A 56938-nucleotide genomic window follows, 5' to 3' on the forward strand; every position below is an offset into this window, starting at 1 on the left:
GCGAAGCGCGCAGGGACCGGACGGTCTGCAGGACGGCGCGCTCGGCGTCGGCGGCCCCGCGATGGCCGCGCAGGTCGACGGCGTCGTCGAGGATCGTCGCGCGACCGGTGCGGGCGCCGGACGCGAAGGGCGTGGGCACCGGGCCCGACCCGGAGGCGACGAGGCGTGCGGGGTGGCCCGCGTCGAGGAACGACGTGGCGACCGAGGCGGCGAGCTCCACGGCGAGCTCGCCCTCCGCGTGCGTCCGGGTGCCGCGCGTCGACGGCCAGACGCCGGTGCGGGGGTCGACGGGCGGCGGCAGCAGGGACCGGTCGAGCAGCACGGTGACCGGCCGCACCCCGGCGCTCTCGTCCGCCCGGACCATGAGCCTGCCCTGGCGTGCCGAGCCCGCCCAGTGCACGCGCCGGGGGTCGTCGCCGGAGACGTACTCGCGCAGCACGGAGTCGTCCGTCGACGCCAGCCGTGCCCCCGTCGCCGCGCGCTCGACCTCGCCGAGCACCCGCGTCCGGGTGGGCAGCGCGACGGTGCGGGGCCAGACGGCGACACGGGTGGCGGCGCCGAGCGGCTGCGTCGTGCGCACCAGCCCGAAGACGTCGGTGCGGGTGGTGAGCAGCGGACCGAGCGCCCAGCGGCCCCGGCGGGACGGGGTGAGCGCGTAGGAGACGACGATGCGGTCCGCGTGCGCGGTCACCCGGGCGCGGATGCCGTGCGGCCCGGCGAGCTCGTGCGCGGCCTGCTCGGACAGGCGGAGGCGCGCGAGCCGCTCGTAGGCCGCCCCGGTCCGCGCGCGGGCGCCGACCACGAGGCCGACCGCCGCCGTCTGGTCGCGCACCACGGGGTTCGGGGTGAGCTCGCGCGAGACCACCAGCGCCCCGCGGCCGGCGTCCAGCCGCTGCACCCCCATGAGCACCCAGGCGAGGGCGACGGCGAGCACGGCGGCCGCGCCGAGGCCGACGACGTCGGGCAGGTCGAGCAGCGCGCCGGTCACGCCGAGCACCAGGCCCGCGACGAGTAGGGCGAGCCCGCGGCGGGTGGGCCGGACGCGCGCGACCCGCCGCAGCGCCGGGTGCCGCGTGTCCTGCGGGCCGCCCTGCCTGGCCCCGCGCTCGATGGTTCCGGCGGGGGCCGCGCCGGGCTCGTGGTCGCCGGACATCCCCGGTCCTACCGGCCGTGCTCGCGGGCGGGCCGCGCGAAGGACCCTGCGGACGGGGCGACCGAGACGCGGGCACCCGGGACGGCGGTGCGCTGGACGATCTCGGCGACGACGTCCTCCGGGGTCACGCCCCCGAGCCGGGACTCCGTGCTGAGGATCAGCCGGTGCGCGAGGACCGGGACCGCGAGGTCCTGCACGTCGTCGGGGAGCACGTGCTCGCGGCCCGCCATGGCGGCGGCCGCCTTGGCGGCCCGCAGCAGCTGCAGCGAGGCGCGCGGCGACGCCCCGAGGCGGACGCCCTCGTGCTGCCGCGTCGCGCCCACGAGGTCGAGGACGTACTGCTTGACCGCCCCCGCCGCGTAGACGGCGCGCACGGCGTCGGCGTACCGCACCATGTCGGCGCCCGTGGTGACGGGGGAGAGGTGGGCCAGCGGGTCGGCGGACTCCTGGCGGTCGAGCATCTGCAGCTCGGCGTCCGTGTCCGGGTAGCCCACGGTCAGGCGCGCCATGAACCGGTCGCGCTGCGCCTCGGGCAGCGGGTACGTGCCCTCCATCTCCACCGGGTTCTGGGTCGCCACGACGAGGAACGGGCGCGGCAGCGTGTGCGTGGTGCCGTCGATCGTCGTCTGGCCCTCCTCCATGCACTCCAGGAGGGCGGACTGCGTCTTGGGCGAGGCGCGGTTGATCTCGTCACCGATCACCACGTTGTTGAACACCGGCCCCGGCCGGAACTCGAAGTCGTGGGTGGCCGTGCGGAAGATGTTGACGCCCGTGAGGTCGCTGGGGAGCAGGTCGGGCGTGAACTGGATGCGCCCGACGCGGCAGTCGATGCTCCGGGCGAGGGCCTTGGCCAGGGTCGTCTTGCCCACCCCGGGGACGTCCTCGATGAGCAGATGACCCTCCGCGAGCACGACGGCGACGGTGGTCTCGGCGAGCCCGGGGCGCCCTGAGACCACGGAGTCGATCGCCTCGCGCACCCGCGTCGTGGCGGTGACGAGCTCGTCGAGGTCTCGGGCGAGGGCCTCCGCGCCATCCCCCGCGGAGGGGACGGCGCCGTCCCCCCGGTCCTCCGTCTCCGTGCGTGCGCCGGCGAGCGTGGGGGAGACGGGTTCTGGGTGCACGGGTGACCTCCGGTTCACGTGCTCGTGACGGTTCTCGCAGCCTAGTGGAATCGGGGCCGGACGTGACGACGATCACCCGCTCCACCGTGCTCCACGACCCGCCACCGCGGACGACCTGCGGGCCCGACCGGGGCGCACGGACCGCGCGACAAGGCCCGCGGCGCGCCGGCGGGAGCCCGGCGTGGCGCGGGCCCTCCACCCGCCTCCACCGCGCCCTCCACCCTGCCTTGAGGCCCTGACCTGCGGCGATGTGTGCGGACTGTGAGAGGAGCGGGTGAGATGGGGAGAACTCCCCATCCTTGGCCGCGCCCGGTGGAGCAAAGTGGAGTAGCGTGGAGGCTGCGGGAGCGCGAGGGGAGGTGCGAGCCGTGGCAGGTCTGGAGGACACGTTTCCGGGGGCCGGGCTGCTGCTCGGCACCTACACCCCCAAGCTCGACGAGAAGGGCCGGCTCATCCTCCCCGCGAAGTTTCGCGCCCGACTCGCTCCCGGCCTCGTCATGACGAGGGGGCAGGAGCGCTGCCTCTTCCTCCTCCCCATGGACGAGTTCGGCCGCATGTACGAGCAGGTGCGGCAGGCCCCCGTGACCAGCCGGCAGGCACGCGACTACCTGCGCGTGTTCCTGTCGGGTGCCAGCGACGAGCTGCCGGACAAGCAGGGACGGGTGGTCATCCCGGCCGCCCTGCGCGCGTACGCCGGTCTCGACCGGGACGTCGCCGTGATCGGCGCCGGCACCCGCGTCGAGGTGTGGGACCGGACCACCTGGGAGACCTACCTGGCCGAGCAGGAGTCGTCGTACTCCGAGACGTCCGAGCAGATCTTCCCGGACCTGCAGTTCTGAGGCACCGCACGAGAGCAGCACGACAACCGCACAGCAGAAAGCAGCAGGGCCCCGCACGACGAGGCCTCCTCCCGCGAGGGTCTGGCGCACTTCCCCGGCGCCAGAACGGCGCGGAGGGAGACCTGGCCGGGCGGGGCCCCGCCGACAGGGACCGACGAGCGGTACCGACGACCAGCACCGACGACCAGCACCGACGACCAGCACCGACGAGCACGAGGAGAGGGGGCACCGATGAGCACACCGGACGGAGCACGACCCACGGGGGACCGCCACCTGCCCGTGCTGCTGCAGCGGTGCGTCGACCTCCTCGCGCCCGCGCTCGCGGAGCCGGGCAGCGTGCTGGTCGACTGCACGCTGGGGATGGGTGGTCACACCGAGGCGGTGCTCGAGCAGGTCCCGACCGCCCGCGTCGTGGGGATCGACCGCGACACGCAGGCGCTGCGGCTCGCCGGGGAGCGGCTCGCCCGTTTCGGCGACCGGTTCGTGCCGGTGCACGCGGTCTACGACGAGATCGGCGACGTCGTCGCGGACCTCGGCCTGCCCGGGGTGCAGGGCGTGCTCATGGACCTCGGGGTGTCGTCGCTGCAGCTCGACGAGGCCGACCGCGGCTTCGCCTACGCCCAGGACGCGCCCCTCGACATGCGCATGGACCAGACGCGCGGCGAGACGGCGGCCGACGTGCTCAACACCTACGACGAGCGCGCGCTCGTCCGGGTGCTGCGGGAGTACGGCGAGGAGCGCTTCGCGCCGCGCATCGCCCGAGCGATCGTGCGGCGTCGCGAGGAGCGCCCGTGGGAGCGGACGGGCGAGCTCGCCGACCTGGTGCGCGCGTCCATCCCCGCCGCGGCGCGCCGCACCGGCGGCAACCCGTCCAAGCGGACGTTCCAGGCGCTGCGGATCGAGGTGAACGGCGAGCTCGAGGTCCTCGAGCGCGCCGTGCCCGCCGCGATCGAGGCGCTGGCGACCGGTGGGCGGATCGTCGTCGAGTCCTACCAGTCCCTGGAGGACCGGATCGTCAAGCGCGCCATCGCCCGCGGGACGACGTCGAGCGCCCCCGCCGGCCTGCCCGTCGAGCCGGAGACGCACAAGCCGTACCTCGAGGCCCTCACGCGAGGTGCCGAGGAGGCGGACGAGGCCGAGCTCGAGCGCAACCCGCGGGCGGCGTCCGTCCGCCTGCGGGCCGCCCGCCGCGTGCGCCCCACCCCTGACCACATGCGCGCCCCCGCGCAGACCCGCAAGCCCACCAAGGAGGACCGCCGATGAGCGCCCTGCGTGCCCCCGCCACCCCCGGGACCCGCCCCGCCGCGGCGCCCCGCCGCGCACCGCTGACCTCGCTGCCGGGCGGCGCCGCGGACCGCGGCCGCCGCCTCGACGCCGTCCGCGCCCCGCTCCAGGCGACGTCGGGCGTCCCCTTCCTCGTGCTGTGCGCGGTGATCCTCGTCGGCGCGCTGCTGGCGGCGCTGCTCCTCAACACCTCGATGGCGCGGGGCTCCTACGAGGCGTCCCGGCTGGAGGCCGAGGTGGGTCACGTGGCGCAGGACGTCCAGAGCCACCAGGAGAAGCTGCGCGCCGCGGAGGCGTCGCTCGCGGAGCGCGCCACGAAGCTCGGCATGGTCCCCGCCGAGGACCCGACGATGATCAGCGTCGAGAAGCGCGCGAAGGTCGGGATCGGCGACGCGGAGACGCCGTGAGCGGGCGGACGCCCCCGCCTCGCGGTACCGGTGGGTCGGGCCGCGGTCGTGCGACACGCCCGGGCCCGACGCGCACGACCCGTAGCCCGGCGCCGCAGACTCGAGGGGTGAGCACCTCCCGCACCGCGAACGGATCCCCGCGACCGGCTGCCCGCTCCGCGGCCGGCCGGGGCGGGGCGGGGCGGACCGGCGCGGGACGCTCGACGCGCACGTCCAGCGCGACGTCGGGCAGGAACGCCAACCCTCCCGCCGCCCGCTCGAGCGGGCGGACCGCGGTGCGCGGGGGCGGAGCCCCGCCCCGCCCCCGCGCCGGCACGGCGTCCCGGGGCCGCCCCGGCGACCCCGGGCGTCGGCAGCGGTGGATCATGGTGGTCGCCGCGCTGGTCCTCGCGGTGTTCGTGGGCCGGCTCGTGCAGGTGCAGATCTTCCAGGGGCCGGCGCTCGCCGCGAAGGCGCAGGACGCGCGGACCACGCACGCGGTCGAGCTCGCCCACCGCGGCGACATCGTCGACGCGAACGGGCGCGTGCTCGCGACCTCCGTCGACCGGTACACGATCTCGGCCGACACGCTCGCGATCCAGGGTTTCCAGGGCGGGCAGCGCGTGGACACGGCGAGCGGCAAGGCGGTGCAGGACGGCGCGCTCGGCATCGCCCAGCTCCTGGCCCCGATCCTCGACGAGCAGCCCGCCGAGCTCGCCGCCAAGCTCAACGGCGACGACCGGTACGTGATCCTCAAGCGCAACGCGGTGCCGGAGGTGCAGCGGGCGATCGCCAAGCTCGACCTGCAGGCCTACATCCGCACGGAGCTGACGTCGCGCCGCACGTACCCCGCGGGCGTCGTCGCCGGCACGCTCGTGGGCTTCGTCGACCAGGACCAGGTGGGCCAGGGCGGGCTCGAGCGCGCCTACGAGGACGTGCTCGCGGGCACCGACGGCAAGGTCACCTACGAGCGCGGCGCCGACGGCGTCCGGATCCCGAACTCCGAGCGGGACGCGACCCCCGCGGTGCCCGGCAGCGACGTGCAGCTCACCATCGACGCCGACGTGCAGTGGAAGGCGGAGGAGCTGCTCGACGACGCCGTGTCGAAGACCGGGGCGCAGTACGCCATGGCCGTCGTGGAGGACGTCCGCACGGGCCAGGTGCTCGCGGTGGCGGACTCCGGCGACGTCGACCCGAACGACCGGTCGACGTCCGCCGTGGCCAACGGCTCGCGGGCGGTGAAGGACGTCTTCGAGCCCGGGTCCACGGGCAAGGTCATCACCATGGCGGCGGCCCTCGAGGAGGGTTACTGGAAGCCGGACAGCCAGTTCCAGGTGCCCTACCGGTACACGACGCCCAACGGGGAGTCGTTCAAGGACTCGCACGAGCACCCGGTGCAGCAGCTGACGCTCGCGGGCGTGCTGGCGCACTCGTCCAACACCGGCACGGTGCAGATCGGCGAGAAGATCCCGCTCGGCGTCCGCTACGACTATCTCGGCAAGTTCGGGTTCGGGCAGCCGACCGGCCTGGGACTGCCGGGGGAGTCGGCGGGCATCCTGCCCTCGCAGCAGACGCTGGCGCACGACGCGCGCACCCCGTACACGATCCTGTTCGGGCAGGGCGTGGCCGTGAACGCGATGCAGGCGACGCAGGTCTTCTCGACGGTCGCGAACGGCGGGGTCCGGGTGGAGCCCAGCCTGGTGGCGGGCACGCGCGCGCCGGACGGCACGTTCACCCCCGCCGAGGCGCCCCACAAGAGCCGGGTGGTCTCCGAGAAGACCGCCTCGTCCGTGATGCGGATGATGGAGTCGGTCGTGGGGGAGGAGGGCACCGCCGCCAACGCGAAGGTGCCGGGCTACCGCGTGGCCGGCAAGACCGGCACCGCCCAGATGTGGACCGGCTCGGGGACCACCTACATGGCGTCCTTCATCGGCGTCGCGCCGGCCGACGACCCGCGGTACACGGTCTCCGTCTTCCTGCGCAGCCCGCAGTCGTCGATCTACGGCGGCGTGGTGGCGGCGCCGGTGTTCAGCGACCTCATGGGCTACACCCTGCAGAAGATGGACGTGCCTCCGAGCACCACGCCGTTCACGCCCTACGACCTCACCTGGTGAGGGGCACCCGATGGACGAGGTGGAGGTCGTGACGGTTCTCATGCCGGGCACGTTCGGTGCCGGGCCGGCAGCGCGCAGACGGTAGGTTCTTCTCCGTGACATCCCCGCTTCCCCGTATCCGGCCCGCGGGCACGACGCCCCGGCGGGTGCGGGACCTCGCCCTGACCTTCGGGCTCGAGGTGACGACGCCGGCGGGCCCCGCAGAGGGCCCCCGGCCGCAGGTCCCCGCCGACGTCGTCGTCACCTCGGTCGCGTCCGACAACCGCGTGGTCTCCAGCGGCGACCTGTTCGTCGCCCTCCCGGGCGCGCACGCCCACGGCGCGCGGTTCGCCGCCGACGCGGTCGCGCGCGGGGCCCGCGCGGTGCTCACCGACGAGGCCGGCGCCGCCGCGCTCGCGTCCGGGCCCGACGCCCTCGACCCGGCCGTCCCCGTGCTGGTCGCCGCGGACCCGCGCTCCGTGCTCGGGCCCGTCGCGGCGTGGGTGTACGGCGAGCCCGCCGAGCACCTCATGACCTTCGGCGTCACGGGCACGAACGGCAAGACGACGACGACCTACCAGCTCGACCACCTCCTGCGGGCCCTCGGCTGGACCGGCGGCCTCATCGGCACCGTCGAGATGCGCGCGGGCGACCGGGTGCTGCCGAGCCGCCTCACCACGCCCGAGGCCGCCGACCTCCAGGCGCTGCTCGCGGCGATGTGCGAGGCCGAGGTCCGCACGCTGGCGATGGAGGTCTCGTCGCACTCGCTGTCGATGCACCGCGTGGACGGGATCGAGTTCGGCGTCGCGGGCTTCACCAACCTCAGCCAGGACCACCTGGACTTCCACGGCGACCTGCAGTCCTACTTCGACGCGAAGGCGTCGCTGTTCACCCCGGAGCACTCCCGACGCGGCGTGGTCGTGGTGGACGACGCGTGGGGCGAGCGCATGGCCGCCGCCGCGCAGGTGCCGGTCGCGACGCTGCGCACCCGCGCGCCGCGCGACGGCGAGCCGGCGGCCGACTGGACCGTCACCGACGTCGCCCCGCACGGCACCGGCTCCGCCTTCACTCTCACGCACGCCGACGGCCGGTCCCTGCGCACCTCGACGTCCCTGCCCGGCGGGTTCAACGTGGCCAACGCCGCGCTGGCCGTCGCGATGGTGCTCGAGGGCGGGGCGCACCTCGAGGACGTGGCCGAGGCGCTCGCCGCGGCCGACGGGCTCTCGGCGGTCGTGCCGGGGCGCATGGAGGTCGTGGGCCCGGGCGGCGACGGGCACCCGCGCGTCGTCGTGGACTTCGCGCACAACACCGAGGCGCTCGAGCTCGCGCTCGCGGCCCTGCGCCCGACCACGACCGGCCGGCTCGTCGTCGTCTTCGGGGCCACGGGCGACCGCGACAAGGGCAAGCGGCCCGCCATGGGCGCGGCCGCCGTCGCCGGCGCGGACGTCGTCGTCGTCACCGACGACGACCCGCACGGCGAGGACGCCGCCGCCGTGCGCGCCGCCGTGCTCGACGGGGCCCGGGCGGCCCGCGACGCCGCCCACGAGGCGGGGCGCGACGTCGTCGTGACCGAGGCGGCGCCGCGCGCGTCCGCGATCGAGACGGCCGTGCTCGAGGCGGGGGCGGACGACACCGTCCTCGTCGCGGGCCGCGGCCACGAGACCATCCAGGAGGTCGCGGGCGTCGACCTCGAGCTCGACGACCGGGACGAGGCCCGCCGCGCGCTGCAGCGGCGGCACGAGAGGACCACCGCATGATCGCGCTGACCGCCGCCGACGTCGCCGAGGCGACCGGGGGACGGCTGCACGCCGACGCCGCCACGCCCGTGACCGGGCCCGTCGTCGTGGACTCCCGCCGCGTCGAGGCCGGCGGGCTCTTCGTCGCCCTGCCCGGCGAGCGGGTCGACGGGCACGATTACGCCCACGGCGCCGTCGAGGCGGGGGCCGCGCTGGTCCTCGCCGCCCGTGAGCTCGAGGGCGTGCCCACCGTCGTCGTCGACGACGTGCAGGCCGCGCTCGGCGAGCTGGCGCGCGCCGTCCTGGCGCGCGTGCGGGCCGCCGGCGACCTGCGGGTCGTCGCGGTCACGGGTTCGGTGGGCAAGACGACGACCAAGGACCTGCTGGGCCAGCTCCTGGGGGACCTGCTCCCGGACGGCGTGCTGCCGGAGGACGGCCTGGTGGTGCCCACCGGGTCGTTCAACAACGAGGTCGGCCTGCCGTTGACCGTGCTGCGCGTCACCGAGGCCACCCGGTTCCTCGTGCTGGAGATGGGCGCCGACGGCCCGGGCAACATCGCGTACCTCACGCGGATCGCGCCGCCCGACGTCGGCATCGTGCTCGCGGTGGGCGTGGCCCACGTGGGCAAGTTCGGCTCGGTCGAGGCGATCGCGCGCACCAAGGCCGAGATGGTCACCGGGGTGGTGCCGGGCGGCACGGTCGTGCTCAACGCCGACGACCAGCGCGTCGCGGCGATGGCGTCGCTCGCGACCCCCGAGCACACCGTCACCCGGTTCGGCACCATCCCGTCCGCGGACGTGCGTGCCGCCGACGTCGAGGTGGACGCCTCCGGACGGGCGACGTTCGGGCTCGTGGTCGCGGGCGGGCAGCCCGTCCCGGTGAGCCTTCGCCTGGTGGGCGCGCACCACGTGAGCAACGCGCTCGCCGCGGCGGCCGCCGTGCTCGCGCTCGGCGGCGCGACCGGAGCCGCCGTCGCGCGCGTGGCCGACGGCCTGTCCCGCGCGACCCCCGTCAGCCCGCACCGCATGGCGGTCACCGAGCGGCCCGACGGCGTCACCGTGATCGACGACGCCTACAACGCCAACCCGGACTCGATGCGCGCCGCGCTGCGCGCGCTCGCCGTCATGGCGGGCCGCACGCGCCGCTCCGTCGCCGTGCTGGGGGAGATGCTCGAGCTCGGGGACGGCTCGCGCGCCGCGCACGACGCGATCGGCCGGCTCGTGGTGCGATTGAACGTCAAGCTCCTCGTCGTCGTCGGCGACGGGGCGTACCACATCCACGAGGGGGCCCTGCAGGAGGGGTCCTGGGGAGAGGAGTCGGTCTTCGTGCCTGACCTCGACGCCGCGCGCGCGGTGCTCGCCGAGGCGCTCACCCCGGGCGACGTCGTCCTCGTGAAGTCCTCCCTCGGGTCCGGGCTGTGGCGGCTCGGCGACGAGCTCGCCGCGGGCGGCGCCGCCGCGGAGGTCGCCCCGTGATCGCGATCCTGGTCTCGGCCGGCGTCTCCGGCCTGGTCGCCCTCTTCGGCACGCCCCTGTTCATCCGGTTCCTCATCCACCGGAACTACGGCCAGTTCGTCCGCCAGGACGGGCCGACGGCGCACTTCACCAAGCGCGGCACCCCGACGATGGGCGGGGTGGTCATCATCGCGGCGGCCCTGGTCGGCGTCGCGGTGTCGATGCTGGTCGCGGGCCGGCCGCCGAGCGCGTCGGCCCTGCTGTGCCTCTACCTCATGACGGGGCTCGGTCTGGTCGGGTTCCTCGACGACTTCACGAAGATCCGCAAGCAGCGGTCCCTGGGGCTCACGCCGAAGGCGAAGATCATCGGCCAGGGCTTCGTCGGGATCAGCTTCGCGGTGCTCGCGCTGCAGTTCCCCAACGCCAACGCCCGGACGCCCGCCTCCACGCGCATCTCGTTCCTGCGCGACACCAACCTCGACCTGGCGTTCGCCGGCGTCACGGTCGGGCTCATCCTCTTCGTGATCTGGGCGAATTTCCTCATCACGGCCTGGTCCAACGCGGTGAACCTCACGGACGGCCTGGACGGCCTGGCGACCGGCGTGTCGATCATCGTCTTCGGGGCGTACGTCCTGGTGTGCATCTGGCAGCTCAACCAGTCGTGCCAGCGGCTCGCCGCGGCCGGTCCGCGCTGCTACGAGGTGCGCGACCCGCAGGACCTGGCGATCGTCGCCGCCGCCATCGCGGGCGCCTGCATCGGCTTCCTGTGGTGGAACGCCAGCCCCGCGCGGATCTTCATGGGCGACACCGGCTCGCTCGCCCTCGGCGGCGCCCTGGCCGGCATCTCGATCCTGTCGCGCACCGAGATCCTCGCCGCCATCATCGGCGGGCTCTTCGTCGTCATCGTCATGTCCGACGTGATCCAGATCGGCTTCTTCAAGCTCACCGGGAGACGCGTGTTCAAGATGGCCCCGCTGCACCACCACTTCGAGCTGTCCGGGTGGGGCGAGGTCACGATCGTCATCCGGTTCTGGCTCATCGCCGGCCTGTTCGCGGCCCTCGGCATGGGCGTCTTCTACGCCGAGTGGGTGGCCACGTGACGCAGGGGTCGTTGCCCGACGGCGCGCGCGTCGTCGTGGCGGGGCTCGGCGTGACCGGCCGCGCGGTCGTCGCGGCTCTGTCGGACGGTGCGTCGGACGGTGCGGCCGGCCGGGCGGCCTCGGTGGTGACGGTCGACGGCCGCGCCGAGGACGCCGACGTGCGCGACGCCGACGACCCCGCCGTGGCCGAGCGGCTCGTGGCTGACGCGGACCTCGTGGTCGCGTCCCCGGGCTGGGCGCCGAGCACCCCGCTGCTGACCGCGGCCCGCGCCGCGGGGGTCCCGGTGTGGAGCGAGGTCGAGCTCGCCTGGCGGCTGCGCGTCGACCGGACGCCCGGCGCCCACGGCGCGCGCGGGCCCGCGCCCTGGCTCGCCGTCACGGGCACGAACGGCAAGACGACGACCGTCGAGATGCTGGCGTCGATCCTCGCCGCGGCGGGGCTGCGGACCGCCGCCGTCGGCAACGTCGGCACCCCCGTCGTGCAGGCGGCGCAGGACCCGTCGCTCGACGTCCTCGCGGTGGAGCTGTCGAGCTTCCAGCTGCACCACACGCTCACGACGTCGTTCGAGGCGGCGGCGGTGCTCAACGTGGCCGCCGACCACCTCGACTGGCACGGGTCGCTCGAGGCGTACGCGGCGGACAAGGGCCGGATCTACGCCCGGGCGCAGGTGGCGTGCGTGTACAACGCGGCCGACCCGCGCACCGAGCAGCTCGTGCGCGACGCCGACGTGTCCGAGGGCGCCCTCGCCGTCGGCTTCACCCTCGGCGCCCCGGGCCCGGGGCAGCTGGGCGTCGTGGAGGACTTGCTCGTCGACCGCGCCTTCCACGCGGAGCCCGGCGCGCGCGACCGGCAGCGGACGGCCGCCGAGCTCGGCACGCTCGCCGACCTTGCCCACCTCGCGCCGGCGGGCGGGCCGCCGCCGGCCCACGTCGTCGCGAACGCGCTGGCGGCGGCGGCGCTCGCCCGGGCGCACGGCGTGCCCGCCGCCGCCGTGCGCGACGGCCTGCGCGCGTTCCGACCCGGGGCGCACCGCATCGCGCGCGTCCGCGAGCTCGACGGCGTGGCCTGGGTGGACGACTCCAAGGCCACCAACGCCCACGCCGCGGCGGCCTCGCTCGGCGCGTACGACGCGGGCACCGTGGTGTGGGTGGCGGGCGGGCTCGCCAAGGGGGCGGCGTTCGACTCCCTCGTCGCCGACCGGGCCGACCGGCTGCGGGCGGCCGTCGTCATCGGCGTCGACCCGGAGCCGATCCGCGGGGCGCTGGCCCGACACGCGCCCGAGATCCCCGTCGTCGTGGTCGATCCCGGCGACACTGGGTCGGTGATGCGACGCGCGGTCGCGGCGGCACGGGACCTGGCTCGCCCCGGGGACACCGTCCTGCTGGCGCCCGCCGGCGCGTCCATGGACCAGTTCGCCTCCTACGCCCAGCGGGGGGAGGCGTTCGCCACGGCCGTGGCGGAGCTGTAGGCGCCCGCGGCGCCGCGAGGACGATCGAGGGGTGTCGGATGGCGGTCACGACGGGCACCCGACGGGGCTCGCAGGGGTCGTCCGGCCGCCCGTCGAAGGGCGCGTCCGCCCCGCGCGCGTCGCAGGGACGTGCGCCGCGGAAGCCCGCGGCGACGCAGCGCCGGGGCTCCGAGCGCCCGTGGCTCGGCCAGTGGAACAGCACCGTCACGAGTTACTTCCTGCTCGTCGGGGCCACCGGGATGCTGCTCGTGATCGGCCTCGTGATGGTGCTGTCCAGCTCGACCGTGACCTCCATCGCCGCGGGGGACTCGCCGTTCGCCGCGTTCCTGGTGCAGGCCCGGTTCGCCCTGATCGGCCTGCCCCTCATGCTGGTCGCCTCGCGGCTGCCCGTGCGCTGGTACAAGCGGCTGGCCTGGCCGGCGATGATCGTCGCCCTCGGGTTGCTGGTGGCCGTGCCGTTCGTCGGCAAGCTCGTCAACGGCAACCGGAACTGGCTGGTCCTGGGCCCGATCCAGTTCCAGCCGTCGGAACTGGCCAAGCTGGCGCTCGCGATCTGGCTGGGCGCGGTGCTCGGTCGCAAGCAGCACCTGCTGGGCAGCTGGGGCCAGGCGGTCGTCCCCGGCGTGCTGGGCCTCGGGGCCGTGCTCGGTCTCGTCATGGCCGGTCACGACCTGGGCACGGCGCTGATCCTCGCCGCGCTGGGGCTGGGCGCGTACTGGGTCTCGGGCGCCCCGGCCGCCATGCTGGGGCTCGGCGCGGTGAGCGCGGCGCTCTTCGTCGGGTGGACGTTCATCGTCAACCAGAACGGCTCGGACCGCCTCACCCGCATCCTCGCCACGTACGGCAGCTGCACCGACGAGCAGGGCGAGTGCTACCAGTCGATCCACGGCATGTACGGGCTCGGCACCGGCGGCCTGTTCGGCGTCGGCCTGGGCGCCAGCCGCGAGAAGTGGAAGTACCTGCCCGAGGCGCACAACGACTTCATCTACTCCGTGATCGGCGAGGAGCTGGGCCTGCTCGGCACGCTCCTGGTGCTCGCGCTGTTCGCGGTCCTCGGGATCGCGATGGCGCGGGTGGTCCGGCGGCACCCGGACCCGTTCGTGAAGATCACCACGGCCGCGATCGGCTGCTGGATCGTGGGCCAGGCCTTCGTGAACATCGGCGTGGTGATCGGCGTCCTGCCGGTGATCGGCGTCCCGCTGCCCCTGGTGTCGGCGGGCGGGTCCGCCCTGGTCACGACGATGGTGGCGCTCGGCGTCGTGATCAGCTTCGCGCGCAGCGAGCCGGGCGCCGCGGAGGCGCTCGCCGCGCGCCGGAGCGTCGTCAAGCGCTCGGTCGCGGTCCTGGCGCGCCGGAGCGGGCGCCGCGCCGACGGCGGGGGAGCACGGCGCCGCGGGGGCGACGGCGGCCGATAGGGTCCTGCGTGTGAAGAGCTCTGCAGTCACGTCCGTCGTCCTCGCCGGGGGCGGCACCGCCGGCCACGTCAACCCCCTCCTCGCCGTCGCGGACGAGCTCCGCGCCCGCGAGCCGGAGGCCAGGATCCTCGCCCTGGGCACCACCTCCGGTCTCGAGGCCGAGCTCGTCCCGGAGCGCGGCTACCGGCTGTGGCCGATCCCGCGCGTGCCGCTGCCGCGTCGCCCGAGCGTCGACCTCCTGCGGCTGCCCGGCCGGCTGAGCGCCGCGGTGAAGGCGGCGGAGGCCGCGATCGACGAGATCGGCGCGCAGGCCGTCGTCGGCTTCGGCGGGTACGTCTCGACCCCCGCGTACCTCGCCGCCCGGCGCCGGGGCGTCCCCGTGGTGATCCACGAGCAGAACGCCCGTGCCGGCCTGGCCAACAAGCTCGGCGCCCGCTGGGCGGCGCGCGTCGGGGCGACCTTCCCGGGGACGCCGCTGCCGGGCGCCCAGGTCGTGGGCCTGCCGCTGCGGGCCGAGATCGCGGAGCTCGTCGCCGCCCGCGAGGCGGACCCGGTGGCCGCGAGGGTGCAGGCCGCCGACGCGCTCGGGCTCGACGCCGGGCTGCCGACGCTCGTCGTGACGGGCGGCTCGTCCGGGGCGGCGTCGGTGAACGCCGCGCTCGCCGGTTCCGTGGAGGCGCTGCTGCGCGCCGGCGTCCAGGTGCTGCACCTCACGGGCAAGGGCAAGGACGGGCCCGTCCGGGCCGCCGTCGACGCCGCCACGGCCGCGGGCGGGCACGAGGCCGCGCGGTACCAGGTGCGCGAGTACCTGTCCGAGATGCAGCTCGCCCTCGCGGTCGCCGACCTCGTCGTCGCGCGGTCGGGCGCGGGCACGGTGTGCGAGCTCGCCGCCCTCGGCGTGCCCGCCGTCTACGTGCCGCTGCCCATCGGCAACGGCGAGCAGCGGCTCAACGCCGCGCCGCTCGTGGAGGCGGGCGGCGGCCTCCTCGTCGACGACGCCGACCTCACGCCCGCCTGGGTGGCCGAGAACGTGCCGGCGCTGCTGGCCGACCGGCCGCGGCTCGACGCGATGGCGTCCGCGGCCCGGGCCACCGGGGTGCGCGACGGCGCCACGCGTGTGGCCGACCTCGTGGCCGAGGCGGTCGCGCAGGCGGCCACGGGTGCGGGCACCGGGCGGCAGGCGTGAGCGCCGCCGGGTCGACGCGCCCCCCGGCGCTGGGAGTCGAGGAGCTCGGCCGCGTGCACCTGGTCGGGGTGGGCGGCGCGGGGGTCTCCGTCGTCGCGCGGCTCCTCGCGGCTCGCGGGGTCCAGGTGCAGGGCTCCGACGCGGCGGCCGGCCCCGCCCTCGAGGCGCTGCGCGCCGACGGCGTGCGGGTCTGGGTCGGGCACGACGCGGCCCACGTCGTGGGGCCGGACGGCACGCCCCTGGTCGACACGGTCGTCGTGTCCTCCGCGGTCCGGGAGACCAACCCGGAGCTGGCCGCGGCCCGCACGGCCGGGATCCGCGTGCTGCACCGCTCCCAGGCGCTCGCGTCGCTGATGCTGGGCCGGCGCGCGGTGGCGGTCGCGGGAGCGCACGGCAAGACCACGACGTCCGCCATGGTCGCGACCGTGCTGCGCGCGTGCGGCGTCGACGCGTCGTTCGCGATCGGGGGCACGGTGCGGGTGCGGGACGCCGACGGCCACGAGGGCTCGGTGCCCGGCGGCCACCTCGGCGCCTCCGACGTGCTCGTGGCCGAGGCGGACGAGTCCGACGGCTCGTTCCTCAACTACGCCCCGACGGTGGCCGTGGTGACCAACGTCGAACCGGACCACCTCGACCACTACGGCTCGCAGGAGGCGTTCGAGCGGGCCTTCGAGGAGTTCGCCGGACGCATCGTCCCGGGCGGGACGCTCGTCGCGTGCGCCGACGACGCCGGCTCGGCGGCGCTGGCGGCCGCGCACCGGGCCGCGGGCGGGACCGTCGTGACGTACGGCGGGGCCGCGGGGGCCCACGTGCGCGTGCGCGACGTCGTCGTCGGAGCCGGAACCGTGGAGGCGGTCGTGTCGGGCGGCCCGCTCGGCGACGAGCCGCGCGCGCTGCGCCTGTCCGTCCCCGGCGCGCACAACGCGCTCAACGCGACGGCGGCCGTGGTGACGGCGGTGCTGCTCGGCGCCGAGCCGGGGGCGGCCGTCGCGGGCGCCGGGACCTTCGTGGGCACGGGGCGCCGCTTCGAGCCCAAGGGCGAGGTCGACGGCGTGCGGGTGTTCGACAGCTACGACCACCACCCCACCGAGGTGGAGGCGCTGCTGCGGGCCGCCCGCCCGGTGGCGGGCGACGGCCGCATCGTCGTGCTCTTCCAGCCGCACCTGTACTCGCGGACGCGGATCTTCGCCGACCGGTTCGCGGCGGCGCTGGCGCTCGCGGACGAGGTCGTCGTCACCGGCGTCTACCGCGCCCGCGAGGACGTCGACCCGCAGGTCGGGCCGCGCACGATCACCGACCTGCTCGAGCGGACGTCGTCCGGCGGCGGCGTGCGCGCGGTCCAGGACCGGCTCGAGGCGGCCCACGTCGTCTCGGCGCTCGCTCGGCCGGGCGACCTGGTGCTCACCGTCGGCGCGGGCGACGTCACCGAGCTCGGCCCGGTGATCCTCGCCGACCTGGCCGCGCGCACCTCCGGCGTGGCGCGCGGGGCGGCCGCCGCCCGCGACGAGACCATGGGGTGATGCGACCGCCAGCCCGCCCCCGCCCGACACCTCGCACGACGTCGGGCTCGTCCGGTGCCGGCGCACGCCGGTCCCCGGCGACGAGGTCGAACCCCGCGGTGCCGGCGTCGTCCGGGCGCGGGGCGGCGACCGCGCCGACAGGCACGCCGGCGGCGGGGCCGGCGGGCAGGCCGTCTCGCGACGGGGCGCCCGCGAAGGCGTCCTCGAAGCCCGCCCCCGCACCGCGCACCGCCGCGACGGCGGTGGTTCCGGCCGGCCAGGTCGTCCCGCCCCGGGTCTCGACGGCGATGGCCGACCGGCTCGCCGAGCGCACCGCGATGCGCCGGCACCGCGCGTGGCGCCGGGTGCTGGCGTGGGTGCTCGCGCTGGCGCTCGTCGGGGGCCTCGCGTGGGTGGCGCTCTGGTCGCCGGTGCTCGCCCTGGAGAAGGCCGAGGTGACCGTCACCGGCGCGGGGCGGTACGTCGACGAGGACGCGGTGCGCGAGATCGCCGAGGCGCCGGACGGCACGCCGTTGCCGCGCCTGGACACGGTGGCGATGCGGGAGCAGGTGCTCGGGCTGCGCGGGGTGAAGGACGTGCGGATCGCGCGGGCGTGGCCCCACGGGCTCGTCGTGGAGCTCGCGCCGCGGGTCCCCGTGGCCGCGGTGCCCGACGGTGACCGGCTGGCGCTGCTCGACTCGTCCGGTGTCCGCGTGGCGACGCGCGAGGCGGCACCCAAGGGCCTGCCCCAGGTGGACGTGCCGCTCGACGACGCGCTGGCACTGCAGGCGGCGCTGCACGTGCTGGCCGCGCTCCCGGCGAAGCTCGCGGGCCAGGTGGAGCACGTGAGCGCCGACACGCAGGACGCCGTCGAGACGGTGCTGGAGGACGGCACCACGGTCCGCTGGGGCGGCAGCTCCGACCTGCCGCTCAAGGTCGAGGCGGTACGGACGCTGCGGAAGCTCGACGAGGGCGCGCGCACCATCGACGTGTCGTCGCCCGAGCTGCCGGTGACCCGATGAGCGGGCACGCAAGCACCGGGCGCGCGCGACACGCCGACCCACGTCCGGCGTCGTGCCCGTCGCGCCGCCTACCGTCGATCGCAGCAGCAACCTGACATAACTCTAACCCTCAACTCGAACCTTAAGGTTAGACCCGCGGGTCGGCCGGCGGGGCGACGGGGGAGCGAGGACCGGACGTCGGGACAAGGAACGACCCGAGAGGCAACGACGTGGCAACTCCGCAGAACTACCTGGCAGTGATCAAGGTGGTCGGTATCGGCGGTGGCGGCGTGAACGCCGTGAACCGCATGATCGAGGTCGGGCTCAAGGGTGTCGAGTTCATCGCCATCAACACCGACGCGCAGGCGCTGCTGATGTCGGACGCCGACGTCAAGCTCGACGTCGGTCGCGAGCTCACGCGTGGCCTGGGCGCCGGCGCCGACCCCGAGGTCGGCAAGAAGGCGGCCGAGGACCACGCCGAGGAGATCGAGGACGTCCTGCGGGGCGCCGACATGGTCTTCGTGACGGCGGGCGAGGGCGGCGGCACCGGCACGGGCGGCGCCCCCGTGGTGGCGCGCATCGCCCGGTCGCTGGGCGCCCTGACGGTGGGCGTCGTGACGCGCCCCTTCACCTTCGAGGGACGCCGCCGCTCCGTGCAGGCCGAGCAGGGCATCGACACCCTCCGCGAGGAGGTCGACACCCTCATCGTCATCCCCAACGACCGGCTCCTGTCGATGTCGGACAAGAGCGTCTCGGCGATCGCCGCGTTCCACTCGGCCGACCAGGTGCTGCACTCCGGCGTCCAGGGCATCACCGACCTCATCACGACGCCGGGCCTCATCAACCTCGACTTCGCGGACGTGAAGTCCGTGATGCAGGGGGCCGGGTCGGCGCTCATGGGCATCGGCTCGGCACGGGGCGAGGACCGCGCGGTGCAGGCCGCCGAGCTCGCGATCTCCTCGCCGCTGCTCGAGGCCTCCATCGACGGTGCGCACGGCGTCCTGCTGTCGATCCAGGGCGGCAGCGACATCGGCCTCTTCGAGGTGCACGAGGCCGCGCGCCTCGTCCAGGAGGCGGCGCACTCCGAGGCGAACATCATCTTCGGCACCGTCATCGACGACGCGCTCGGCGACGAGGTGCGGGTCACGGTCATCGCCGCCGGGTTCGACGGCGGCGTGCCGCAGGCGCGCAAGGACGGCCGCGGTCTCGGCCAGATCGCCGGCGCGCCGGCCAAGCCGGCGGTCACGGTCGGCGAGGGCGGCGCGACGGTGACGTCCGCGGCGCAGCCCGGGACGCAGTCCGCGCCGCCGCGCCCGCCGCAGCCGGCCACCGCGTCGGTGCCGGCGGCCTCCGTGCAGCCCCGGCCGATCCCGGCCGAGCCGGACGACGTCCCCGTGAGCCTCGACGCTCCGCCGGCCCCGCCGGTCGGCTCGCGGCCCGCGGAGCAGCGCCGCCCGTTCACGGTGGTCGAGGACGCCGAGGGCGAGGGTGTCACGGTCGAGCGGCCGGTCGAGGTGCCGCGGCTGTTCGACGAGCCGCGTCGTCCCGCCGAGGAGCTCGACGTGCCCGACTTCCTCAAGTGAGCCACGGGTGAGCGGACGTCTGGACGGCGCGGTCGGCTGGGCCCAGGAGGCGTTGTTGCCGGACGAGTTCGGTGCAGGGCTGCTGCGGGTGGACCTCGGGGAGGGCGTCGTGGCGGGCTTCACCACGCGCCACGGCGGGGTGTCGCCCGCCCCGTGGTCGTCGCTCGACCTGGGCACGTCGACGGGTGACGACCCGGTCCGGGTGCGGGAGAACCGGGCCCGGCTCGGGGAGTGGGTCGGCGCGCCGGTGGCGTTCGCCGCGCAGGTGCACGGGGACCGCGTCCTGGGCCTGGGCGCCGACGAGCTCGCCGAGTGGTCGTCGGCGGAGCCGCCGGGGGCGGCGGGCGCGGCCGACGCGATGGTGACGGCAGAGCCCGGCCTCGGCCTCGGCGTCCTGGTCGCGGACTGCGTGCCGGTCGTGCTCGCGGACCCGGTGGCCCGCGTGGTGGCCGTCGCGCACGCGGGGCGCAAGGGCGTCGCCGCGGGGGTGGTGCACCGCGTCGTCGAGCAGATGCTCGCCCGCGGGGCACGGGCCGCGCAGCTGCGGGCCGCGGTGGGGCCGGCCGTCTGCGGCGCCTGCTACGAGGTGCCGGCCGAGATGCGCGAGGAGGTCGCCGCCGTCGTGCCCGAGGCCTGGGCGACGACGACGGCGGGCACCCCCGGGCTCGACCTCCCGGCGGGGGTCGTCGCCCAGCTCGCGCACCACGGGGTGGACGCCGTCCGGGTGGACCGGTGCACGCTCACGGACACGGACCTCTTCTCCCACCGTCGGGCCACGGCCCAGGGCGCCACGACCGGGCGTCAGGCGGGGGTCGTCGTGCTCGCCTGAGCCCGGCCGGTGGCGGGCGCTCCGCCGAGCAGGGCGGACACGCCCACGACGCGCGACACACCGGCGTGTCGTGCGCCGATGCCGCCGCGGGCGTGGTTACCGTCGTGACACCGTCCGGGACGGAGGGCGGGACGTGGCGACGAACGGAGCAAGGCGATGGGCGGAGCGCTTCGCAAGACGATGCTGTACCTGGGGCTCGCCGACGACCAGGGTGAGTCGGAGGAGTACCTCGACGAGTACGAGGAGCTGGAGGCACCGGTGCGCGACCGTGACGACTACCAGGCGCAGGTCACCCCGCTGCACCGCGGCGGAGGGAGCGAGTCGGTGATCGCCTCCGACCTGCGACGCATCACGACCATCCATCCGCGCTCGTACAACGACGCCCGGACCATCGGCGAGGCGTTCCGGGGCGGCACGCCCGTGATCATGAACCTGTCGGACATGGACGACGCCGACGCCAAGCGCCTCGTGGACTTCTCTGCCGGCCTGATCTTCGGGCTGCGCGGGTCGATCGAGCGCGTGACGAACAAGGTCTTCCTGCTCTCGCCGGAGCACGTGGAGATCGCGGGCGAGGAGCCGCCCGCGGAGAAGGTCGCCGGCCGCGGGGCGTTCTACAACCAGAGCTGACCGCGCGCCCGAGAGCGCCGATCGCACGCCGATCGCCCATCGATCGCACCGTCCGGCAGGGCCGGGGCAGTCCTGCCCCGGCCCTGCGTCGTGCTCGGGTAGGTTCGACCCGTGAGCCTCGTCTTCAACCTGGTCTACCTCGTCCTGTGGCTGTTCCTGCTGTGCCTCATCGTCCGGCTCGTCTTCGACTGGGTGCAGTTCTTCGCGCGCGACTGGCGGCCGAAGGGCGTGCTGCTCGTCATCGCCGAGGCGGTGTACACCGTCACCGACCCGCCGCTGCGGTTCCTGCGCGGGCTGATCCCGCCGCTGACCCTCGGTCAGATCCGCCTGGACATCGCGTTCCTGGTGCTCTTCATCGGCACGGGCATCCTCATGCGGGTGGCCTCGTTCCTGGCCGCTACCTGACCGTCCCGGCGCCGGGCCCGGTGTGACCTGGGACCGGGTGCGAGCCTGCTCCGGGCGAGCGACCCGGTGCTGACCTGTGAAGACGTCGTGTGGGCGGGACGACCCGGCCTCGTCGGGCAGGTCGCCCGCCGAGGCGTCCGCTACCGTGGTCATCCAGACGGCCCGGGAACCGGGTCCCACCGACCCTGCAAGAACGATGAGGTGAGACGATGGCGCTGCTGACGGCAGAGGACATCCTGAACAAGAAGTTCGCCGCGACCAAGTTCCGCGAGGGCTACGACGTCGAAGAGGTCGACGACTTCCTCGACGAGGTCGTGCGGACGCTCACGGCGGTCCAGGAGGAGAACGACGACCTGCGCTCCAAGCTCACCGCGGCGGAGCACCGGGTCGCGGAGCTGAGCCGTTCGGACGCTGCCCAGCAGGCGCAGCCGACGCCGACCCCGGCTCCCGCCCCCACCCCGGCCCCCGCGCCGGCGGCCGCCGCGAAGCAGCAGCCCGCGGAGCCGGAGTCCGCCACCGGGATGCTCCAGCTGGCCCAGAAGCTGCACGACGACTACGTGCGCTCCGGCCAGGAGGAGGGCGACCGTCTCATCTCGGAGGCCAAGTCGGAGGGCTCGCGCATCGTCCGCGAGGCCGAGGAGACCAGCCACCGCACCCTCTCGCAGCTCGAGCAGGAGCGCTCGCTCCTCGAGCGCAAGATCGACGAGCTCCGCCTGTTCGAGCGGGACTACCGCACGCGGCTCAAGAGCTTCCTGCAGAACCTGCTGGGCGACCTCGACGCCCGCGGCTCGGCCCTGCCGCCCCAGCGGCAGAACGCCGCCGCCGGTCGCGGCTCGGAGCTCTGAGCGGGGGCCGTCACCCCGCGCACCCCGCTCCTTCGTCGCACCTCACGCCGAGCGGCCCGCACGACACGCACGCCCTTCGGGCGCGTGCTGTTGTGCGGGCCGCTCGGCGCACTTACGCTGCGGTGACTCGTCGTCGACGCACCAACGAAAGGGCACCGATGGCCAAGCTCTCGACCACCACGCGCGCGGCACTGCGCGAGAACTTCCCGCACCTCGCGCGGGACGTGAAGTCGTTCCCGGTCCGCGACGGCGAGGAGCCCTGGACCCTGCACGAGGTGGAGGAGCTGGCGGCCTTCCTGCTCGAGGAGAAGGAGCGCCTCGAGCGCGAGCTCGCGGCCGCCGACCAGGAGCTGTCGGACCTGCTGCGCAACTCGGGCGACGGAGCGGGCGACGACCAGGCGGACTACGGCTCGAGCGCGCTGGAGCGCGAGCAGGAGCTCACCCTGGTGAACAACATGCGCGACCTGCTCGCCCAGACCACGCACGCCGTCGACCGCATCCGCAAGGGCACCTACGCCACCTGCGAGATCACCGGCCTGCCTATCGGGAAGGCCCGCCTCCAGGCGTTCCCCCGGGCCACGCTGTCGGTGGAGGCGAAGGCGCGCGAAGAGCGGCGCTGACGGCGGTGCCGCGCCGGCACGGCCGACGGCGCCGTCCGCCTAGACTGGCGCACGATGTCGACCACGCCCGCCGGCTCCGCCCCGGCCCCTGAGCCCGCGCCGCGCGACGGCGCCCCCGAGTCGCCCGGGACGGACGCGCCGCCCGCTGACGCCGTCCCCGCGGGGGACGCGGGCGCGCCCGCCGTCGCCGAGGAGGCCGAGGCCCCGGTGCCCGGGGCGAGGCGCCGCAGGCTGATCCTCGGGACCTTCGTGCTCGCCGCCCTCGTGCTGCTCGTCGACCAGCTCACGAAGTGGTGGGCGGAGTCCGCCCTCGTCTGGGGCGACGACCCGAAGCCCCTGATCGGGGAGCTCCTGCAGCTCCGGCTGATCTACAACCCGGGCGCGGCCCTCTCCATCGCCACCGGTATGACGTGGATCCTCACGATCGTGGTGGTGATCGTGGTGGTGATCATCGTGCGCGCCATCCGCCGGATCGGCTCCACGGGCTGGGCCGTGGCCCTCGGCCTGCTGCTGGGCGGCGCGCTGGGCAACCTGGGCGACCGGTTCTTCCGCGACCCCGGGTTCGCGCGCGGGCACGTCGTGGACTTCATCGACTACGGCGTGTTCGTGGGGAACGTCGCCGACATCGCCATCGTGGCCGCGGCGGTGCTGATCGTCATCCTGTCGTTCCGGGGGATCGGCCTGGACGGCCGTCGGCACGTCGAGGCCGGCGACGCCCCGGCCGCGACCCCCGAGGGGCGCTGACGATGGCGGCCGGGTCCACCCGCACGCTGCCCGTGCCCGACGGCCTCGCGGGCGAGCGGGTCGACGCCGCGCTCGCGCGGATGCTCGGCTTCTCCCGCACCCAGGCGGCGGAGCTCGCCGCCTCCGGGGCGGTGCTCCTGGACGGGCGCGAGGTCGGCAAGTCCGACCGGGTCGTCGCCGGCGGCAGGCTCGAGGTCACGGTGCCGGACGCGCGGCCCGCGGCGCCCGTCGTCGCCGAGCCGGTGCCCGGGATGGGGATCGCGTACGAGGACGACGACGTCGTCGTCGTCGACAAGCCGGTCGGGGTCGCGGCGCACCCGTCGCCGGGCTGGACCGGGCCGACCGTGGTCGGCGCGCTGGCCGCCGCCGGCTACCGCATCGCGACGTCCGGCGCCGCGGAGCGGCAGGGCATCGTGCACCGGCTGGACGTCGGCACGTCCGGCCTCATGGCGGTGGCCAAGAGCGAGGCGGCGTACAGCGGCCTCAAGCGGGCGTTCAAGGAGCGCACGGTCGACAAGGTGTACCACGCGCTCGCGCAGGGGCACCCCGAGCCCACGACCGGCACCATCGACGCCCCGATCGGGCGGCACCCGAGCGCCGACTACAAGTTCGCCGTCGTCGCGGACGGCAAGCACTCCGTCACGCACTACGAGGTGCTCGAGATGCTGCCGGCCGCGTCGCTCGTCGAGGTGCACCTCGAGACCGGGCGCACCCACCAGATCCGCGTCCACTTCCAGGCGGTGCGGCACCCGCTGGTGGGCGACCTCACGTACGGCGCGGACCCGGTGCTCGCGTCGAAGGTGGGGCTCGAGCGCCAGTGGCTGCACGCGGTGCGGCTCGGCTTCGAGCACCCGGTGAGCGGCCGCTGGGTGGAGGTCGCCAGCGAGTACCCGGACGACCTGGCGCACGCGCTCGAGGTCGTGCGCGGGGACTACCGGTAGGCCCTCGTGCCCGACCTGCCCTGGTGGGCGGACGTCCTGCTCGGCCTCGCGGCCGCCCTGCTCGCCCTCTGGGCGCTGCTGGCCGTCGGGCTGCTCGTCGTGCGGCGGCGGACCGGCCGCGGGTCCCTGCGCGGGGTGGTGCGGCTGCTGCCGGACGTGCTGCGCCTGGTGCGAAGGCTCGCGGGGGACCGCACGCTGTCGCGCCGCGTGCGCGCGCTGCTCGTCGTGCTGATGGGCTACCTGGCGATGCCGTTCGACGTGGTCCCCGACGTCGTCCCGGTGCTCGGCTGGGCGGACGACGTCGTCGTCGTGGCGCTCGTGCTGCGGGCCGTCGTGCGCAGCGCGGGGCCCGACGTCGTGCGCCGGCACTGGCCCGGCACCGAGGACGGCCTGGCCGTGCTGCGCCTGCTGGTGCGGTGGTGACGGGCGTCGCCCGCGCCCTGTCCCGCGCCCTGTGAGGTTCCCCTCGGCGGGGCGGTCGGGAGTGTCGGAGGCGACTGCCTAGACTCGGTCCATGCCCGACGCAGGTTCCTCCACCGCCCAGCCGACCGGTACCTCCGAGGACGACTTCGTCCACCTGCACGTGCACACCGAGTACTCGATGCTCGACGGCGCGGCCCGGATGAACGACCTGTTCAGCGAGGTGTCGCGGCTCGGCCAGAAGGCCGTCGCGATCACGGACCACGGGTACCTGTTTGGCGCGTTCGACTTCTGGAGCACGGCGCAGAAGCACGGCGTCAAGCCGATCATCGGCGTCGAGGCGTACGTGACCCCGGGCACCAGCCGGCACGACCGCACCAAGGTGCTGTGGGGCGAGCAGCACCAGCGCCGCGACGATGTCTCCGCGGGCGGCGCGTACACGCACATGACGCTCTGGGCGCGCGACAACGAGGGGATGCACAACCTCTTCCGCGCGTCGTCCCTGGCGTCCCTCGACGGCCAGATGGGCAAGTGGCCGCGCATGGACCGCGAGCTCCTGGAGACGTACGGCAAGGGGCTCATGGGCACCTCGGGCTGCCCCTCGGGCGAGGTGCAGACGCGCCTGCGGCTGGGCCAGTGGGACGAGGCGGTGCGCGCCGCCGGCGAGCTGCAGGACATCCTCGGCAAGGAGAACTTCTTCGTCGAGCTCATGGACCACGGGATCGAGATCGAGTCCCGCACGTACAAGGACCTGCTGCGCCTCGCCGAGCACATCGACGCGCCGCTCGTGGCCACCAACGACCTGCACTACACGAAGCGGGAGGACGCGCACTCGCACGAGGTGCTGCTCGCCGTGAACTCCGGGTCGACGCTCGACGAGCCGACGTACGACCAGGGGGGCAGCCGGTTCGCGTTCAGCGGCGACACGTTCTACGTGCGCTCGGGAGCCGAGATGCGCCGCCTGTTCTCGGAGCTGCCGCAGGCGATCGAGAACACCCTGCTCATCGCCGAGCGCTGCGAGGTCTCGTTCGACACCAAGGCGAACTACATGCCGCGGTTCCCGGTGCCGGACGGCGAGGACGAGGTCAGCTGGTTCGTCAAGGAGGTCGAGAACGGCCTGCGCCGCCGCTACCCCGACGGCATCCCCGACGACGTGCGCAAGCAGGCGGACTACGAGGTCGGGGTCATCATCCAGATGGGCTTCCCGGGGTACTTCCTCGTGGTGGCCGACTTCATCAACTGGGCCAAGGAGCAGGGCATCCGCGTGGGCCCCGGCCGTGGGTCGGCGGCCGGCTCGATGGTGTCCTACGTCATGGGCATCACGGAGCTCGACCCGCTCAAGCACGGCCTGATCTTCGAGCGCTTCCTCAACCCCGAGCGCATCTCCATGCCCGACGTCGACGTGGACTTCGACGAGCGCCGGCGCGCCGAGGTGATCCGGTACGTCACCGAGAAGTACGGCGACGACCGGGTGGCGATGATCGTCACCTACGGCTCGATCAAGGCCAAGCAGGCGCTCAAGGACGGCTCGCGCGTGCTCGGCTTCCCCTTCGCGATGGGGGAGAAGCTCACCAAGGCGATGCCCCCGGCCGTCATGGGCAAGGACATCCCGCTGTCCGGGATCTTCGACCCGAAGCACGAGCGGTACGCCGAGGCCGCCGAGTTCCGCGCCGTGCACGACGCCGACCCCGAGGCGCAGCGCGTCGTCGAGACGGCCCGGGGCATCGAGGGCCTGAAGCGGCAGTGGGGCGTGCACGCGGCCGGCGTCATCATGTCGAGCCACCCGCTGATCGACATCATCCCGATCATGCGGCGCCCGCAGGACGGCGCGGTCATCACGCAGTTCGACTACCCGACGTCCGAGGGCCTCGGCCTCATCAAGATGGACTTCCTCGGGCTGCGCAACCTCACGATCCTCGACGACGCGCTCGAGAACATCGTCATGAACGGCAAGGAGCCGGTGGCGATCGAGACGGTCGAGCTCGACGACAAGGCCACCTACGACCTGCTGGCGCGCGGCGACACGCTGGGTGTGTTCCAGCTCGACGGCGGCGCGATGCGCTCGCTGCTGCGCCAGATGCGGCCGGACAACTTCGAGGACGTCTCCGCCGTCATCGCCCTGTACCGGCCGGGGCCGATGGGCATGAACTCGCACATCAACTACGCCCTGCGCAAGAACGGCATGCAGAAGATCGAGCCGATCCACCCGGAGCTCGCCGAGCCGCTGAGCGAGATCCTCGACGAGACCTACGGCCTCATCGTCTACCAGGAGCAGGTGCAGCGCGCCGCGCAGATCCTCGCCGGGTACTCGCTCGGCCAGGCGGACCTGCTGCGCCGCGCGATGGGCAAGAAGAAGAAGGAGATCCTCGACAAGGAGTTCGTCCCGTTCGAGGCGGGCATGAAGGAGCGCGGCTACTCCAAGCCCGCGATCCAGGCCGTGTGGGACACCCTCGTCCCGTTCGCCGGGTACGCGTTCAACAAGGCGCACTCGGCCGGGTACGGCGTCGTCTCGTACTGGACGGCGTACCTCAAGGCGAACTACCCGACCGAGTACATGGCGGGCCTGCTGCAGAGCGTGCGGGACGACAAGGACAAGATGGCGCTCTACCTGGGCGAGTGCCGTCGCATGCACATCACGGTGCTGCCGCCCGACGTCAACGACTCGGCCGCGAAGTTCACCGCCGTCGGCGAGGACATCCGGTTCGGCCTGACGGCGATCCGCAACGTCGGCGCCAACGTCGTGGACGCGATCATCGCCACGCGCGAGGAGAAGGGCGCGTTCACCTCGTTCACGGACTTCCTCGACAAGGTGCCGGCCGTGGTCTGCAACAAGCGCACCATCGAGTCCCTCATCAAGGCAGGGGCGTTCGACTCGCTCGGCCACCCGCGTCGCGCGCTGCTCGTGGTGCACGAGCAGGCCGTCGACTCGGTGATCTCCGTCAAGCGCAAGGAGGCCGAGGGCCAGTTCGACCTCTTCGCCGGCTTTGGCGGGGCGGAGGAGGACGCGGCGATGACGTTCGCCGTCGACGTGCCCGACCTGCCCGACTGGGACAAGAAGCAGCGGCTGGCGTTCGAGCGGGAGATGCTCGGCCTGTACGTCTCGGACCATCCGCTGTCGGGGCTCGAGCACGTGCTTGCCCGTGCGGCGGACACGTCGATCGCCTCGCTCATGGCCGACGAGGGTCGCCCGGACGGCTCGCAGGTCACGGTCGCGGGGCTGCTCACCAGCGTGCAGCGCAAGATGAGCAAGAACGGCAACCCCTGGGCGGCCGTGACCGTCGAGGACCTCGAGGGCGCCGTCGAGGTGATGTTCTTCGGCGAGACGTACCTCGCGTACTCGACGATCCTCGCCGAGGACCAGGTCGTGACGCTGCGCGGCCGGGTGCGGCGCCGGGACGACCAGATGCAGCTGCAGGCGATGGAGGTCTCGCTGCCGGACACGTCCGCCGTCGCCGACGCGCCCGTGCTGGTCACCGTGCCGCACACCCGCTGCGTCGAGCCCGTCATGGTGCGGCTGCGCGAGGTGCTCGCCACGCACCCGGGCTCCGCGGAGGTGCACGTGAGCGTCGCGGAGCCGGGCAAGCGGACGGTGGTCCGCGCGGCCGACACGCTGCGGGTGGAGAAGTCGCCGGCGCTGTTCGGCGACCTCAAGGCCCTCCTCGGCCCGAGCTGCCTGTCATGACGGCGCCGGTCGAGCCGACCTCGCCGGTCGAGCCTGTCGAGACCGGGGACGACGGCTCGGCCGACCACCGGTTCCGCGTCGTGCCCGCGGCGTACGTGTACCTGCGGCGCGAGGGCCAGGTGCTGCTGCAGCTGCGGCAGGGGACCGGGTTCCGGGACGGGCACTGGGCGGCCGCGGCGGCCGGGCACGTCGAGGAGGGGGAGTCCGTCCGCGCGGCCGCGGTCCGCGAGGCGCGCGAGGAGCTCGGCGTCGACATCGACCCCGCGGACCTCGTCCCGGTCACGACGATGCACCGGGGCCAGCCCGGCGGTCCCGCCCTCGAGCAGCGCGTCGACTTCTTCTTCACGGCCACGCGCTGGCGCGGCAGCCCCGAGGTCCGCGAGCCGGCCAAGGTCGGCGACCTGCGCTGGTTCCCGTTCGTCGCGCTGCCCGACCCGGTCGTGCCGCACGAGCTGGTGGTGCTGCGCGCGCTGCACGACGAGGGGCGGCACGGCACGCGCGTCCCGCCGATCCTGACGGACGGCTTCGAGGGCGCGGCCGGCGGCTGACCCAGGCGCCCGGCGGTGGCCGTAGGCTCGAGGCGTGTTCCGCCTCAACCCCGAGCAGCTCGTGTTCGTCACCGAGCGCCATCTCGCCACCCTCACCACCCTGCGCGCCGACGGCACCCCGCACGTCGTGCCGGTCGCCTTCACCTGGGACGCCGACGCGGGCGTCGCGCGCACCACGGCGCGCCGGACGTCGACCAAGGTCGCCAACGCGCGCCGGACGACGGCGGACGGTGCGCGGCCCCGTGCCGCGCTGTGCCAGGTGGACGGCGGGCGGTGGTTGACGCTCGAGGGGACGATCGAGGTGAGCGAGGACCCGGGCGAGGTCGCGGACGCCGTCGCGCGGTACACGAAGCGCTACCGGCCGCTGGAGCACGACCCCGACCGGGTCGTCCTGCGCCTGGTCCCGGACCGCGCGATGGCCTCGACCTACATGGCCTGATCGTTGTGAGCGGGCGTTTGGCCCCGAATCTCGCCGATTCGGGGCCAAACGCCCGCTCACAACAACCGGCGGTCAGGCGACGACGGCGGTCTCGTCGCCCTCGGGCAGGGCGACGGTGACGCGGTCGCCGCGGACGAGCTGGCGCCCGCGGCGGGTCTCCGCCTCACCGTTGACGCTGACCTCGCCGTCGGCGACCAGATCCCGGGCGTGCGTGCCGGACTCCGCCAGGCCCGCGAGCTTGAGGAACTGGCCGAGGCGGATCATGTCGTCGCGGATCGGCACGGCCGTGCTGTCGTGGTCGGCGCTCATGCGTCCCATTCTCCGGCACCCGGGCTCGGACGCCGACCCGCGCTGCCTAGACTGGTCGGGTGATCCGACGCATCGACCTCCGCGGGCAGGACCTGACCCGCACCGAGCTGCTCGGGGTGCTGCCGCGCCCCGAGACCGGGGTGGACGAGGCCGTCCAGGCCGTGACCCCGATCATCGCCGACGTCCGGGCCCGCGGTGCCGCCGCGCTCCGTGACCTGTCGGAGCGCCTCGACGGGGTGCGGCCGGAGCATCTGCGCGTCCCTGCGTCCGCGCTGGCCGCCGCCCTCGACGGGCTCGACCCGCAGGTGCGGGCGGGGCTCGAGGAGGCGATCCGCCGCGTCCGGGCCGTGCACGCCGCGCAGGTGCCCGCCGAGCACGCGACGCGGCTCGCGCCCGGCGCGGTCGTGCGGCAGCGGTGGGTGCCGGTGCAGCGGGTGGGGCTGTACGTGCCCGGCGGGCGCGCCGTCTACCCGTCGTCGGTGATCATGAACGTGGTCGCCGCGCAGGAGGCGGGGGTGCCCGCGCTCGCGGTCGCGTCGCCGCCGCAGAAGGACGCCGGCGGCCTGCCGCACCCGACCATCCTCGCCGCCTGTGCTCTGCTCGGCGTCGACGAGGTCTACGCGGTGGGCGGCGCCCAGGCCGTGGCGATGTTCGCCTACGGGGCGACCGGCAGCGAGCCGCAGGACGGCGACGTGCTGTGCGACCCGGTGGACGTGGTGACGGGCCCCGGCAACGTGTACGTGACGGCGGCCAAGCGCCTGGTGCGCGGGGTCGTCGGCATCGACGCCGAGGCCGGCCCGACGGAGATCGCCGTGCTGGCCGACGCCACCGCCGACCCGGGACACGTCGCCCTCGACCTCATCAGCCAGGCCGAGCACGACCCGATGGCCGCCTCCGTGCTGGTCACCCCCTCGGTGGAGCTCGCCGGGGCGGTGGAGGCGCGGCTGAGCGACCTCGTGAGCTCCACCAAGCACTCCGCGCGGGTGATGCAGGCGCTCGGCGGGTCGCAGTCGGCGGTCGTGCTCGTGGACGACCTGGAGCACGGACTGGCGGTGGTGGACGCCTACGGGGCGGAGCACCTGGAGATCCAGACCGAGGGTGCGGCACAGCTCGCGCGGCGCGTGCGGTCGGCCGGCGCGATCTTCGTCGGCCCGTGGTCGCCGGTCTCCCTCGGCGACTACATGGCGGGCAGCAACCACGTGCTCCCGACCGGCGGTTCCGCGCACTTCTCCAGCGGCCTCGGCGTGCACGCGTACCTCAAGTCGGTGCAGGTCGTGGAGTACTCCCGCGAGGCGCTCGGCGAGCTCGCGGACCGCATCGTCGCCGTCGCGAACGACGAGGACCTGCCCGCCCACGGCGAGGCCGTCCGCGGCCGCTTCCTCTGAGCACCCACGCCGCGGGGACGACCTCTTCTCGCCGGCGCAAGGAATAGTGTGCCAAGCGGCACGGCACACACCGTCGGCCGCGTCGGACGGCCGTGCGAGCATGGACGCATGCCCGCGCCGCCACCCCGCCTCGACCCGGTCGTGGTGGGCGACGTCGTCGGGAGCGCCGCGTTCCGCCGCGCCCAGGGTTACCAGCGCGCGGGCATGGTGCGCACGTGGCACTGGGACCCCGACCTGCGGGAGCTCACGGCCCGCGTCGCGGGCAGCGGGGCGCAGCCCTACGCCTGCCGCGTGTCGTTCACCGTCGTGTCCGACGGGCGGTACGCCTTCGAGGGCTCGACCTGCAGCTGCCCGGTGGGCACGGACTGCAAGCACGTCGCGGCCGTGCTGCTGCACGTCGGCGCACAGCCCGAGGCCACCAGGACCGCGGGGGCAGTCGCCGGAGACGAGGACGACGAGCCCGTCGGCTGGCGCGGACGCCTCGCCGCGGTCACCAAAGCGCAGGACCCCGCGTCGCGCGGGACGGTCGCGCGGGGCGCCCGCGACGGCGGCGTCCTCCCGGTCGCCCTCCGGTTCCGGCTCGACGAGGCGTTCGGCGGCCTGCCCCCGGAGCTCTCGGTGCGGCCGGTGGTGCCGGGACGGACCGGCTGGAAGGTCGCCCCCGAGGCGAGCTGGGAGGCGCTGGCCACCGGCCTGTACGCGTTCGCCGACGTGCGTGCCACGCCCGCACCCGAGGTGCGGCGCTGGTTCGCCGACCTCGGGTCCGCGCTCGGCGACGGCGGCGGGTTCGGCCGCGGCCGTCGCGCGTGGCGCCCCCTCGCCGCCGGCGGCCGCGGGCTGTGGGCGCTGCTCGCCGAGGCAGCCGACCTGGAGATCCCGCTCGTCGCGCACGGGGCGCGCGACGAGGTGCTCCTGGCCGACGCGGCGGGGCTCCGCCTGACGGTCGCGGCGGAGGGCGGCGGGGTCCGCCTCGACCCGGTCGTGTCCTTCGACGGGTCCGACGCTGCGCCGGGGAGCCCGCTCGGCACCGTGGGCGACACCGGGCTGTACGCGGTCGAGGCCGCCGACCGGCGGACCGTGCTGCGGCTGGGGCCGACGCCGCGGCGGTTGTCGGACGCCGCCCGCGAGCTCGTCGTCGTGGGTCGTGTGGAGGTGCCCGGCGACGACGTGGCGGAGCTCTTCGCCGACCACCTGCCCGGGCTGCGACGGGCCGTGCGCGTCGTGTCCGACGGCACGATCGAGCTGCCCGACCCGCCCCGACCCGTGCTGGTCGCCGAGGTGGAGTTCGCCTCGCCGGTGCACGCGCGGCTGTCCTGGGCCTTCGAGTACCCGGTGCTCGACGGCGGGGCGGGGCGGGAGCCTCGCCGGGTGCCGCTGGACGGGGCGACGAGCGACCCCGTGCGCGACCTGGACGCCGAGGCCGAGATCCGCGCCAAGGCCCAGGCCGCCGTGCGCGGCGTGCCGGGGTTCGAGCGGTTCGACCTCGCCGCCGGGACCGAGCTCCGGGGCCTGGACGCCCTCGACCTCGCCCACGGCGTGCTGCCCGCGCTCGCCGCCACGGGGGACGTCCGCGTCGACGCCACCGACGTGCCGGACTACCTGCACCTGGACGCCGCGCCGCGCGTCGTCGTGTCCGGGGCGCCCTCCGGCGACGCGGACTGGCTCGACCTCGGCGTCTCGGTGACCGTCGGCGGCAAGGAGCTCCCGTTCGCCCGGCTGTTCACCGCCCTCGCGCGCGGCGACGAGCGGCTGCTGCTCGTCGACGGGTCCTGGCTGCGGCTCGACCAGCCGGTGCTGGGCCGGCTGCGCGACCTCATCACCGAGGCCACCGCGCTGAGCGACCGACCGGGCAGGGCGCGGGTGAGCCGGTACGACGCCCACCTCTGGGGCGAGCTCGAGGACGTCGCCGACGTCGTCGAGGCCGCCGAGGCGTGGCGGCGGTCGCTGGCCGGTCTGCGCGCGCTCGCCGCGGGGGAGCGTGTCGCGGAGCCCGTCGAGGTGCCCGGCGGCGTGCGGGCCGAGCTCCGCCCCTATCAGCGGGAAGGGCTCGAGTGGCTGACCTTCCTGTGGCGGCACGGGCTCGGCGGGATCCTGGCCGACGACATGGGCCTCGGCAAGACGGTCGAGGCGCTCGCGTTCCTGGCGCACGCCCGGGAGCAGGAGCCGGACGCGCCGCCCTTCGTCGTGGTCGCCCCGGCCTCGGTCGTCGGCAACTGGGCCGACGAGGCGGCGCGCTTCACCCCGGGCCTGCGCGTGGAGTCGATGCCGGCCACGGCGCGCACGCTGGGCACGGAGCTGGCGGACCTGGCGGCGGGGGCCGACGTGGTCGTCACGTCGTACGCCGTCTTCCGCCTCGAGTTCGACGCGTTCGACGCGCTCGAGTGGGGCGGACTGATCCTCGACGAGGCACAGGTCGCGAAGAACCCCCGCACGCGGGCGCACGAGACCGCCCGGGTGCTGCGGGCGCCGTTCAAGCTCGCGATCACGGGGACGCCGCTCGAGAACAACCTCATGGAGCTGTGGGCGGCGCTCGCGATCGTCGCGCCCGGGCTGTACCCCTCGATGCACCGCTTCAAGGCGGAGACGGCGCGGGTCGTCGACGCCGCGGCCGCGGACGACGACCCGCAGGTGGTCGCGGCGGCCAACCGCGCGCTCGGCCGGCTCAAGCGCCGCATCCGACCGCTGGTGCTGCGCCGCACCAAGGAGCAGGTCGCGCCCGAGCTGCCCGAGCGCACCGAGCGCGTGCTGCGCGTGCCCCTCACCCCGGACCACCGCAAGGTCTACGACACGCACCTGCAGCGCGAGCGGCAGCGCCTGCTCGGGCTGCTGGAGGACTTCGACGCGAACCGGGTCGCGATCTTCCGGTCCCTGACGACGTTGCGACGCCTCGCGCTGGACGCCTCGCTCGTCGACGACGCGTACGCGGGCGTGGGCTCCGCGAAGCTCGACGTGGTGATCGAGGAGCTGACCGAGATCGCCGCGGAGGGCCACAGGGCGCTCGTCTTCTCGCAGTTCACGTCGTTCCTGCGGCGCGTCGAGGAGCGCTGCGCCGCGGTCGGCCTGCCGGTCGTGTACCTCGACGGCGCCACGCGACGGCGCACCGAGGTCGTGCGTGCCTTCAAGGAGGGGGACGCGCCGGTGTTCCTCATCTCGCTCAAGGCGGGCGGGGTGGGGCTCAACCTCACCGAGGCCGACTACGTGTACCTGCTGGACCCGTGGTGGAACCCCGCGACAGAGGCGCAGGCGGTGGACCGCACGCACCGGATCGGGCAGACCCGCAACGTGGTGGTCACGCGCCTGGTGGCACAGGACACCATCGAGGAGAAGGTCATGGCGCTCGCGCGGCGCAAGGCCGCGCTGTTCGACGCCGTGCTCGACGACGCGGCGGGCACGTTCGCGCGGGCGCTCGCGGCCGACGACGTACGGGGCCTGCTCGACGGCTGACCCGCCGGCGGCCCCGGCGCGTCGCCGGTGCCCGTCAGCGCACGCCGAGCACGAAGGGGTGCACGGCGGACGCGCCCGCCTGGCGCAGCAGCCGGGCCGCGACCGTGAGCGTCCAGCCCGACTCGGTCCAGTCGTCCACCAGCAGCACCGTGCGGCCCGGCAGGCCGCGCAGGGCGCCCTCGTTCAGCTCGAGCCGCAGGCGGCGGGCCACGCCAGCCAGCCGCATCGCCGAGTTCACGTCGTGCCGGTCGGGCTGCTCGGAGCCGGCGGCCGGGCCGACGGCACCGATGAGCGGCACCCCCAGGTAGGCGGCGAGCCCCGACGCCAGGTGATACGTCAGCTGGGGGCGCGTCGTGGACCGCACCGCCACGACCCCCTCGACCGTCGTGCGGCGCCCGCCCTCCGCGCCCGGCTCGGCACCGTCGGCGCCGTCCGGGCGGATCGCGTCCCAGTCGTCGAGGACCCGCGCTGCGGCGTGCCGCAGCGGCACCGGCACCTCGCCGTCCGGGGCGCCGGCGGCGAACAGGTCGCGCAGCGGCCCCGACCAGCCCAGGCCGTCGAGCCGGGCGACGGCCCGACCGGGCTCGGCCCGCTCGTCCGGGGCGATCTTGCCCTTGAGGTCGAGCCCGAGGGCCGCGAGCCCGGACGGCCACATCGCGCGCGGCCCCACCTCGACGCCCGGCCGGTCCATGTCGGCCCGCGCGGCGGCGACGGCCTCGGCGTCGGGCACCGCGGGCAGCGCGACTCCGCCGCAGCGGTCGCAGCGACCGCACTCCCAGCCGTCGGGCAGCTCCGGGTCGTCGAGCTGGGCGCGCAGGTACGCCATCCGGCACCCGGACGTCGCGACGTAGTCGACCATCGCCTGCTGCTCCGCCTGGCGGGTGGCCTCCACCCGGGCGTACCGCTCGGCGTCGTACGCCCACGGGGTGCCGGTGGCGACCCAGCCGCCCTGCACGCGGCGCACCGCGCCGTCGACGTCGAGCACCTTGAGCATCGTCTCCAGGCGGGACCGCTTGAGATCCACCTGGGTCTCCAGGGCGGCCGTGGACTGCGCACCCTCGGCGCCGGACAGCGCGGCGAGGGTGGACCGCACCTGCGGCTCGGCGGGGAACGCCTGCGAGCCGAACCAGTCCCAGATCGCCCGGTCCTCCTGCCCGGGCAGCAGCACGACGACGGCGTCGTCGACGCCGCGGCCCGCACGGCCGACCTGCTGGTAGTACGCGATGGGGGAGGACGGGGCGCCGAGGTGCACGACGAACGCCAGGTCGGGCTTGTCGAACCCCATCCCGAGCGCGGACGTCGCCACCAGGGCCTTGACCCGGTTGGACTTGAGATCCTCCTCCAGCTGTTCCCGCTGGGTGGGGTCGGTGCGGCCGGTGTACGCGGCCACCGCGAGGCCCGCCCCGCGCAGCTGCTCCGCGACCTGCTCCGCGGCGGAGACGGTGAGGCAGTACACGATCCCGGAGCCCTCGACGTCCTGCAGCGCCTCGACGAGCCAGGCGACCCGCGTGGGCTGGTCGGGGAGCTCGAGGACCGCCAGGTGCAGCGACTCGCGGTCCAGGCCGCCCCGCAGCACGAGCACGTCCTCGTCCGGCACCACCTCGCCGCCGGAGGCCGCGCCGCGCACGCCCAGCTGCTCCGCGACGTCGGCGGTGACGCGGGCGTTGGCCGTGGCCGTGGTCGCGAGCACGGGGATGCCGGGCGGAAGGTCGGCGAGCAGGGTGCGGATGCGGCGGTAGTCGGGCCGGAAGTCGTGGCCCCAGTCGGAGATGCAGTGGGCCTCGTCGATCACGACGAGGCCGGCGTCGGCCGCGAGGCGGGGGAGCACCTCGTCCCGGAACGCCGGGTTGTTGAGCCGCTCGGGCGAGCAGAGCAGCACGTCCACCTCGCCCGCCGCGATGGCGGCGTGCACCTGGTCCCACTCGGTGACGTTCGAGGAGTTGATCGTCACGGCGCGGATCCCGGCGCGCGCGGCGGCCGAGATCTGGTCGCGCATGAGCGCCAGGAGCGGGGACACGATCACCGTGGGCCCGGCGCCCCGGGAGCGCAGCAGCGACGTGGCCACGAAGTAGACGGCGGACTTGCCCCATCCGGTGCGCTGCACGACCAGCGCGCGCCGGCGGAACGCGACGAGGGCCTCGATCGCGCGCCACTGGTCCTCGCGCAGCGTGGCGTCATCCCGGCCGACGAGCGCGCGCAGCGACTCCTCCGCCTGCTCGCGCAGGGTGCCGCCGCCCTCGCCGGCGCTGTCCAGCAGCCCGCGGAGCATCGCGAGCTTCGCCCGCTTGGCGGCGTCCGGCGCGGGGGCGCTCGCCGTCGTCTCGCCGGGCGGCGTCGCGGTCGCTGCGGTCGGCGCTGTCGGCGCTGTCGGCGCGGTCGGTGCGGAGGGCCGGGGCTCGGGCTCGGGCGCCAGGTCGTCGGGCGGGGGGACGTCCTCGTCCGACGGGTCGAACACGAGGTCGGCGTACGGGTCGTCGGGGTGGCTCACGTCCTCGATCGTAGGGGCCACCGCCGACGTCGTGGGCCCGCCTTCCACAGGGCAGGGCCCAGGCCCGCCACCGCGCCGCGACGTCAGCGCACGTACTCGCGCAGCAGGGCCACGGCCGACGAGACCACCGCGACCACCTCCGCCGCGGCGGCGACGATCTCGGTCGTCCCGGCGAACGTCTCGTTGACCCCGTAGAAGCCGATCGTCGTCGACAGCACGAACGCGAGCAGGGTCAGGCCGCCGAAGCCGATCCCGCCGACGAGCGGCAGCCAGTGCCGCCAGGCCACCAGCAGCACGGCCAGCACGACGCCCGCCAGGGCGTTGAGGAGGAAGAGCGGGCCGACGACGGCGATGGTGTCGTAGCCGTCGAGGTAGAGCACCACGTGGACGACGGCGGAGACGAGGACGGCGAGGGCGGCCGCCAGGCGCCAGCCGCGGGCGACCGGCGGTCGTGCCGGCGAGGTGGGCCGCGGCCGGGGTGGCACGGCGCCCTGCGACGAGTCCATGATGATGATGCTCCCACTCCTCGGTGGCGCCGTCAGCGGAAGCGTCTGGCCGGCCGAGGCCCGACCCCCGGAGGCGCCATGCCGATCAGCCCGCCGACCAGCCCCGTCCCACGCGACGTGCCCCGCACGCCCGACGCGGCGCCGGGCGCCGCCGACGTCGGCCCGTGCGCCTGCGGGCCGACACGACGCCAGCTCCTGCGCGGCACCGGCGTGGCGGCGGGTGCGATCGCCGGCGCCGGGGTGCTCGCGGCCTGCGCCGAGCAGAAGCCGACGCCGCAGGAGGCGGCGGCCTCCGCGAGCGCGGCCGGGGCGGGGACGGTCGTCGTCGCGCTCGCCGACGTGCCGGTGGGCGGCGCCGTCTCCGCGAAGGTCGGCGGGCAGGACGTGCTCGTGACCCAGCCGACCCAGGGCGAGGTGCACGCGTTCAGCGCGATCTGCACGCACGCGGGCTGCACCGTCGCGCCCGGCGACGGCGAGCTGCTGTGCCCGTGCCACCAGTCGCGCTATGCCCTCACGGACGCCGCGGTGCTCGGCGGCCCGGCGCCCGAGCCGCTCCCGGCGATCCAGGTGGAGGTGTCGGGCGACGACGTCGTGCTCGCGTGACGGCGCGCACGGACGACGGGGCCCGGCGGCACGTGCCGCCGGGCCCCGTCGTCCGCCTCGGGAGCGTCAGCTCCGCATGTCCATCACGACCCGGCCGTCGATGCTGCCCGCGATCATCTCGTCGAAGATCGTGTTGATGTCGGCGAGGGGGCGCACGGTGTAGGTCGGGTCGACCTTGCCGCGGGCGAAGAAGTCGAGGGCCTCGGCCATGTCCTTGCGCGTGCCGACGATCGAGCCGCGGACGGTGAGGCCGAAGAGCACCGTGGTGAAGATGTCCAGCGGGAACTTCTCCGGGGGCAGGCCCACGAGGGAGACGGTGCCGCCGCGGCGGAGGGCGCCCACGGCCTGGGGGAAGGCGTGCGCGTTGACGGCCGTGACGAGCGCGCCGTGGACGCCGCCGCCGGTCTTCTCCTGCAGCTCCGCGGCGGGGTCGGCGGAGGTGGCGGCGTTCACGGTCACCTCGGCGCCGTGCTTGCGCGCCAGCTCGAGCTTCGCGTCGTCGACGTCGACCGCTGCGACGCGGCGGCCCATCGCCACCGCGTACTGGACGGCGATGTGGCCGAGCCCGCCGATGCCGGAGATCAGCACCCACTCGCCGGGCTTCGTGTCGGTGACCTTGAGGCCCTTGTAGACGGTGACCCCGGCGCACAGGATCGGCCCGACGGCCGACAGGTCGACGCCCTCGGGGACGATCGGCGCGTACCGCGAGTCCACGAGCATGTACTGGCCGAACGAGCCGTCGACGGAGTAGCCGCCGTTCTCCTGGTTCGGGCAGAGCGTCTCCCAGCCGGTCTCGCAGTACTCGCACTCGCCGCAGGCGCTCCAGAGCCAGGCGTTGCCGACGGTGTCGCCGACCTTGACGCGGGTCACCTGGTCGCCGACCGCCACGACGTGCCCGACGCCCTCGTGGCCGGGGACGAACGGGGGCGTCGGCTTGACCGGCCAGTCGCCGTGCGCGGCGTGCAGGTCGGTGTGGCACACCCCGGTGTAGTCGACCTTGACGAGCGCCTCGTGCGGGCCGGGCGTCGGGATCTCGCGGTCCTCGACGGCCAGGGGCTCGGTGAACGAGTGGACGACCGCGGCCTGCATGGTGCTCATCTTTTCTCCGTCTCACGGGCCGCTCGCGAGCGGCCCACACGTCGAACTGCTGATACTTCGACGGTAGGCGCGCAGTCGTCGCCGCGCACCCCTCACGGCTTGTGAAGATCATCACAAGGCCCGGGATCCCGGGCTTTCTGAAGGGTGCCGGGCGTGGCGACCGGGCCCCTTCGCGCGTCGCGCCCGGAGCGAGCGGTCGAGGTGCGGACGGCGACGGCGCCCCGTCCACGGTTCCGTAGACTGGCGTGGTGACCACCCCACTGTCCGCCCCCGCACCCGCGGGCGGCGTCGACGGCGCGCGGCTGCCGCTGCGTCCCGAGCTCGCGACCGAGGTGCCCTACGGCGCCCCGCAGCTCGACGTGCCCGTGCGGCTGAACGTCAACGAGAACCCGTACGCCCCGTCGGAGGCCGTCGTCGCGACCATCGCCCGCCATGTCGCCGACGCGGCGCGCGGGCTCAACCGCTACCCAGACCGCGACTTCGCCGCCCTGCGAGGCGACCTGGCCGACTACCTGGCGCTCGAGTCCGGGGTGCGGGTCGCGCCCGAGCAGATCTGGGCCGCCAACGGCTCCAACGAGGTCATGCTGCACCTGCTGCAGGCCTTCGGCGGGCCCGGTCGCACCGCGCTGTCGTTCGCGCCGACCTACTCGATGTATCCCGAGTACGCGCGGGACACGCACACGCGGTGGGTCACCGGGCGCCGGGAGACCGACTTCACCCTCGACGTCGACCACGCGGTCGCGACGATCGAGGAGGTCCGGCCGTCCGTGATCCTGCTCGCCAGCCCGAACAACCCGACCGGGACGGCGCTGCCCCTCGCGACGGTGGAGGCGGTCCTCGACGCCGCGGCGAGGGTCGAGGTGCCCGACGCCCCGGTGCACGACGGCCGCCGCGCGGGCGCCGTCGTCGTGGTCGACGAGGCCTACGCCGAGTTCCGCCGCCCCGGCACCCCGTCGGCGCTCGAGCTGCTCGGGTCGCACCCGCACCTCGCCGTCTCGCGCACGATGTCGAAGGCGTTCGCCGCGGCCGGGCTGCGGCTCGGCTACCTGGCGGCGTCGACCGCGCTGGTCGACGCGCTCCGCGTCGTGCGGCTGCCCTACCACCTGTCCGCGGTGACGCAGGCGGCCGCGCGCGGCGCCCTGGCGCACCACGACGAGCTGCGCGCCCAGGTGCGCGAGCTGCGCGAGGAGCGCGACGCGCTGGTCGCCTGGCTGCGGGCGCAGCAGGTGGACGGCCGACCGTTGCAGGTGGCCGACTCCGACGCGAACTTCGTGCTGTTCGGCACGTTCGGCGACCGGCACGCGGTCTGGCAGGGCCTGCTGGACCGGGGCGTGCTCATCCGGGAGACCGGGCCCGACGGCTGGCTGCGCGTCTCCGTTGGCACCCCCGAGGAGAACGCCGCGTTCCGGGCGGCGTTCGTCGAGGTCGTCAGGGCCGTCACGGGGACGGCCACCGGCGCCGCGGCGCCCGAGGAGGAGGACTGATGCAGCACCGCACGGCCCGCGTGGAGCGCACGACGAGCGAGTCGAGCGTCGTCGTCGAGCTGGACCTCGACGGCACCGGGCGCACGGAGATCTCGACGACCGTGCCGTTCTACGACCACATGCTCACCGCGCTCGGCAAGCACTCGCTGATCGACCTCACGGTCCGCGCCACCGGCGACACCCACATCGACGCGCACCACACCGTCGAGGACGTCGCCATCGTGCTGGGCGAGGCCCTGCGCGAGGCGCTCGGGGACAAGCGCGGCATCTCCCGTTTCGGCGACGCCACGGTGCCGCTCGACGAGGCGCTCGCGCTCGCGGTCGTGGACGTGTCGGGCCGGCCGTACCTGGTGCACTCCGGCGAGCCCGAGGGCCAGGAGTACCACCTCATCGGCGGGCACTTCACCGGCTCGCTCACGCGGCACGTGCTCGAGTCGGTCGCGCACCACGCGGGCATCTGCCTGCACGTGCGGGTCCTCGCCGGCCGCGACCCGCACCACATCGTCGAAGCACAGTTCAAGGCGCTGGCGCGTGCGCTGCGCGCCGCCGTCGCCCCCGACCCGCGCGTCGAGGGCGTCCCGTCCACGAAGGGTGCGCTGTAGCCGCATGACCACCGATCCCGACCTGCCCGACGAGCTGCCCGAGGGCTTCGAGGTCCCCGACGACCTGTCGGGCCTCGACGGCGCCTCGACGGACCCCGAGCTGGCGGTCCTCATCACGCAGATCGCGGGCGCCGAGCCCCTGGCGGCCGCCTGCTCGCTCGCCGAGCTGGACGTCTACGCCGCGCCGACCCCGGTCGGCGCGCTCGCCGTGCTGCGCGACACGAGCGGCGACGAGCCCGCCAGAGCCGCCGCCGCGATCTCGAAGCTCGTCGCCGGTGTGCCCCTGGTCCTCGTGACCCGCCAGGGCGAGCAGCTCACCTGCGTGCGCTACGCGGACGGCGAGGCGGAGGGCGAGCTCCCGCCGGGCCTCGTGCTGGGCGGCGCGCCGGAGGCGCTCGAGGATCTCGTCACGGGCCAGCTCACGGTCGCCGACCTGCCGGGCGTCGTGCCGTCGTCGAGCATCGGCCGCTTCAAGGCGATGCGGATGCTCACGGGCGCCGCGCGCAAGGCCCGCAAGAAGCAGTAGGGACAGACGCATGCCGGACACGCCCACCGACACGCCCATCACGCCCGCGACGCCGCGTCAGGACCCGATCGCCGCGGCGCAGGAGGCCGCGGGGATCACGCCGCTGCTGCCGCACGGCGGCGCGGCGGCCGACCTCAACCCGGCCCCGACGCCCCCCCGCGCGGACGGGCGTTCCCACGTCGTGGTGCTCGACTACGGCTTCGGCAACGTCCGCTCGGCCGTGCGCGCGCTCGAGCGGGTGGGCGCCGACGTCGAGCTCACGGCCGACCTCGCGAGGGCCGCCGAGGCCGACGGGCTCGTGGTGCCCGGCGTCGGCGCGTTCGCCGCGTGCATGGCCGGGCTCCGCGCCGTCCGGGGCGACCAGGTGATCGACCGGCGCCTCGCCGGCGGCCGCCCCGTGCTCGGCATCTGCGTGGGCATGCAGGTCATGTTCGACGCCGGCGTGGAGCACGGCGAGCGCGCGGAGGGCCTGGGCGAGTGGCCCGGCGTCGTCGAGCGCCTCGAGGCCCCGGTGGTGCCGCACATGGGCTGGTCGCCGGTGGAGGTGCCCGAGGGCTCCCGGCTGTTCGCGGGCGTGGAGCGCGAGCGGTTCTACTTCGTGCACTCCTACGCGGCGCAGGAGTTCACCCAGGGCCACGACGGCGACGCCGACCCTCGGTACACGCCGCCGCTGGTCACCTGGGCGCGGCACGGCGCGCCTGGCTCCGAGGCACGGTTCGTCGCCGCCGTCGAGAGCGGGCCGCTGGCCGCCACGCAGTTCCACCCCGAGAAGTCCGGCGACGCCGGCGCGACCCTGCTCGAGAACTGGGTCCGCTCGCTCTGACGTGCGCGCCGCCACCCTCACCCACCACCGATCCTCCTGGAGACACCCCTCATGACCGACCGCCTCGTGCTGCTGCCCGCCGTCGACGTCGCCGACGGCCAGGCCGTCCGCCTCGTGCAGGGGGAGGCCGGCTCCGAGACGTCGTACGGCGACCCGCTGGCGGCCGCTCGCGACTGGCAGGCCGGCGGCGCCGAGTGGATCCACCTCGTCGACCTCGACGCGGCGTTCGGGCGCGGCTCGAACGCCGAGCTGCTGGCCGAGGTCGTGGCCGAGCTCGACGTCCAGGTGGAGTTGTCGGGCGGCATCCGCGACGACGCCTCCCTCGACCGGGCCCTGGCCACGGGCGCGCGCCGCGTCAACATCGGCACCGCCGCCCTCGAGGACCCGGAGTGGACCGCCCGTGTGATCGCCGAGCACGGCGACGCCGTGGCGGTGGGCCTCGACGTGCGCGGCACCACGCTCGCCGCCCGCGGCTGGACGCAGGAGGGCGGCGACCTGTGGGAGGTGCTCGCGCGCCTGGACGACGCCGGCTGCGCGCGCTACGTCGTCACCGACGTGACCAAGGACGGCACGCTGCGCGGGCCGAACGTCGACCTGCTGCGCGAGGTCGCGTCGCGCACCCCCGCGAAGGTGGTCGCGTCGGGCGGCATCTCCTCGCTCGCGGACCTCGAGGCGCTGCGGGCCCTGGTGCCGGACGGCGTCGAGGGCGCCGTCGTGGGCAAGGCGCTGTACGCGGGCGCGTTCACGCTTCCGGAGGCGCTCGGCGTGGCGGGCCGGCCGTGACCGCCGCCGGCGACGGCGCCTCCGTGGCGGGCGAGGGCCGGTCCCTGCCCGGCCACCTGAGGTCGATCCAGCCGACGTCCCAGTTCGCCGGCGACGACGGCACGGCCGACCCCGAGCTCGCCGGGCTGCTGCGCGCGCACGCCGACGGCACGGGCTCGCTGCGCGACGTCGTGCGGCGGCTCGCCGTGACGCGCGTGCTCGTGCCGGTGCTCGCCGAGCTCGCCGTGTCCGACGTCGTCGAGCACGAGAGCGCGTCGGGGACGCAGGAGCTGCACGTCGACAAGGAGGCCGCCGCCGGCGTGGTGGCCATCGAGGCGCCCGACGGCCGCCGGGCGCTGCCCGTGTTCACCTCCGTCGAGGCGATGGCCGCGTGGCGCGCCGACGCGCGCCCCGTCCCGGTGGAGGCGGCGCGTGCCGCGCTCTCGGCGGTGAGCGAGGACTGGTCGCTGCTGGTCGTGGACCCGGCCGGCCCTGCGACCGCCCTCGTGCCCCGCCCGGCGGTGTGGGCGCTGGCCCAGGGCGAGGAGTGGCGGCCGGCGCTCGTCGCCACGGGCCCGGACGGCGCCCTCGAGGTCGACCCGGAGGTCGCGTCCGCGGTCGCCGACGCCGCCGCGCCCGTGCAGCACGTGGTGCGCGCGCACGCCGAGCGCGGCCGTCGTGCCGAGGTCGCCGTCGTGCTCGCCCTCGACCCGGGTCTCGACCGGTCCGGGCTGGACCGCGTGCTCGCGCAGGTGAACGCCCGCCTGGGCGCCTCGACGGTGATCTCGGGCCGCGTGGACTCCCTCGAGCTGCGGGTCGGCGCGGCGCGCTGAGCGTGCCCGGGCGGGCTAGTCGCCCTGGGCGCACGGCGGCAGCGCCCGGAACCCGTCGGCGTCGTCGAGCACGCGCTCGAGCGTGGAGAGCGGCACCAGCAGGGAGCGGCCGTCGGAGGTCTTCGCGTACACGACCCCGATCACCCGGCCCTGCGTGTCGAGCGCCGCGGACCCGGACGAGCCCGGCTCGACCGGCGCGTCGGTGAGCAGCACCTCGCCGAGGTTCTCGTGCAGCGGGTCCGTCGTCGGCCCGATGACCTCGCCGGCCGTGATCGTCAGCTCGCCGCCCTCGGGGTAGCCGACCACCGTGACGGTGTCGCCCGGCTGCGGGTCCGAGCGCGCGAGCGTCGGGTGGCTCGGCAGCGGGTCCGCGGTCCGCACCAGCGCGAGGTCGGCCAGCGACGCGCTGCCCGCGGCCGACACCTCGAGGTCGCGCCCGTCGTAGGTGCTGACCTCGAGGGACTCGGAGTCGGCCACCACGTGGCGGTTGGTGATGAGCGTGTGCTCGTCGACGGCGAAGCCCGACCCGGTGGACAGCCCGTCGCAGCCCACGTTGCGGATGCGCACGGCCATCCGTTGCACGGCGTCGAAGCCGTCGGGGGACAGGCCCTCGGCGCCGCCGGGGGCGAGGGAGGCCGCCGCCGACGGGGCGACGCGCGTCGGCACGACGTCGTCCGGCACCGTGGGCGGCAGGGCCGGGAGCACCCCGCAGCCGGCGAGCGTCGCGGAGAGCAGCAGGGCCGGCGCCGCCCGGAGCCCGGGCCCGGCGGCCCGACCGGCCGGTCGCCTCACTGCTCGAGCTCCTGCTGCAGCTGGTCGTTGGCCTTCGAGGCCTGGCGGCACAGCGTCTCGACGTCGGAGGCGAACCGGTCGAGGTCCTTCTGGTCGTAGGAGCCGCGGTCCTCGAGGTACGTGATGAGCTGGGACTGGGCGTCCACGCAGTCGCCGAGCGCCGTGGTCACGACGCCGGCGGCCTCGCTCACCCGCTTCTCGTAGTCCAGGTACTGCTGCGACGCGACGTTCTCGTCCCCGAGCTGCGCCTTCTCGTTCGCGAGGTCGGTGATGCGCGCCGTGGCGGTGGCGAGCTGCTCGCGGGCCGCCACCAGCTCGGCGTCCGTGGCGTCCAGCTCGGCGTCGAGGGAGGCCACCCGGTCGGCGTACCCGCGGGCCTTGTCCTCCCAGGCGGCGCTGTGCGCCTGCCAGCGGGACGTGGTCGCCCACAGGTACGCGCCGACCCCGAGCGACGCGGCCAGCAGCACCGCCAGGACGGTCACGGCCGTGCGCCGGCCGCGACGCCGCGCGGGGCTGCCGCTGTCCGGGGGCAGCGGCGGACGGTCCGGGGGCGGGGGCCAGGCGGACGGGGCGGACATGTCAGACGACGGAGCCCGTGTACTTCTCGCCCGGGCCCTCGCCGGGCGCGTCCGGGACGACCGAGGCCTCGCGGAACGCGAGCTGCAGCGACCGCAGGCCGTCGCGCAGGGAGCGGGCGTGCTGGTTGCCGATGTCGGGGGCGCTCGCGGTGACCAGGGCGGCGAGCGCGGTGATCAGCTTGCGGGCCTCGTCGAGGTCCAGGTGCCCCTGGGCGTCGGCGTCCTCCGCGAGCCCGCACTTCACGGCGGCGGCGCTCATGAGGTGCACGGCCGCGGCGGTGATCACCTCGACGGCGGCGACGTCGGCGATGTCGCGGGTGGCGTCGTCCGCGGCCGCCGCCGGGTCGGTCGCAGGGGTGGTGGGGGTGGCGTCGGGCGCGGTGGTCATGGGGTCCATCTTCGCATCGTGGGGGCCGGGCAGGGACGCCCGGAGGCGGCAGCGACGGCCGAGGCCGGGCCCCGCAGGGGGACCCGGCCTCGGCCGCGGGCACGTGTCAGATGCCGACGGGCTCCAGGTCGGGGCCGGTGCCCTCGGCGACCGGCTTGGGAGCGCGGCCCGCGGACACCTCGGCGCGGAGCTTGGCCCCGAGCTCGGCGTCGACGTTCGTCCAGTACTGGAAGAACCGCTCGCGGATCTCGTCGATCGTGATCGCGAGGCCCTGGCCCGTGAGGGTCTCGAGGAAGCGCGCCTTGGCGCCGTCGTCGAAGACCTCGCGGTACAGCGTGCCCGCCTGGCCGAAGTCGTCGTCCTCGGAGTGGAGCGTCTGCGCCGCGCGCAGCAGCTCGCCGTCCGTCTCCCAGGCCGCCTCGACCCCGCGGGCCGGGTCGGCCACCGGGCCGCCGGTGACGCCGAACGAGTTCGGCGTGTAGACCCGGTGCTCGGGGCCGTTGAACTGGTACTGCATGTTGCCCTCGTGCATGTAGTTCGCGACGGGGGCGGCGTGCGGCTGGTTCACCGGCAGCTGGTTGTAGTTGGTGCCGATGCGGTGGCGCTGCGCGTCCGGGTACGCGAACACGCGGGCCATGAGCATCTTGTCCGGCGAGATGCCGGTGCCCGGCACCTGGTTGCCCGGGGAGAACGCGGCCTGCTCGATCTCCGCGAAGAAGTTCCGCGGGTTCCGGTTGAGCGTGAAGGTGCCGACCTTGATGCGCGGGTAGTCCTTCTTCGACCACGTCTTGGTCATGTCGAACGGGTTGAAGCGGTAGGTCTTCGCGTCCTCGTAGGGCATGACCTGCACGTAGACGTCCCAGGAGGGGAAGTCGCCGCGCTCGATGGCCTCGTACAGGTCGCGGCGGTAGTAGTCCGCGTCCTCGCCGGCGATGCGCTCGGCGTCCTCGGCCGACATGTGCTCCACGCCCTGGTTCGACAGGAAGTGGTACTGCACCCAGAAGCGCTCGCCGGAGGCGTTGACCCACTGGTACGTGTGCGAGCCGTAGCCGTTGAGGTGCCGCCACGACTTCGACAGGCCGCGGTCGCCCATGACGTAGGTGACCTGGTGGGCCGACTCGGGGGAGAGGGTCCAGAAGTCCCACTGCATGTCGGCGTCGCGCAGGCCGGAGGCGCCGAGGCGCTTCTGCGAGTGGATGAAGTCCGGGAACTTCATCGCGTCGCGCAGGAAGAAGGTGGGGGTGTTGTTCCCGACGATGTCGAGGTTGCCCTCGGTGGTGTAGAAGCGCAGGGAGAAGCCGCGCACGTCGCGCCAGGTGTCGGGGGAGCCCTGCTCGCCCGCCACCGACGAGAAGCGCAGCAGCGTCTCGCTCTTCGCGCCCTTCTGGAAGACCGCGGCGCGGGTGTACTGCGACACGTCCTCGGTGACCACGAGCTCGCCGAAGGCGCCGCCGCCCTTGGCGTGCGGGTTGCGCTCGGGCACCCGCTCGCGGTTGAAGGAGGCGAGCTTCTCGACCAGGTAGCGGTCGTGCAGGACGGTGGGCCCGTCCGCGCCCACGGTCAGCGAGTGCGCGTCGCTCGCGACCGGGGTGCCGGTCTGCGTCGTCGTGAACGGCGTCGTCATGTGATGACGTCCTTTCTCAGGGGGGTTCCGGTTCAGTGGGTCGTGCCGGGGCCGGCTGCCGGGACGGGGTCGGCAGCGCTGACCGCGTCACAGTCGGGGCACAGGCCCCAGAAGGTGACCTCGGCGAGATCGACGGCGAACCCGTGGGACGCGCTGGGGGTGAGGCAGGGCGCGTGCCCCACGGTGCAGTCGACGTCGGCGACGGCGCCGCACGAGCGGCACACCACGTGGTGGTGGTTGTCGCCGGTCCGGCGCTCGTAGCGGGCGGGGTGCCCGGCCGGCTCCATGCGGCGCAGGAGGCCGGCCGAGGTGAGCGCGTGCAGGCAGTCGTAGACGGCCTGCACCGACACCGAGCCGAGGTCGCCGCGCACCGCGCGCACGACGTCGTCCGCGGTGGCGTGCGGGTGCTCGGCGAGCGCCCGCAGGACGGCGAGCCGGGAACCGGTGACGCGCAGGCCCCGCTCCCTCAGCAACGTCTCGTCCGTCCTCGCCGTGGTCATGGCGGCGACCCTGCCACACTTTCTGGAACGATTCCAGTAAAGGTCGCGGACCGGACGGGCGAGACGCTCGCCACTCCGGCCGGCGGGGCCCCGAACCCGTGCTAGCCTTGATGGCTGACCGACCTGAGCCCGTTCGTGCGTCGCTCGACAGAGCGTCGACTGGGCTCAGGTGCTTCAAGTGGATCCCATCCCACCCGAGCACCGACCGAGCGCCCTGCGGGCGTCGACAGGGGCCGGGTCCCCGGTCGGACGCCCCTCGTGGGCGTCCGCGACGGTCGCCTGAGCCTGGTGCTCCGGCGTCGGTAGATGGCCTCCACCTGTGCTCAGGTCGGGGGCCTTTCCCGTCCCTGACGGTCTACCGACGAGTTCCTAGGAGCATCACCATCAGCGAGCCTCGCATCAACGATCGGATCCGCGTCCCCGAGGTCCGACTCATCGGCCCGGGCGGGGAGCAGGTCGGCGTGGTCGCCACGGGAGTCGCCCTGAAGCTTGCCCAGGACGCCGACCTCGACCTCGTCGAGGTGGCCCCGGACGCCCGTCCGCCCGTCGCCAAGCTCATGGACTACGGCAAGTTCAAGTACGAGTCGGACATGAAGGCGCGCGAGGCGCGGCGCAACCAGGCGAACACGGTCCTCAAGGAGATCCGGTTCCGCCTGAAGATCGACCCGCACGACTACGGCACCAAGAAGGGCCACGTCGTGCGCTTCCTGGAGGCCGGCGACAAGGTCAAGGTCATGATCATGTTCCGCGGTCGCGAGCAGTCCCGCCCCGAGATGGGCGTCCGCCTGCTGCAGCGTCTCGCGGAGGACGTCTCCGACCTCGGCTTCGTGGAGTCGATGCCGAAGCAGGACGGCCGCAACATGACCATGGTGCTCGGCCCCGTGAAGAAGAAGGCCGACGCCAAGGTCGAGCAGCGCAAGCGGTCCAGCGAGATCAACGCGCAGCGCAAGACCAAGTCCGAGGTCAAGGCCGAGGCGCGCGCCCAGTCCGACGTCCCGGAGCCGACGACCGGGCCCGAGGTGCCCGAGGCAGAGGCGCAGGAGGCGCCGGCCGTCGAGGCCGCGCAGCCCGCTCCCGCCCCGCGCGCCGAGGAGAAGCCCGCCGAGGAGAAGGCCGCCGCCCCGGCGAAGCCTGCCGAGGAGAAGGCCGCCGCGCCGGCGAAGCCGGCCGCGGCTCCGGCCAAGACTCAGGCCGCTCCGGCGAAGCCGGCCGCCGCGACGCCCAAGACGGACGCCGCCGCGGCCAAGCCGGCCGCCGCGACGCCCAAGCCCGCGACGCCCAGGTCCGCGACGCCGAAGCCCGGCACCCCGCGGCCGCCGGCGCCGCGTCCGAAGCCGAGCCCCCGCGCGGGGCGCTGAGGCCGGACCGCACACGACCATCTGGCACCGGGCCGCTCGCCGGCCCCGGTCCGCACCACGTCCCCGCCACCCGGCGGGTGACCGACACGAGGAGAGACGGCAGTCATGCCGAAGAACAAGACGCACTCCGGCGCCAAGAAGCGCTTCCGGGTCACCGGCAGCGGCAAGGTCATGCGCGAGCAGGCCAACCGCCGCCACCTGTTCGAGCACAAGCCGACCACCCGCACCCGCCGCCTCGCGATGGACCAGCAGGTCTCGCAGGCCGACGTCAAGAAGATCAAGAAGCTGCTCGGCAAGTGACCCGTCCGGCGGCCACCACCGGCCGCCGGGTCCACTTCCGGCCCGACACTGCAAGGAGCATCACGTGGCACGCGTGAAGCGGGCGGTCAACGCCCACAAGAAGCGCCGTACGACCCTCGAGCGCGCCAGCGGCTACCGCGGCCAGCGTTCGCGCCTGTACCGGAAGGCGAAGGAGCAGGTCACCCACTCCCTCGTCTACTCGTACCGCGACCGCAAGGCGAAGAAGGGCGACTTCCGCAAGCTGTGGATCCAGCGCATCAACGCTGCGTCCCGCGCGCAGGGTCTGACCTACAACCGCCTCATCCAGGGCCTCAAGGCTGCCGGTGTGGAGGTCGACCGCCGCATGCTCGCCGAGCTCGCGGTCAACGACGTGGCGGCGTTCAACGCGCTCGTCCAGGTCGCCAAGGACGCGCTGCCGGCCGACGTCAACGCGCCGAAGGCCGCCTGAGCCACCGCTCAGCACCCGGACGCCCGGACACCCCCGACCTGTCGATGCCGCGCACGAGCTCAGGCATCCCCGACGTGACGCTCGCGAACCCGCGAGCCGATCGGGTCAAGCAGGTCAGGGCGCTGTCCGGGCGTTCTGCGCGTTCCCGGCACGGTCAGTTCCTCGTGGAGGGTCCCCAGGGGGTCCGCGAGGCGGTCCGTCATGCGGCCGCCGACGTGCGGGACGTGTACCTCACGCCCGCCACCGCCGAGCGCTACGACGAGATCCTGCACGACGCCCTCGACTCCGGGCTGCACGTGCACGTCGGCACGCCCGAGGTGCTCGAGGCGATGAGCCCCGACGCTCAGGGCGTCCTGGCGGTCGTGCGGGCCAGGTCGCACGGCCTCGACGAGGCCGTGACGACGTTGGCCCGCGCGCGGGCCGCCGAGGGGCGCCCGCTGCTCGTCGCCGTGCTCGCGACCGTGCGCGACCCGGGCAACGCGGGCACCGTGATCCGGGCGTCGGACGCCGCCGGCGCCGATCTGGTGGTCCTCGCGGGCCACAGCGTCGACCCGCACAACCCCAAGGTGGTGCGTTCCACCGCGGGCTCCCTCTTCCACCTCCCCGTCGTCTCGGGGGCGACGCTGGCCGAGGCCGTCGCCGCTCTGCGGTCGGTCGGCTGCGTCGTCCTCGCCGCGGACGGGTCGGGTGAGCACGACCTCGACGACCTCCTCGACGTCGCGGGGGCCGCGCCCGACGGGTCGGCGGGCGTGCCCGTCGAGACCCCCGACCTGGCAGGGTCGACCGCCTGGGTGTTCGGCAACGAGGCGTGGGGGCTGCCCGAGGCGGACCGCGCGCTGGCCGACGCCGTCGTCCGCGTGCCGATCCGCGGCCAGGCGGAGTCGCTCAACCTCGCCACCGCCGCCACCGTGTGCCTCTACGCGAGCGGCCGCGCGCAGCGCTGACCCGCGACCGCGCCGCCAGGCACCGAGAGGGGCCGGGAGGGGCGTGGCACGATGCCGGGATGCGCCTCTTCACGGCCGTGTACCCCGCCGTCGACGCCGGTCGTCACCTGGAGCTCGCGCTCGCCGGGGTCGGCGGCCCGTTCCTCGCCGACCCGGGGCGCGGCCTGCGCTGGGTGCCGCCCGAGCAGCGCCACGTGACGCTCGCGTTCCACGGGGAGGTGCCGGACGGCGCCGTGCCCGGCTACGTCGACGCCCTGCAGGAGGCCCTGGCGGACGTGCCGCCGTTCGAGCTGGCCCTGAGCGGCGGCGGCACCTTCGGCGGGCGCACGCTCTGGGTGGGCGTGGCCGGCGCGGTCGACGACCTGCGTCGCGCCGGGGAGCTCGCGCAGGACGCCGCCGTCGGCGTGGCGGGCCTGCCCGCCTCGGACCGCACGTCGGGGCGGCCGCACCTCACCGTCGCCCGCGCGACGCTCCGTGCCGCGAACGGACGCCGGCAGGTCGACGGCGCGCGGGGCGGGACGCACGACCGGCACGGCCGGCGCGGTCGCGAGCCGGAGCCGTCGCCGCTGGTGCCGTGGGCGCGCGCCCTGGCCGTGTACCGCGGCCCGTCGTGGGAGGTCGACGCCGTCCGCGTCGTCGCGTCCCGCCTCGGCGAGGGCCGCTCGGGCGGGCCGCTGCACGAGGACGTCGCCGTCGTCCCCCTGGCGCGTCGAGGCGGCGGCGGGTCCGTGCCATGATGGGAGGCGTGACACGCCGCGACCGTCGATTTACCGGGCCCGTCACGGGCCCGGCCCCGGCGACGCCCGCGCGCTGAGCGCGGTACCGCGGACGCCGACCTGACCGGCCCGGGCGGGCACATAAACTGACCCCGCCGCCCACCCCTCTCGCAGGGCCCCTCTCAGGAAGGCACGCATGTCCACGCCCGCACCCACCCCAGCCCTCGGCCCCGACCCGCTGGACGCCGCCGCGCTCGACGCCGCCGTCGACGAGGCCCTCGCCGCGGTCGCCGCCGCGCGCGACCTCGAGGAGCTCAAGGCCGTCCGCACCGCGCAGACCGGGGACAAGAGCCCGCTCGCCCTCGCCAACCGCGCCATCGGCGCGCTGCCCGGGCCCGACAAGGCCGCCGCGGGCAAGAACGTCGGCCCGCGCCGCGGCCGCGTCAACCAGGCGATCGCCACCCGCCAGGCGAAGCTCGAGGCGGAGCGCGACGAGCGCGTCCTCGTGGAGGAGACCGTCGACGTCACGCTGCCGACCGACCGCCGGCCGGTCGGGGCGCGGCACCCGATCGAGCTGGTGCAGGAGCGCATCGCCGACTTCTTCGTCGGGCTCGGCTGGGAGATCGCCGACGGCCCGGAGGTCGAGGCGGAGTGGTTCAACTTCGACGCCCTGAACTTCGCCCCGGACCACCCGGCGCGGCAGATGCAGGACACGTTCTACGTCGAGGGCGTGGACGAAGGCAGGGGCACGGCCGATGCCTCCGACGGCGCGGCGGGGGGCAAGCCGTCCAACCTGGTGCTGCGCACGCACACGTCGCCGGTGCAGTCGCGCTCGCTCCTCGAGCGCGGCGTGCCGCTGTACGTCGCGTGCCCCGGCAAGGTGTTCCGCACCGACGCGCTGGACGCCACGCACACCCCCGTGTTCCACCAGGTGGAGGGGCTGGCGGTCGACAAGGGGCTCACGATGGCGAACCTCGTCGGCACGCTGGACGCGTTCGCGCGCGCCATGTTCGGCCCCGAGGCGCGCACGCGGCTGCGCCCGAGCTTCTTCCCGTTCACGGAGCCGAGCGCCGAGATGGACCTGTGGTTCCCGCAGAAGAAGGGCGGGGCCGGCTGGATCGAGTGGGGCGGCTGCGGCATGGTCAACCCGAACGTGCTGCGCGCGGCCGGGATCGACCCCGAGGAGTACCAGGGCTTCGCGTTCGGGATGGGCATCGAGCGCACGCTCATGCTGCGCCACACGATCGCGGACATGCACGACATCGTGGAGGGCGACGTGCGCTTCTCCACCCAGTTCGGGACGGAGATCTGATGCCCCGCATCGTCACTGACTGGCTCGGCGAGCACGTCGAGCTGCCGGCGGACCTCACCGCGGAGCAGCTCGCGGCGGCGCTGGTGAAGGTCGGCCTGGAGGAGGAGGAGATCCACCCCGCCGCCGTCACCGGCCCGCTCGTCGTCGGGCGCGTGCTCGCGCAGACCCCTGAGCCGCAGAAGAACGGCAAGACCATCAACTGGTGCCTGGTCGACGTCGGCCCGGAGCACAACGCGTCCCAGATCAAGGGCGTCGACGACGCGGACGTCCCCGCCGGCGGCGCGCGCGGCATCGTCTGCGGCGCGCACAACTTCGGCGTCGGGGACTACGTCGTCGTGTCGCTGCCCGGCACGGTGCTGCCCGGCGGCTTCGCCATCGCGGCGCGCAAGACCTACGGCCATGTCTCCGACGGCATGATCTGCTCGGTGCGCGAGCTCGGCATCGGCGAGGACCACGACGGCATCCTCGTGCTCACCCGCGCGGGCTTCGACGCCGCCGACCTCACGCCGGGCCAGGACGCGGTCGCGCTGCTGGGCCTCGGCGACGAGGTGCTCGAGATCAACGTGACCCCGGACCGCGGCTATGCGTTCAGCTACCGCGGTGTGGCGCGCGAGTACGCGCACTCCACCGGCGCCCGTTTCACCGACCGAGGGCTCGCGGAGAACCTCGTGACGCCGCCGCCGGCGGCGACGGCCGACGGGTTCGCCGTCGAGGTCGACGACGCGGCGCCGATCCACGGACAGGTCGGCTGCGACCGGTTCGTCACCCGCGTGGTGCGCGGCATCGACCCGGCCGCGCCCACCCCGCCGTGGATGAAGCGCCGCCTCGAGGGCTCGGGGATGCGCGCCATCTCCCTGGCCGTCGACGTCACCAACTACGTGATGCTCGACCTCGGGCAGCCGCTGCACGCGTACGACCTGGACCAGGTCGCCGCGCCGATCGTGGTCCGCCGCGCGGCGCCGGGCGAGCGCCTGACGACGCTCGACGGCGTCGACCGCGCGCTCGACGCCGAGGACCTGCTCATCACGGACTCGCCCGCGGGCGAGCGCGGCGCGCGGGTGCTGGGTCTGGCCGGCGTCATGGGCGGTGCGTCGTCCGAGGTGAGCGCCGGCACGACCGACGTCCTCGTCGAGGCGGCGCACTTCGACCCGATCACCGTGGCGCGCGCGTCGCGCCGGCACCGGCTGCCGTCCGAGGCCGCCAAGCGCTTCGAGCGCGGCGTGGACCCGCGCCTGCCCGCCGTCGCGGCGCAGCGCGTGGTCGACCTGCTCGTGGAGCTGGGCGGCGGCACGGCGGACCCCGCCGTGAGCGACCTCGACACCACCGTGGCGCCGAAGCCCGTACGGCTCGACGTCACCCTGCCCACGCGCCTGTCGGGCGTGGACTACGACCGGGCGACCGTGGTCGGGCTCCTGGAGCAGATCGGCTGCACCGTCACCGACGCCGTCGCCGGGGCCAGCGTGGACGCGGTCCGTGTCGCGCCGCCGTCGTGGCGCCCCGACCTCACCGAGCCGGCCGCGCTGGTCGAGGAGGTCGTGCGGATCGCCGGCTACGACCAGATCCCGTCGGTGCTCCCCGCCGCGCCCGGGGGCCGTGGCCTCACCGCCCAGCAGCGCGCGCGCCGGTCCGTGGCGCGCGCGCTGGCGGAGGCCGGGCTCGTGGAGGTGCTGTCCTACCCGTTCGTCGGCCGGGCGGACCTGGACGCGCTCGGGCTGTCGGACGACGACGTGCGCCGCACCGTGCTGCGGCTGGCCAACCCGCTCGCCGACGACCGGCCGTTCCTGCGCGCCGACCTGCTCTCGACGCTGCTCGAGACGGCGCGCCGGAACGTCTCGCGGGGCCTGCCGGACGTGGCGGTCTTCGAGATCGGCCTGGTCACGCGGCCGACGCCGGGCACCCCGGCCCCGCCGCAGCTGCCGGTGGGGGTGCGCCCGTCCGACGACGACCTGGCGGCGCTGGTCTCCGCCGTGCCTGACCAGCCGCGGCACGTCGCGGGCGTGCTGACCGGCCGGGCGGCGCCCGCCGGCTGGTGGGGCGACGGCCGCGTGGCCGACTGGGCGGACGCCCTCGACGCCGCCCGTCTGGTCGCCGCGCGCACCGGCGCCGACGTCACGGTCACGGCCGACTCGGAGACCATGCCGTGGCACCCGGGCCGTTGCGCGGCGCTGACGCTGGCCGACGGCTCCGTCGTCGGGCACGCGGGCGAGCTGCACCCCAAGGTGGTCGAGGCTCTCGGCCTGCCCGCCCGGGCTGCCGCGTTCGAGCTCGACCTCGACGCGCTGATCGCCGACGGCGGCGAGGAGCCGGTGGCGGCCGAGCCCGTGTCCGCGTTCCCCGCGGCGAAGGAGGACTTCGCGTTCGTCGTGGACGCTGCCGTGCCTGCCGCCGACGTGCACGCCGCCGTCGTCGCCGGGGCCGGGCCCCTGCTCGAGGACGCGCGCCTCTTCGACGTGTTCACCGGCGAGCAGGTGGGCGAGGGCAAGAAGTCGCTCGCCTACTCGGTCCGGCTGCGCGCCGCCGACCGCACGCTGACCGCCGACGACGTGCGCGCCGTCCGCGAGGGCGTCGTCGCCGCGGCGACCGAGCGGGTCGGGGCGGTGCTGCGTGGCTGACGCGCGCGCCGTCCCGCCTGCCCGCACCGCGCTGGTCACCGGCGCGAGCCGCGGCATCGGCCGCGCGGTCGCGCTCGGCCTCGCGCGAGCAGGGCTGGACGTCGCGCTCGTCGCGCGGGACGCCGACCGGCTGGCCGAGGTCGCGCGCGAGGTGCGCGACCTCGGCCGGGTCGCCCTGGAGCTGCCGACCGACGTCACGGACCCGGCGGCGGTCGAGGCGGCCGTGCGGGCCGCGGAGCCGTCTCCGGCGGACGGCGGCCTCGGGTCCGTGGACCTGCTGGTCAACAACGCCGGCCGCATCGACGCCGAGGTGCCGCTGTGGGAGGCCGACCCCGACGAGTGGTGGTCGGTGCTCGAGACCAACGTGCGCGGACCGTTCCTGCTGGCGCGGCACGTGGTGCCGGGCATGCTGGCCCGTGGCGGCGGCCGTGTCGTCGACCTCAACAGCGGCGCGGGCTCGCACGACAACGCCGACGCGACGGCCTACAACGCCAGCAAGACGGCGCTGATGCGCCTCGGCGCGGGTCTGCACGACGCCGGCCACGGCCGGGGGCTGCGGGTGCTGGAGGTGGCGCCCGGGGTGGTGCGCACCGACATGACCGGCGCGATGCGCGCGCACGAGGGCCGGACCGAGTGGACGCCCGTCGAGCGGACCGTCGACCTGGTCGCGGCGTTCGCGCGCGGAGACCTGGACGCCTGCTCGGGCTGGTTCGTGCGCGCGTCGCACGACACCCCGGAGACGCTCTCCCGCCTCGCGCAGGACGCCTCGGCGCCGGCCGCGCGCCGGCTGCGCGTGCAGCCGGCGGCGGGCGACGACCCGCTGGCCGAGGTGCTCACGGGGCGCTGACCCGTGGCGCCCCGGCCTGCGCTCAGCAGTGGCTCACACGGAGGCTCACCGGCGCTCGTCGCGCCAGCGCACCCACTGCTCGACGAGCGACAGGTCGTAGTCCGGCCCGCTGGTGCCGATCGTGAACAGCGTGGCCCCGGCGTCGAGCAGCTTCTGCCCGACCTCCTCGGGCGGGGCGCCGACGCCGACGGACCGCTCCACCAGGCGCCCGGTGTCGCGCCCCACGGCCGCGCCGTG

53 protein-coding genes (2 of these 53 cut by a window edge) are annotated in these 56938 nt (G+C 75.0%); 41 read left to right on the forward strand and 12 right to left on the reverse strand.

Annotated elements, in window-relative coordinates; all coding sequences use genetic code 11:
- On the reverse strand, positions 1-1153 hold the 5' portion of the coding sequence (locus AAG589_RS10125; RefSeq protein WP_430567089.1) for a DUF58 domain-containing protein. It extends 254 nt beyond the left edge of the window; the window shows 1153 of its 1407 coding nt (coding positions 1-1153); it begins with the start codon at positions 1151-1153; its stop codon lies beyond the left edge, outside the window.
- A gap of 8 nt (positions 1154-1161) precedes the next feature.
- Positions 1162-2274, reverse strand: a complete 1113-nt coding sequence (locus AAG589_RS10130; protein ID WP_446719706.1) for an AAA family ATPase — start codon at positions 2272-2274, stop codon at positions 1162-1164.
- Positions 2275-2678: 404 nt separating this feature from the next.
- Between AAG589_RS10130 and mraZ the strand changes: the two genes are divergently transcribed.
- From mraZ to AAG589_RS10250, 24 genes are all read left to right on the forward strand, one after another.
- Positions 2679-3113, forward strand: coding sequence for a division/cell wall cluster transcriptional repressor MraZ (mraZ, locus tag AAG589_RS10135; RefSeq protein ID WP_429762671.1), 435 nt, complete (start codon positions 2679-2681; stop codon positions 3111-3113).
- Positions 3114-3344: 231 nt separating this feature from the next.
- On the forward strand, positions 3345-4376 hold the full coding sequence (gene rsmH / locus AAG589_RS10140) for a 16S rRNA (cytosine(1402)-N(4))-methyltransferase RsmH (RefSeq protein ID WP_430567090.1): 1032 nt from the start codon (positions 3345-3347) through the stop codon (positions 4374-4376).
- Complete coding sequence (locus AAG589_RS10145) at positions 4373-4804, forward strand: hypothetical protein (RefSeq protein WP_430567091.1); 432 nt, start codon at positions 4373-4375, stop codon at positions 4802-4804. Before rsmH ends, AAG589_RS10145 begins: the two co-directional genes overlap by 4 nt.
- 107 nt (positions 4805-4911) lie before the next feature.
- Complete coding sequence (locus AAG589_RS10150) at positions 4912-6897, forward strand: peptidoglycan D,D-transpeptidase FtsI family protein (RefSeq protein ID WP_430567092.1); 1986 nt, start codon at positions 4912-4914, stop codon at positions 6895-6897.
- 95 nt (positions 6898-6992) lie between these two features.
- Positions 6993-8633, forward strand: a complete 1641-nt coding sequence (locus AAG589_RS10155; RefSeq protein ID WP_430567093.1) for a UDP-N-acetylmuramoyl-L-alanyl-D-glutamate--2,6-diaminopimelate ligase — start codon at positions 6993-6995, stop codon at positions 8631-8633.
- Entirely contained in the window at positions 8630-10087 is a 1458-nt protein-coding gene (locus AAG589_RS10160; RefSeq protein ID WP_430567094.1) for a UDP-N-acetylmuramoyl-tripeptide--D-alanyl-D-alanine ligase, read from the forward strand. Before AAG589_RS10155 ends, AAG589_RS10160 begins: the two co-directional genes overlap by 4 nt.
- Positions 10084-11166, forward strand: a complete 1083-nt coding sequence (gene mraY, locus AAG589_RS10165; RefSeq protein WP_430567095.1) for a phospho-N-acetylmuramoyl-pentapeptide-transferase — start codon at positions 10084-10086, stop codon at positions 11164-11166. Before AAG589_RS10160 ends, mraY begins: the two co-directional genes overlap by 4 nt.
- Entirely contained in the window at positions 11163-12635 is a 1473-nt protein-coding gene (murD, locus tag AAG589_RS10170; protein WP_430567096.1) for a UDP-N-acetylmuramoyl-L-alanine--D-glutamate ligase, read from the forward strand. Before mraY ends, murD begins: the two co-directional genes overlap by 4 nt.
- Before the next feature lie 38 nt (positions 12636-12673).
- Positions 12674-14050 carry a putative lipid II flippase FtsW gene (gene ftsW, locus AAG589_RS10175; RefSeq protein WP_430567097.1) on the forward strand — a complete coding sequence of 459 codons (1377 nt, stop codon included), beginning with the start codon at positions 12674-12676 and terminating at the stop codon, positions 14048-14050.
- 10 nt (positions 14051-14060) lie between these two features.
- A complete protein-coding gene (murG, locus tag AAG589_RS10180; RefSeq protein ID WP_430567098.1) occupies positions 14061-15236 on the forward strand; it encodes an undecaprenyldiphospho-muramoylpentapeptide beta-N-acetylglucosaminyltransferase in 1176 nt (391 codons plus the stop codon).
- Positions 15233-16756 carry a UDP-N-acetylmuramate--L-alanine ligase gene (gene murC / locus AAG589_RS10185; RefSeq protein ID WP_430567099.1) on the forward strand — a complete coding sequence of 508 codons (1524 nt, stop codon included), beginning with the start codon at positions 15233-15235 and terminating at the stop codon, positions 16754-16756. Before murG ends, murC begins: the two co-directional genes overlap by 4 nt.
- 242 nt (positions 16757-16998) lie before the next feature.
- Complete coding sequence (locus tag AAG589_RS10190; protein WP_430567100.1) at positions 16999-17757, forward strand: cell division protein FtsQ/DivIB; 759 nt, start codon at positions 16999-17001, stop codon at positions 17755-17757.
- Between the two features lie 209 nt (positions 17758-17966).
- Entirely contained in the window at positions 17967-19319 is a 1353-nt protein-coding gene (ftsZ, locus tag AAG589_RS10195; RefSeq protein ID WP_430567101.1) for a cell division protein FtsZ, read from the forward strand.
- Positions 19320-19326: 7 nt separating this feature from the next.
- Positions 19327-20148, forward strand: coding sequence for a peptidoglycan editing factor PgeF (pgeF, locus tag AAG589_RS10200; protein WP_430567102.1), 822 nt, complete (start codon positions 19327-19329; stop codon positions 20146-20148).
- Between the two features lie 156 nt (positions 20149-20304).
- Complete coding sequence (locus AAG589_RS10205) at positions 20305-20775, forward strand: cell division protein SepF (protein ID WP_430567103.1); 471 nt, start codon at positions 20305-20307, stop codon at positions 20773-20775.
- Between the two features lie 111 nt (positions 20776-20886).
- On the forward strand, positions 20887-21180 hold the full coding sequence (locus tag AAG589_RS10210) for a YggT family protein (RefSeq protein ID WP_430567104.1): 294 nt from the start codon (positions 20887-20889) through the stop codon (positions 21178-21180).
- Between the two features lie 209 nt (positions 21181-21389).
- The gene (locus AAG589_RS10215; RefSeq protein WP_430567105.1) at positions 21390-22025 is read left to right on the forward strand and encodes a DivIVA domain-containing protein; all 636 of its coding nucleotides are present in this window, start codon (positions 21390-21392) and stop codon (positions 22023-22025) included.
- A 158-nt stretch (positions 22026-22183) separates the two neighbouring features.
- Positions 22184-22645, forward strand: coding sequence for a TraR/DksA family transcriptional regulator (locus tag AAG589_RS10220; RefSeq protein ID WP_430567106.1), 462 nt, complete (start codon positions 22184-22186; stop codon positions 22643-22645).
- Between the two features lie 54 nt (positions 22646-22699).
- Positions 22700-23389: a signal peptidase II gene (locus tag AAG589_RS10225; RefSeq protein ID WP_430567107.1), complete on the forward strand. Its 690-nt coding sequence runs from the start codon at positions 22700-22702 to the stop codon at positions 23387-23389.
- A gap of 2 nt (positions 23390-23391) precedes the next feature.
- The gene (locus AAG589_RS10230) at positions 23392-24330 is read left to right on the forward strand and encodes an RluA family pseudouridine synthase (RefSeq protein WP_430567108.1); all 939 of its coding nucleotides are present in this window, start codon (positions 23392-23394) and stop codon (positions 24328-24330) included.
- A gap of 6 nt (positions 24331-24336) precedes the next feature.
- Positions 24337-24753 carry a DUF1232 domain-containing protein gene (locus AAG589_RS10235; RefSeq protein WP_430567109.1) on the forward strand — a complete coding sequence of 139 codons (417 nt, stop codon included), beginning with the start codon at positions 24337-24339 and terminating at the stop codon, positions 24751-24753.
- 91 nt (positions 24754-24844) lie between these two features.
- A complete protein-coding gene (gene dnaE / locus AAG589_RS10240) occupies positions 24845-28432 on the forward strand; it encodes a DNA polymerase III subunit alpha (RefSeq protein ID WP_430567110.1) in 3588 nt (1195 codons plus the stop codon).
- A complete protein-coding gene (locus AAG589_RS10245; RefSeq protein ID WP_430567111.1) occupies positions 28429-28980 on the forward strand; it encodes an NUDIX hydrolase in 552 nt (183 codons plus the stop codon). Before dnaE ends, AAG589_RS10245 begins: the two co-directional genes overlap by 4 nt.
- A gap of 34 nt (positions 28981-29014) precedes the next feature.
- Positions 29015-29419, forward strand: a complete 405-nt coding sequence (locus AAG589_RS10250; protein WP_430567112.1) for a pyridoxamine 5'-phosphate oxidase family protein — start codon at positions 29015-29017, stop codon at positions 29417-29419.
- A 72-nt stretch (positions 29420-29491) separates the two neighbouring features.
- On the opposite strand, the gene AAG589_RS10255 is transcribed toward AAG589_RS10250, so the two are convergent.
- The gene (locus AAG589_RS10255; protein WP_430567113.1) at positions 29492-29728 is read right to left on the reverse strand and encodes an RNA-binding S4 domain-containing protein; all 237 of its coding nucleotides are present in this window, start codon (positions 29726-29728) and stop codon (positions 29492-29494) included.
- Positions 29729-29787: 59 nt separating this feature from the next.
- Here AAG589_RS10255 and hisD point away from each other — a divergent pair, with 59 nt between their 5' ends.
- Positions 29788-31113 carry a histidinol dehydrogenase gene (gene hisD, locus AAG589_RS10260; RefSeq protein WP_430567114.1) on the forward strand — a complete coding sequence of 442 codons (1326 nt, stop codon included), beginning with the start codon at positions 29788-29790 and terminating at the stop codon, positions 31111-31113.
- 108 nt (positions 31114-31221) lie between these two features.
- Positions 31222-34557, forward strand: a complete 3336-nt coding sequence (locus tag AAG589_RS10265) for a DEAD/DEAH box helicase (RefSeq protein ID WP_430567115.1) — start codon at positions 31222-31224, stop codon at positions 34555-34557.
- 34 nt (positions 34558-34591) lie between these two features.
- Here AAG589_RS10265 and AAG589_RS10270 read toward each other — a convergent pair whose 3' ends face one another.
- Both AAG589_RS10270 and AAG589_RS10275 read right to left on the reverse strand, forming a co-directional pair.
- Positions 34592-36826 (reverse strand): RecQ family ATP-dependent DNA helicase, encoded by a 2235-nt coding sequence (locus AAG589_RS10270; RefSeq protein WP_430567201.1) that lies wholly within the window; start codon positions 36824-36826, stop codon positions 34592-34594.
- A 302-nt stretch (positions 36827-37128) separates the two neighbouring features.
- Positions 37129-37551: a hypothetical protein gene (locus AAG589_RS10275; RefSeq protein WP_430567116.1), complete on the reverse strand. Its 423-nt coding sequence runs from the start codon at positions 37549-37551 to the stop codon at positions 37129-37131.
- Positions 37552-37629: 78 nt separating this feature from the next.
- On the opposite strand from AAG589_RS10275, the gene AAG589_RS10280 reads away from it, so the two are divergent.
- On the forward strand, positions 37630-38154 hold the full coding sequence (locus AAG589_RS10280) for a Rieske (2Fe-2S) protein (RefSeq protein ID WP_430567117.1): 525 nt from the start codon (positions 37630-37632) through the stop codon (positions 38152-38154).
- A gap of 66 nt (positions 38155-38220) precedes the next feature.
- Here the strand turns inward: AAG589_RS10280 and adhP are convergent, their stop codons facing one another.
- Positions 38221-39252 (reverse strand): alcohol dehydrogenase AdhP, encoded by a 1032-nt coding sequence (gene adhP, locus AAG589_RS10285; RefSeq protein ID WP_430567118.1) that lies wholly within the window; start codon positions 39250-39252, stop codon positions 38221-38223.
- Positions 39253-39500: 248 nt separating this feature from the next.
- Here adhP and AAG589_RS10290 point away from each other — a divergent pair, with 248 nt between their 5' ends.
- The 6 genes from AAG589_RS10290 to AAG589_RS10315 are packed head-to-tail and all read left to right on the forward strand — an operon-like array spanning position 39501 to position 44282.
- On the forward strand, positions 39501-40736 hold the full coding sequence (locus AAG589_RS10290; protein ID WP_430567119.1) for a histidinol-phosphate transaminase: 1236 nt from the start codon (positions 39501-39503) through the stop codon (positions 40734-40736).
- Complete coding sequence (hisB, locus tag AAG589_RS10295; RefSeq protein WP_430567120.1) at positions 40736-41338, forward strand: imidazoleglycerol-phosphate dehydratase HisB; 603 nt, start codon at positions 40736-40738, stop codon at positions 41336-41338. Before AAG589_RS10290 ends, hisB begins: the two co-directional genes overlap by 1 nt.
- A gap of 4 nt (positions 41339-41342) precedes the next feature.
- Positions 41343-41864, forward strand: coding sequence for a hypothetical protein (locus AAG589_RS10300; protein WP_430567121.1), 522 nt, complete (start codon positions 41343-41345; stop codon positions 41862-41864).
- Positions 41865-41874: 10 nt separating this feature from the next.
- Positions 41875-42687, forward strand: coding sequence for an imidazole glycerol phosphate synthase subunit HisH (hisH, locus tag AAG589_RS10305; RefSeq protein WP_430567122.1), 813 nt, complete (start codon positions 41875-41877; stop codon positions 42685-42687).
- Positions 42688-42738: 51 nt separating this feature from the next.
- Positions 42739-43470, forward strand: coding sequence for a bifunctional 1-(5-phosphoribosyl)-5-((5-phosphoribosylamino)methylideneamino)imidazole-4-carboxamide isomerase/phosphoribosylanthranilate isomerase PriA (gene priA / locus AAG589_RS10310; protein WP_430567123.1), 732 nt, complete (start codon positions 42739-42741; stop codon positions 43468-43470).
- Positions 43467-44282 (forward strand): SseB family protein, encoded by an 816-nt coding sequence (locus AAG589_RS10315; RefSeq protein ID WP_446719707.1) that lies wholly within the window; start codon positions 43467-43469, stop codon positions 44280-44282. The genes priA and AAG589_RS10315 overlap by 4 nt, the downstream gene beginning before the upstream one ends.
- Before the next feature lie 15 nt (positions 44283-44297).
- On the opposite strand, the gene AAG589_RS10320 is transcribed toward AAG589_RS10315, so the two are convergent.
- The 5 genes from AAG589_RS10320 to AAG589_RS10340 form a co-directional block, all read right to left on the reverse strand.
- The gene (locus tag AAG589_RS10320; RefSeq protein WP_430567124.1) at positions 44298-45074 is read right to left on the reverse strand and encodes a S1C family serine protease; all 777 of its coding nucleotides are present in this window, start codon (positions 45072-45074) and stop codon (positions 44298-44300) included.
- Positions 45071-45652 (reverse strand): hypothetical protein, encoded by a 582-nt coding sequence (locus AAG589_RS10325; RefSeq protein ID WP_430567125.1) that lies wholly within the window; start codon positions 45650-45652, stop codon positions 45071-45073. The genes AAG589_RS10320 and AAG589_RS10325 overlap by 4 nt, the downstream gene beginning before the upstream one ends.
- Before the next feature lies 1 nt (position 45653).
- Positions 45654-46040, reverse strand: coding sequence for a DUF1844 domain-containing protein (locus AAG589_RS10330; RefSeq protein WP_430567203.1), 387 nt, complete (start codon positions 46038-46040; stop codon positions 45654-45656).
- Positions 46041-46146: 106 nt separating this feature from the next.
- Positions 46147-47664 carry a catalase gene (locus AAG589_RS10335; RefSeq protein WP_430567126.1) on the reverse strand — a complete coding sequence of 506 codons (1518 nt, stop codon included), beginning with the start codon at positions 47662-47664 and terminating at the stop codon, positions 46147-46149.
- A gap of 32 nt (positions 47665-47696) precedes the next feature.
- The gene (locus AAG589_RS10340; protein ID WP_430567127.1) at positions 47697-48164 is read right to left on the reverse strand and encodes a Fur family transcriptional regulator; all 468 of its coding nucleotides are present in this window, start codon (positions 48162-48164) and stop codon (positions 47697-47699) included.
- A 434-nt stretch (positions 48165-48598) separates the two neighbouring features.
- On the opposite strand from AAG589_RS10340, the gene infC reads away from it, so the two are divergent.
- The 8 genes from infC (at position 48599) to AAG589_RS10380 (ending at position 56701) form a co-directional block, all read left to right on the forward strand.
- Positions 48599-49522 (forward strand): translation initiation factor IF-3, encoded by a 924-nt coding sequence (gene infC / locus AAG589_RS10345; RefSeq protein ID WP_430567204.1) that lies wholly within the window; start codon positions 48599-48601, stop codon positions 49520-49522.
- 105 nt (positions 49523-49627) lie between these two features.
- Positions 49628-49822: a 50S ribosomal protein L35 gene (gene rpmI / locus AAG589_RS10350; protein WP_380316449.1), complete on the forward strand. Its 195-nt coding sequence runs from the start codon at positions 49628-49630 to the stop codon at positions 49820-49822.
- Between the two features lie 64 nt (positions 49823-49886).
- The gene (gene rplT / locus AAG589_RS10355; RefSeq protein WP_079576292.1) at positions 49887-50270 is read left to right on the forward strand and encodes a 50S ribosomal protein L20; all 384 of its coding nucleotides are present in this window, start codon (positions 49887-49889) and stop codon (positions 50268-50270) included.
- A 44-nt stretch (positions 50271-50314) separates the two neighbouring features.
- Positions 50315-51214, forward strand: a complete 900-nt coding sequence (locus tag AAG589_RS10360) for a TrmH family RNA methyltransferase (RefSeq protein WP_430567128.1) — start codon at positions 50315-50317, stop codon at positions 51212-51214.
- Between the two features lie 59 nt (positions 51215-51273).
- A complete protein-coding gene (locus tag AAG589_RS10365; protein ID WP_430567129.1) occupies positions 51274-51951 on the forward strand; it encodes a 2'-5' RNA ligase family protein in 678 nt (225 codons plus the stop codon).
- Between the two features lie 175 nt (positions 51952-52126).
- Entirely contained in the window at positions 52127-53242 is a 1116-nt protein-coding gene (gene pheS / locus AAG589_RS10370) for a phenylalanine--tRNA ligase subunit alpha (protein WP_430567130.1), read from the forward strand.
- Complete coding sequence (gene pheT / locus AAG589_RS10375) at positions 53242-55854, forward strand: phenylalanine--tRNA ligase subunit beta (RefSeq protein ID WP_430567131.1); 2613 nt, start codon at positions 53242-53244, stop codon at positions 55852-55854. Before pheS ends, pheT begins: the two co-directional genes overlap by 1 nt.
- On the forward strand, positions 55847-56701 hold the full coding sequence (locus tag AAG589_RS10380) for an SDR family NAD(P)-dependent oxidoreductase (RefSeq protein ID WP_430567132.1): 855 nt from the start codon (positions 55847-55849) through the stop codon (positions 56699-56701). Before pheT ends, AAG589_RS10380 begins: the two co-directional genes overlap by 8 nt.
- A gap of 45 nt (positions 56702-56746) precedes the next feature.
- Here AAG589_RS10380 and AAG589_RS10385 read toward each other — a convergent pair whose 3' ends face one another.
- Positions 56747-56938 carry the final stretch of an LLM class F420-dependent oxidoreductase gene (locus AAG589_RS10385; protein WP_430567133.1) on the reverse strand. Its footprint extends 594 nt past the window's final position, so the window shows 192 of its 786 coding nt (coding positions 595-786); its start codon lies off the right edge, out of view; the stop codon is at positions 56747-56749.

Source organism: Isoptericola sp. F-RaC21, assembly GCF_038593535.1.
Taxonomy (GTDB): domain Bacteria; phylum Actinomycetota; class Actinomycetes; order Actinomycetales; family Cellulomonadaceae; genus Isoptericola.

What these genes read in the sequence shown, in the direction of transcription:
- AAG589_RS10360 (WP_430567128.1), top strand. Translation starts at nt 50,315, where the DNA reads ATGCCGCGCACGAGCTCAGGCATCCCCGACGTGACGCTCGCGAACCCG.
- AAG589_RS10205 (WP_430567103.1), top strand. Translation starts at nt 20,305, where the DNA reads ATGGGCGGAGCGCTTCGCAAGACGATGCTGTACCTGGGGCTCGCCGAC.
- AAG589_RS10220 (WP_430567106.1), top strand. Translation starts at nt 22,184, where the DNA reads ATGGCCAAGCTCTCGACCACCACGCGCGCGGCACTGCGCGAGAACTTC.
- priA (WP_430567123.1), top strand. Translation starts at nt 42,739, where the DNA reads ATGACCGACCGCCTCGTGCTGCTGCCCGCCGTCGACGTCGCCGACGGC.
- AAG589_RS10280 (WP_430567117.1), top strand. Translation starts at nt 37,630, where the DNA reads ATGCCGATCAGCCCGCCGACCAGCCCCGTCCCACGCGACGTGCCCCGC.
- hisH (WP_430567122.1), top strand. Translation starts at nt 41,875, where the DNA reads ATGCCGGACACGCCCACCGACACGCCCATCACGCCCGCGACGCCGCGT.
- AAG589_RS10365 (WP_430567129.1), top strand. Translation starts at nt 51,274, where the DNA reads ATGCGCCTCTTCACGGCCGTGTACCCCGCCGTCGACGCCGGTCGTCAC.
- AAG589_RS10230 (WP_430567108.1), top strand. Translation starts at nt 23,392, where the DNA reads ATGGCGGCCGGGTCCACCCGCACGCTGCCCGTGCCCGACGGCCTCGCG.
- AAG589_RS10215 (WP_430567105.1), top strand. Translation starts at nt 21,390, where the DNA reads ATGGCGCTGCTGACGGCAGAGGACATCCTGAACAAGAAGTTCGCCGCG.
- AAG589_RS10300 (WP_430567121.1), top strand. Translation starts at nt 41,343, where the DNA reads ATGACCACCGATCCCGACCTGCCCGACGAGCTGCCCGAGGGCTTCGAG.
- AAG589_RS10265 (WP_430567115.1), top strand. Translation starts at nt 31,222, where the DNA reads ATGCCCGCGCCGCCACCCCGCCTCGACCCGGTCGTGGTGGGCGACGTC.
- adhP (WP_430567118.1), bottom strand. Translation starts at nt 39,252, where the DNA reads ATGAGCACCATGCAGGCCGCGGTCGTCCACTCGTTCACCGAGCCCCTG.
- AAG589_RS10270 (WP_430567201.1), bottom strand. Translation starts at nt 36,826, where the DNA reads ATGCTCCGCGGGCTGCTGGACAGCGCCGGCGAGGGCGGCGGCACCCTG.
- AAG589_RS10245 (WP_430567111.1), top strand. Translation starts at nt 28,429, where the DNA reads ATGACGGCGCCGGTCGAGCCGACCTCGCCGGTCGAGCCTGTCGAGACC.
- AAG589_RS10160 (WP_430567094.1), top strand. Translation starts at nt 8,630, where the DNA reads ATGATCGCGCTGACCGCCGCCGACGTCGCCGAGGCGACCGGGGGACGG.
- pheT (WP_430567131.1), top strand. Translation starts at nt 53,242, where the DNA reads ATGCCCCGCATCGTCACTGACTGGCTCGGCGAGCACGTCGAGCTGCCG.
- AAG589_RS10275 (WP_430567116.1), bottom strand. Translation starts at nt 37,551, where the DNA reads ATGGACTCGTCGCAGGGCGCCGTGCCACCCCGGCCGCGGCCCACCTCG.
- AAG589_RS10255 (WP_430567113.1), bottom strand. Translation starts at nt 29,728, where the DNA reads ATGAGCGCCGACCACGACAGCACGGCCGTGCCGATCCGCGACGACATG.
- AAG589_RS10325 (WP_430567125.1), bottom strand. Translation starts at nt 45,652, where the DNA reads ATGTCCGCCCCGTCCGCCTGGCCCCCGCCCCCGGACCGTCCGCCGCTG.
- ftsW (WP_430567097.1), top strand. Translation starts at nt 12,674, where the DNA reads ATGGCGGTCACGACGGGCACCCGACGGGGCTCGCAGGGGTCGTCCGGC.
- AAG589_RS10225 (WP_430567107.1), top strand. Translation starts at nt 22,700, where the DNA reads ATGTCGACCACGCCCGCCGGCTCCGCCCCGGCCCCTGAGCCCGCGCCG.
- pheS (WP_430567130.1), top strand. Translation starts at nt 52,127, where the DNA reads ATGTCCACGCCCGCACCCACCCCAGCCCTCGGCCCCGACCCGCTGGAC.
- dnaE (WP_430567110.1), top strand. Translation starts at nt 24,845, where the DNA reads ATGCCCGACGCAGGTTCCTCCACCGCCCAGCCGACCGGTACCTCCGAG.
- hisB (WP_430567120.1), top strand. Translation starts at nt 40,736, where the DNA reads ATGCAGCACCGCACGGCCCGCGTGGAGCGCACGACGAGCGAGTCGAGC.
- rpmI (WP_380316449.1), top strand. Translation starts at nt 49,628, where the DNA reads ATGCCGAAGAACAAGACGCACTCCGGCGCCAAGAAGCGCTTCCGGGTC.
- AAG589_RS10330 (WP_430567203.1), bottom strand. Translation starts at nt 46,040, where the DNA reads ATGACCACCGCGCCCGACGCCACCCCCACCACCCCTGCGACCGACCCG.
- AAG589_RS10335 (WP_430567126.1), bottom strand. Translation starts at nt 47,664, where the DNA reads ATGACGACGCCGTTCACGACGACGCAGACCGGCACCCCGGTCGCGAGC.
- AAG589_RS10340 (WP_430567127.1), bottom strand. Translation starts at nt 48,164, where the DNA reads ATGACCACGGCGAGGACGGACGAGACGTTGCTGAGGGAGCGGGGCCTG.
- AAG589_RS10145 (WP_430567091.1), top strand. Translation starts at nt 4,373, where the DNA reads ATGAGCGCCCTGCGTGCCCCCGCCACCCCCGGGACCCGCCCCGCCGCG.
- rsmH (WP_430567090.1), top strand. Translation starts at nt 3,345, where the DNA reads ATGAGCACACCGGACGGAGCACGACCCACGGGGGACCGCCACCTGCCC.